Annotated in this window: 61 protein-coding genes (2 of these 61 running past the window's edge); 19 read left to right on the forward strand and 42 right to left on the reverse strand. The window is 55.4% G+C overall.

Annotated elements, in window-relative coordinates; all coding sequences use genetic code 11:
• From lpoB to yceD, 17 genes are all read right to left on the reverse strand, one after another.
• A protein-coding gene (gene lpoB / locus SPH27_RS05930; protein ID WP_023311160.1) for a penicillin-binding protein activator LpoB crosses the window boundary here: on the reverse strand, nt 1-228 show its 5' portion. The gene continues 420 nt to the left of window position 1, outside the view; 228 of the gene's 648 nt are visible here — the first part of the coding sequence; its start codon is at nt 226-228; the stop codon falls past the left edge of the window.
• Nucleotides 229-238: 10 nt separating this feature from the next.
• Nucleotides 239-613, reverse strand: a complete 375-nt coding sequence (locus SPH27_RS05935) for a YcfL family protein (RefSeq protein WP_023311159.1) — start codon at nt 611-613, stop codon at nt 239-241.
• 1 nt (nt 614) lies between these two features.
• Complete coding sequence (hinT, locus tag SPH27_RS05940) at nt 615-974, reverse strand: purine nucleoside phosphoramidase (protein ID WP_033145218.1); 360 nt, start codon at nt 972-974, stop codon at nt 615-617.
• A 247-nt stretch (nt 975-1,221) separates the two neighbouring features.
• Nucleotides 1,222-2,655: a PTS glucose transporter subunit IIBC gene (gene ptsG / locus SPH27_RS05945; protein WP_023311158.1), complete on the reverse strand. Its 1,434-nt coding sequence runs from the start codon at nt 2,653-2,655 to the stop codon at nt 1,222-1,224.
• A 298-nt stretch (nt 2,656-2,953) separates the two neighbouring features.
• Nucleotides 2,954-3,748 (reverse strand): metal-dependent hydrolase, encoded by a 795-nt coding sequence (locus tag SPH27_RS05950; protein WP_029739870.1) that lies wholly within the window; start codon nt 3,746-3,748, stop codon nt 2,954-2,956.
• A 10-nt stretch (nt 3,749-3,758) separates the two neighbouring features.
• On the reverse strand, nt 3,759-4,763 hold the full coding sequence (holB, locus tag SPH27_RS05955; RefSeq protein ID WP_094934967.1) for a DNA polymerase III subunit delta': 1,005 nt from the start codon (nt 4,761-4,763) through the stop codon (nt 3,759-3,761).
• A complete protein-coding gene (tmk, locus tag SPH27_RS05960; RefSeq protein WP_182072538.1) occupies nt 4,760-5,401 on the reverse strand; it encodes a dTMP kinase in 642 nt (213 codons plus the stop codon). The genes holB and tmk overlap by 4 nt, the downstream gene beginning before the upstream one ends.
• Entirely contained in the window at nt 5,391-6,413 is a 1,023-nt protein-coding gene (gene yceG, locus SPH27_RS05965) for a cell division protein YceG (protein WP_048979223.1), read from the reverse strand. Before yceG ends, tmk begins: the two co-directional genes overlap by 11 nt.
• A 2-nt stretch (nt 6,414-6,415) precedes the next feature.
• The gene (gene pabC, locus SPH27_RS05970) at nt 6,416-7,225 is read right to left on the reverse strand and encodes an aminodeoxychorismate lyase (RefSeq protein WP_096151214.1); all 810 of its coding nucleotides are present in this window, start codon (nt 7,223-7,225) and stop codon (nt 6,416-6,418) included.
• Nucleotides 7,226-7,345: 120 nt separating this feature from the next.
• Nucleotides 7,346-8,587 carry a beta-ketoacyl-ACP synthase II gene (gene fabF, locus SPH27_RS05975; protein ID WP_024909028.1) on the reverse strand — a complete coding sequence of 414 codons (1,242 nt, stop codon included), beginning with the start codon at nt 8,585-8,587 and terminating at the stop codon, nt 7,346-7,348.
• A gap of 91 nt (nt 8,588-8,678) precedes the next feature.
• Nucleotides 8,679-8,915 (reverse strand): acyl carrier protein, encoded by a 237-nt coding sequence (gene acpP, locus SPH27_RS05980; RefSeq protein ID WP_003857954.1) that lies wholly within the window; start codon nt 8,913-8,915, stop codon nt 8,679-8,681.
• Between the two features lie 154 nt (nt 8,916-9,069).
• Nucleotides 9,070-9,804: a 3-oxoacyl-ACP reductase FabG gene (gene fabG, locus SPH27_RS05985; protein WP_008500795.1), complete on the reverse strand. Its 735-nt coding sequence runs from the start codon at nt 9,802-9,804 to the stop codon at nt 9,070-9,072.
• 12 nt (nt 9,805-9,816) lie between these two features.
• Nucleotides 9,817-10,746, reverse strand: a complete 930-nt coding sequence (gene fabD / locus SPH27_RS05990; protein ID WP_033145214.1) for an ACP S-malonyltransferase — start codon at nt 10,744-10,746, stop codon at nt 9,817-9,819.
• 15 nt (nt 10,747-10,761) lie between these two features.
• Entirely contained in the window at nt 10,762-11,715 is a 954-nt protein-coding gene (locus SPH27_RS05995) for a beta-ketoacyl-ACP synthase III (protein ID WP_023311150.1), read from the reverse strand.
• 6 nt (nt 11,716-11,721) lie between these two features.
• Entirely contained in the window at nt 11,722-12,756 is a 1,035-nt protein-coding gene (gene plsX, locus SPH27_RS06000) for a phosphate acyltransferase PlsX (RefSeq protein ID WP_060568787.1), read from the reverse strand.
• An 80-nt stretch (nt 12,757-12,836) separates the two neighbouring features.
• Nucleotides 12,837-13,010, reverse strand: a complete 174-nt coding sequence (gene rpmF, locus SPH27_RS06005) for a 50S ribosomal protein L32 (RefSeq protein ID WP_003857964.1) — start codon at nt 13,008-13,010, stop codon at nt 12,837-12,839.
• A gap of 16 nt (nt 13,011-13,026) precedes the next feature.
• Entirely contained in the window at nt 13,027-13,548 is a 522-nt protein-coding gene (yceD, locus tag SPH27_RS06010; protein ID WP_014883375.1) for a 23S rRNA accumulation protein YceD, read from the reverse strand.
• Between the two features lie 140 nt (nt 13,549-13,688).
• Here yceD and SPH27_RS06015 point away from each other — a divergent pair, with 140 nt between their 5' ends.
• Entirely contained in the window at nt 13,689-14,273 is a 585-nt protein-coding gene (locus SPH27_RS06015) for a Maf family protein (protein WP_033145212.1), read from the forward strand.
• Between the two features lie 132 nt (nt 14,274-14,405).
• On the opposite strand, the gene rluC is transcribed toward SPH27_RS06015, so the two are convergent.
• On the reverse strand, nt 14,406-15,353 hold the full coding sequence (gene rluC / locus SPH27_RS06020; protein ID WP_024909023.1) for a 23S rRNA pseudouridine(955/2504/2580) synthase RluC: 948 nt from the start codon (nt 15,351-15,353) through the stop codon (nt 14,406-14,408).
• A 572-nt stretch (nt 15,354-15,925) separates the two neighbouring features.
• Between rluC and rne the strand changes: the two genes are divergently transcribed.
• A complete protein-coding gene (gene rne / locus SPH27_RS06025; RefSeq protein ID WP_182072536.1) occupies nt 15,926-19,045 on the forward strand; it encodes a ribonuclease E in 3,120 nt (1,039 codons plus the stop codon).
• Between the two features lie 41 nt (nt 19,046-19,086).
• On the opposite strand, the gene SPH27_RS06030 is transcribed toward rne, so the two are convergent.
• Complete coding sequence (locus tag SPH27_RS06030; protein ID WP_404851810.1) at nt 19,087-19,989, reverse strand: LysR family transcriptional regulator; 903 nt, start codon at nt 19,987-19,989, stop codon at nt 19,087-19,089.
• A gap of 145 nt (nt 19,990-20,134) precedes the next feature.
• On the opposite strand from SPH27_RS06030, the gene SPH27_RS06035 reads away from it, so the two are divergent.
• Complete coding sequence (locus SPH27_RS06035) at nt 20,135-21,349, forward strand: MFS transporter (RefSeq protein ID WP_182072532.1); 1,215 nt, start codon at nt 20,135-20,137, stop codon at nt 21,347-21,349.
• 75 nt (nt 21,350-21,424) lie between these two features.
• Here the strand turns inward: SPH27_RS06035 and flgL are convergent, their stop codons facing one another.
• The 11 genes from flgL to flgB form a co-directional block, all read right to left on the reverse strand.
• A complete protein-coding gene (gene flgL, locus SPH27_RS06040; RefSeq protein ID WP_033145208.1) occupies nt 21,425-22,378 on the reverse strand; it encodes a flagellar hook-associated protein FlgL in 954 nt (317 codons plus the stop codon).
• Between the two features lie 14 nt (nt 22,379-22,392).
• Nucleotides 22,393-24,033 (reverse strand): flagellar hook-associated protein FlgK, encoded by a 1,641-nt coding sequence (flgK, locus tag SPH27_RS06045; RefSeq protein WP_033145207.1) that lies wholly within the window; start codon nt 24,031-24,033, stop codon nt 22,393-22,395.
• A gap of 75 nt (nt 24,034-24,108) precedes the next feature.
• A complete protein-coding gene (gene flgJ, locus SPH27_RS06050) occupies nt 24,109-25,062 on the reverse strand; it encodes a flagellar assembly peptidoglycan hydrolase FlgJ (protein WP_023311141.1) in 954 nt (317 codons plus the stop codon).
• Nucleotides 25,062-26,159 (reverse strand): flagellar basal body P-ring protein FlgI, encoded by a 1,098-nt coding sequence (locus SPH27_RS06055; protein WP_029740346.1) that lies wholly within the window; start codon nt 26,157-26,159, stop codon nt 25,062-25,064. The genes flgJ and SPH27_RS06055 overlap by 1 nt, the downstream gene beginning before the upstream one ends.
• Before the next feature lie 12 nt (nt 26,160-26,171).
• The gene (flgH, locus tag SPH27_RS06060) at nt 26,172-26,870 is read right to left on the reverse strand and encodes a flagellar basal body L-ring protein FlgH (protein ID WP_024909015.1); all 699 of its coding nucleotides are present in this window, start codon (nt 26,868-26,870) and stop codon (nt 26,172-26,174) included.
• A gap of 57 nt (nt 26,871-26,927) precedes the next feature.
• Nucleotides 26,928-27,710, reverse strand: coding sequence for a flagellar basal-body rod protein FlgG (flgG, locus tag SPH27_RS06065; RefSeq protein ID WP_008500810.1), 783 nt, complete (start codon nt 27,708-27,710; stop codon nt 26,928-26,930).
• 11 nt (nt 27,711-27,721) lie between these two features.
• Complete coding sequence (locus SPH27_RS06070) at nt 27,722-28,477, reverse strand: flagellar basal body rod protein FlgF (RefSeq protein ID WP_033145205.1); 756 nt, start codon at nt 28,475-28,477, stop codon at nt 27,722-27,724.
• Nucleotides 28,478-28,497: 20 nt separating this feature from the next.
• On the reverse strand, nt 28,498-29,748 hold the full coding sequence (gene flgE, locus SPH27_RS06075) for a flagellar hook protein FlgE (RefSeq protein ID WP_039261882.1): 1,251 nt from the start codon (nt 29,746-29,748) through the stop codon (nt 28,498-28,500).
• A 26-nt stretch (nt 29,749-29,774) separates the two neighbouring features.
• Nucleotides 29,775-30,485, reverse strand: coding sequence for a flagellar hook assembly protein FlgD (gene flgD, locus SPH27_RS06080; RefSeq protein ID WP_029740349.1), 711 nt, complete (start codon nt 30,483-30,485; stop codon nt 29,775-29,777).
• Between the two features lie 11 nt (nt 30,486-30,496).
• Nucleotides 30,497-30,901: a flagellar basal body rod protein FlgC gene (gene flgC, locus SPH27_RS06085; protein ID WP_008500814.1), complete on the reverse strand. Its 405-nt coding sequence runs from the start codon at nt 30,899-30,901 to the stop codon at nt 30,497-30,499.
• Nucleotides 30,902-30,904: 3 nt separating this feature from the next.
• Entirely contained in the window at nt 30,905-31,321 is a 417-nt protein-coding gene (gene flgB / locus SPH27_RS06090; protein WP_023311135.1) for a flagellar basal body rod protein FlgB, read from the reverse strand.
• Between the two features lie 157 nt (nt 31,322-31,478).
• Between flgB and flgA the strand changes: the two genes are divergently transcribed.
• From flgA to flgN, 3 genes are all read left to right on the forward strand, one after another.
• Nucleotides 31,479-32,138 (forward strand): flagellar basal body P-ring formation chaperone FlgA, encoded by a 660-nt coding sequence (flgA, locus tag SPH27_RS06095; RefSeq protein ID WP_182072530.1) that lies wholly within the window; start codon nt 31,479-31,481, stop codon nt 32,136-32,138.
• Between the two features lie 93 nt (nt 32,139-32,231).
• Nucleotides 32,232-32,525: a flagellar biosynthesis anti-sigma factor FlgM gene (flgM, locus tag SPH27_RS06100; protein ID WP_182072528.1), complete on the forward strand. Its 294-nt coding sequence runs from the start codon at nt 32,232-32,234 to the stop codon at nt 32,523-32,525.
• 4 nt (nt 32,526-32,529) lie between these two features.
• A complete protein-coding gene (gene flgN / locus SPH27_RS06105; RefSeq protein ID WP_008500818.1) occupies nt 32,530-32,955 on the forward strand; it encodes a flagella biosynthesis chaperone FlgN in 426 nt (141 codons plus the stop codon).
• A gap of 59 nt (nt 32,956-33,014) precedes the next feature.
• On the opposite strand, the gene murJ is transcribed toward flgN, so the two are convergent.
• The 4 genes from murJ to rimJ form a co-directional block, all read right to left on the reverse strand.
• On the reverse strand, nt 33,015-34,550 hold the full coding sequence (gene murJ / locus SPH27_RS06110) for a murein biosynthesis integral membrane protein MurJ (RefSeq protein WP_023311131.1): 1,536 nt from the start codon (nt 34,548-34,550) through the stop codon (nt 33,015-33,017).
• Nucleotides 34,551-34,679: 129 nt separating this feature from the next.
• Nucleotides 34,680-35,603: a Gfo/Idh/MocA family protein gene (locus SPH27_RS06115; RefSeq protein WP_039261875.1), complete on the reverse strand. Its 924-nt coding sequence runs from the start codon at nt 35,601-35,603 to the stop codon at nt 34,680-34,682.
• Between the two features lie 2 nt (nt 35,604-35,605).
• Nucleotides 35,606-36,256, reverse strand: coding sequence for a YceH family protein (locus SPH27_RS06120; protein WP_045888676.1), 651 nt, complete (start codon nt 36,254-36,256; stop codon nt 35,606-35,608).
• 9 nt (nt 36,257-36,265) lie between these two features.
• A complete protein-coding gene (gene rimJ, locus SPH27_RS06125; protein WP_008500822.1) occupies nt 36,266-36,850 on the reverse strand; it encodes a ribosomal protein S5-alanine N-acetyltransferase in 585 nt (194 codons plus the stop codon).
• Nucleotides 36,851-37,086: 236 nt separating this feature from the next.
• Between rimJ and mdtH the strand changes: the two genes are divergently transcribed.
• From mdtH to SPH27_RS06170, 9 genes are all read left to right on the forward strand, one after another.
• The gene (gene mdtH / locus SPH27_RS06130) at nt 37,087-38,295 is read left to right on the forward strand and encodes a multidrug efflux MFS transporter MdtH (RefSeq protein ID WP_182931804.1); all 1,209 of its coding nucleotides are present in this window, start codon (nt 37,087-37,089) and stop codon (nt 38,293-38,295) included.
• A 123-nt stretch (nt 38,296-38,418) separates the two neighbouring features.
• Nucleotides 38,419-38,979, forward strand: a complete 561-nt coding sequence (locus tag SPH27_RS06135) for a lipoprotein (RefSeq protein WP_023311126.1) — start codon at nt 38,419-38,421, stop codon at nt 38,977-38,979.
• A 126-nt stretch (nt 38,980-39,105) separates the two neighbouring features.
• A complete protein-coding gene (pyrC, locus tag SPH27_RS06140) occupies nt 39,106-40,152 on the forward strand; it encodes a dihydroorotase (RefSeq protein ID WP_033145198.1) in 1,047 nt (348 codons plus the stop codon).
• A gap of 74 nt (nt 40,153-40,226) precedes the next feature.
• Nucleotides 40,227-40,472 carry a DNA damage-inducible protein I gene (gene dinI, locus SPH27_RS06145; protein WP_008500826.1) on the forward strand — a complete coding sequence of 82 codons (246 nt, stop codon included), beginning with the start codon at nt 40,227-40,229 and terminating at the stop codon, nt 40,470-40,472.
• Nucleotides 40,473-40,746: 274 nt separating this feature from the next.
• Entirely contained in the window at nt 40,747-41,001 is a 255-nt protein-coding gene (gene bssS / locus SPH27_RS06150; protein ID WP_008500827.1) for a biofilm formation regulator BssS, read from the forward strand.
• Nucleotides 41,002-41,117: 116 nt separating this feature from the next.
• Entirely contained in the window at nt 41,118-42,236 is a 1,119-nt protein-coding gene (gene solA, locus SPH27_RS06155) for an N-methyl-L-tryptophan oxidase (protein WP_182072964.1), read from the forward strand.
• Nucleotides 42,237-42,295: 59 nt separating this feature from the next.
• Nucleotides 42,296-42,409 carry a YceO family protein gene (locus SPH27_RS06160; RefSeq protein ID WP_032638658.1) on the forward strand — a complete coding sequence of 38 codons (114 nt, stop codon included), beginning with the start codon at nt 42,296-42,298 and terminating at the stop codon, nt 42,407-42,409.
• A 207-nt stretch (nt 42,410-42,616) separates the two neighbouring features.
• Nucleotides 42,617-43,183, forward strand: a complete 567-nt coding sequence (locus SPH27_RS06165) for a cytochrome b (protein ID WP_182072965.1) — start codon at nt 42,617-42,619, stop codon at nt 43,181-43,183.
• A 1-nt stretch (nt 43,184) separates the two neighbouring features.
• On the forward strand, nt 43,185-43,763 hold the full coding sequence (locus SPH27_RS06170; RefSeq protein ID WP_033145193.1) for a YceI family protein: 579 nt from the start codon (nt 43,185-43,187) through the stop codon (nt 43,761-43,763).
• Between the two features lie 41 nt (nt 43,764-43,804).
• On the opposite strand, the gene SPH27_RS06175 is transcribed toward SPH27_RS06170, so the two are convergent.
• Nucleotides 43,805-44,854: a rhodanese-related sulfurtransferase gene (locus SPH27_RS06175; protein ID WP_182072966.1), complete on the reverse strand. Its 1,050-nt coding sequence runs from the start codon at nt 44,852-44,854 to the stop codon at nt 43,805-43,807.
• A 221-nt stretch (nt 44,855-45,075) separates the two neighbouring features.
• On the opposite strand from SPH27_RS06175, the gene SPH27_RS06180 reads away from it, so the two are divergent.
• The 3 genes from SPH27_RS06180 to SPH27_RS06190 all read left to right on the forward strand — a co-directional run bounded on the left by SPH27_RS06180 (nt 45,076) and on the right by SPH27_RS06190 (nt 47,832).
• On the forward strand, nt 45,076-46,002 hold the full coding sequence (locus SPH27_RS06180) for a Kdo(2)-lipid IV(A) acyltransferase (RefSeq protein ID WP_182072967.1): 927 nt from the start codon (nt 45,076-45,078) through the stop codon (nt 46,000-46,002).
• Nucleotides 46,003-46,142: 140 nt separating this feature from the next.
• Nucleotides 46,143-47,360, forward strand: a complete 1,218-nt coding sequence (mdtG, locus tag SPH27_RS06185; RefSeq protein ID WP_182072968.1) for a multidrug efflux MFS transporter MdtG — start codon at nt 46,143-46,145, stop codon at nt 47,358-47,360.
• A 97-nt stretch (nt 47,361-47,457) separates the two neighbouring features.
• The gene (locus SPH27_RS06190; protein ID WP_023311118.1) at nt 47,458-47,832 is read left to right on the forward strand and encodes a MysB family protein; all 375 of its coding nucleotides are present in this window, start codon (nt 47,458-47,460) and stop codon (nt 47,830-47,832) included.
• Nucleotides 47,833-47,838: 6 nt separating this feature from the next.
• Here SPH27_RS06190 and SPH27_RS06195 read toward each other — a convergent pair whose 3' ends face one another.
• The 3 genes from SPH27_RS06195 to mdoG all read right to left on the reverse strand — a co-directional run bounded on the left by SPH27_RS06195 (nt 47,839) and on the right by mdoG (nt 52,226).
• The gene (locus SPH27_RS06195; protein ID WP_024908995.1) at nt 47,839-48,066 is read right to left on the reverse strand and encodes a YceK/YidQ family lipoprotein; all 228 of its coding nucleotides are present in this window, start codon (nt 48,064-48,066) and stop codon (nt 47,839-47,841) included.
• Between the two features lie 85 nt (nt 48,067-48,151).
• Nucleotides 48,152-50,680 (reverse strand): glucans biosynthesis glucosyltransferase MdoH, encoded by a 2,529-nt coding sequence (gene mdoH, locus SPH27_RS06200; RefSeq protein WP_182072969.1) that lies wholly within the window; start codon nt 50,678-50,680, stop codon nt 48,152-48,154.
• Complete coding sequence (gene mdoG, locus SPH27_RS06205) at nt 50,673-52,226, reverse strand: glucans biosynthesis protein MdoG (RefSeq protein ID WP_021240787.1); 1,554 nt, start codon at nt 52,224-52,226, stop codon at nt 50,673-50,675. The genes mdoH and mdoG overlap by 8 nt, the downstream gene beginning before the upstream one ends.
• 254 nt (nt 52,227-52,480) lie before the next feature.
• On the opposite strand from mdoG, the gene mdoC reads away from it, so the two are divergent.
• Nucleotides 52,481-53,620: a glucans biosynthesis protein MdoC gene (gene mdoC / locus SPH27_RS06210; protein ID WP_064672268.1), complete on the forward strand. Its 1,140-nt coding sequence runs from the start codon at nt 52,481-52,483 to the stop codon at nt 53,618-53,620.
• A 33-nt stretch (nt 53,621-53,653) separates the two neighbouring features.
• Here mdoC and ymdB read toward each other — a convergent pair whose 3' ends face one another.
• The 4 genes from ymdB to csgA all read right to left on the reverse strand — a co-directional run.
• Nucleotides 53,654-54,196 (reverse strand): O-acetyl-ADP-ribose deacetylase, encoded by a 543-nt coding sequence (gene ymdB, locus SPH27_RS06215; RefSeq protein WP_023311113.1) that lies wholly within the window; start codon nt 54,194-54,196, stop codon nt 53,654-53,656.
• Nucleotides 54,197-54,302: 106 nt separating this feature from the next.
• Nucleotides 54,303-54,623, reverse strand: a complete 321-nt coding sequence (locus SPH27_RS06220; protein WP_096151205.1) for a type 1 fimbrial protein — start codon at nt 54,621-54,623, stop codon at nt 54,303-54,305.
• 164 nt (nt 54,624-54,787) lie between these two features.
• Nucleotides 54,788-55,120 carry a curli assembly chaperone CsgC gene (csgC, locus tag SPH27_RS06225; RefSeq protein ID WP_033145185.1) on the reverse strand — a complete coding sequence of 111 codons (333 nt, stop codon included), beginning with the start codon at nt 55,118-55,120 and terminating at the stop codon, nt 54,788-54,790.
• A 60-nt stretch (nt 55,121-55,180) separates the two neighbouring features.
• On the reverse strand, nt 55,181-55,368 hold the 3' end of the coding sequence (gene csgA, locus SPH27_RS06230; RefSeq protein ID WP_033145184.1) for a curli major subunit CsgA. It continues 265 nt past the right edge of the window; 188 of the gene's 453 nt are visible here — the last part of the coding sequence; its start codon lies beyond the right edge, outside the window — the gene reads right to left on this strand; it ends in the stop codon at nt 55,181-55,183.

Raw genomic sequence — 55,368 nt, forward strand, 5'->3', positions numbered from 1 at the left:
GCGCGGCGTGGGCTGCGACGTCTGGTCCGGATGTTCAATCGGACCTGGCTGCGCCGGAATAGACGGTACAGACGGCACGGTTGGCTGCTGCTGCGTTGGCGGTGTCGGCTGTTCAGTACCCGGTTTAGCCTCTTCCACAGGCGCAGGCTGTTCAGTTCGGGTCACACACCCTGCAAGAAACAGAGCGAAAGCTGTCACGAGCGCATAGCGGCTCAAATTTTTAATCAAGGTTCACCCCTCAGAGATAAAGATAAAGTCTCACCTTATGCGCACCCAGATAGTTGGCGCTGCCATAGAGCGTTACCGACGACCTGGCCGGAATGGTGACGCTGCGCGGCGCCTCCAGCGGATGCATTTCAAGACCTCTTACGTCATACCAGAAAAAACGGTAGTGGACCGTCACCGGTTCATGTCTTTCATTAAAGAGCGTAGAGGAGGCAGATGAGTTGATTTCACTGATGGTCAACGCGGGCTGTTGCGCCGTGATGCCCGCGGCAAGCACGGAGGACTCCATGACCAGCGTCTGTTCATCATTCACGGGGATCGCCGGACGCGAGCTGCACCCCACAATCATCATCGCCATTACCAGCGCTGCAATACGCCCTTTCAGCATGTCAAAGACCTTTATGTGCCAGCATCGGCCCCAGAGGACGTCCACCCAGCAGATGCATGTGAATATGATAAACTTCCTGGCCACCATGGCGGTTGCAGTTCATGATCAGACGGTAACCATCTTCTGCAATCCCTTCCTGTTCAGCGATTCTGGCAGCCACCGTCAGCATACGACCTAACGCCACTTCATGCTCGGTTTTTACGTCGTTTACAGTCGGAATCAGAATATTGGGAATGATAAGGATGTGCGTCGGGGCCTGAGGGGAAATGTCCCGGAAAGCCGTCACCAGTTCATCCTGATAGACGATATCCGACGGGATTTCGCGGCGGATAATTTTACTGAAAATCGTTTCTTCAGCCATGACCTTTTCCTTTTTTGTTTAATCTGGCGCAATGCGTCCGCTGTAAACACACTCCCGGGATCGGTGTGTGACACAATCCAAGAGTATGAGCGAGTTTCTCCTGTCCTTTCAACCTCCTCCCTCGATTTCTTTCCTGAATGTTCATCAGCTGACTGAAGAGTGACCGCTCTCGCGTCTCAGTGGCGTTTTTTAAGACACAAATAAAAAAGGCAGCCATTCGGCTGCCTTAGTCTCCCCAGGTCACAACTTAGTTGCTGCGGATGTACTCATCCATTTCGGTTTTCAGGTTATCGGATTTGGTACCGAAGATTGCCTGTACACCAGAACCTGCAACAACTACGCCCGCTGCGCCCAGTTTTTTCAGACCCGGCTGGTCTACTTTCGCTACGTCGGCAACGCTCACACGCAGACGAGTGATGCACGCGTCCAGGTTAGTGATGTTCTCTTTACCGCCGAACGCTGCGACCAGTGCCGGAGCCATTTCGCTGGTAGCGCCAGCTTTGCTGTCTTCTGTCGCATCTTCACGACCCGGAGTTTTCAGGTCCAGTGCTTTAATCAGCACGCGGAAGATGGTGTAGTAAACAACGGCATAGCACGCACCCACGATTGGGAACAGCCACAGTTTGCTGCTGTTACCGGACAGAACGATGAAGTCGATCAGACCGTGAGAGAAGGACGTACCGTCACGCATACCCAGCAGGATACAGATTGGGAACGCCAGGCCCGCCAGAATCGCGTGGATAACGTACAGGATCGGCGCAACGAACATGAAGGAGAACTCGATCGGCTCGGTGATACCGGTCAGGAACGAGGTCAGCGCTGCGGAGATCATGATACCGCCCACTTTTGCACGGTTCTCTGGCTTAGCAGAGTGCCAGATAGCAATCGCAGCTGCTGGCAGACCGTACATTTTGAACAGGAAGCCACCAGACAGTTTACCTGCAGTTGGGTCGCCCGCCATGTAACGTGGGATATCGCCGTGGAATACCTGACCTGCTGCGTTGGTGAATTCACCAATCTGCATCTGGAATGGAACGTTCCAGATGTGGTGCAGACCGAATGGTACCAGGCAACGCTCGATGAAGCCGTAGATACCAAACGCCACAACCGGGTTCTGGTAAGCAGCCCACTGAGAGAAGGTCTGGATAGCAGAGCCGATTGGTGGCCAGATGAAGGACAGGATCACGCCAGTGAAAATCGCTGCCAGACCAGAGATGATCGGAACGAAACGCTTGCCCGCGAAGAAGCCCAGATACTCAGGCAGCTTGATGCGATAGAAGCGGTTAAACATATACGCTGCAATCGCACCGGAGATGATACCGCCCAGAACACCGGTGTCCGCCAGGTGTTTCGCGGCGATCTCTTCTGCCGGTAAATGCAGAACCAGCGGCGCAACCACAGCCATGGTTTTCACCATGATGCCGTAGGCAACCACTGCAGCCAGCGCAGAAACGCCGTCGTTATTGGTGAAGCCCAGAGCCACACCGATCGCGAAGATCAGTGGCATGTTAGCAAAGACAGAACCGCCTGCTTCGGCCATCACGTGGGACACTACGGCTGGCAGCCAGCTGAAGTTAGCAGAACCGACACCCAGCAGGATACCTGCGATAGGCAGTACGGATACTGGCAGCATCAGCGATTTACCGACCTTTTGCAGGTTAGCAAATGCATTCTTAAACATAATTGAGAGTGCTCCTGAGTATTTGTGCTTTTTTTTACGCTTTCACGCATTGGCCCGGGGGGAGTACCGTGCCGTGGACAGGACATCTAAGCGCCCTTTATTTATTACACAGAGTAAAATAATTCCCTCTGAGTTTGTTTGACGGCTATCACGTTTCAGCTTAAGGCGGTCGAAAAACTTTCAGTTATTTACAAAAAGCATGTCCGGATGTGTCTAAATACACACTCACCGCCCCAAATGAGGCGGTGAACTTTACTCGCTTTACTTATTAATTACGAGCCTAAAAAAAACAGGTGTATCAAACAGATTGCAGGCGGGCGGGGTCGATATGGAACAGCGTGGAGAAGTTTTCCGTCGTCACGCGGGCCAGCTCATCGATGCTGACGCCCTTCAGTACGGCCATGTACTCAGCCACGTCTCTCGTCATAGCGGGCTGGTTCTCTTTACCGCGATGCGGTACCGGTGCCAGGTAAGGAGAATCCGTCTCCACCAGAATACGATCGAGCGGAACATAACGCGCAGCATCACGCAGCTGCTCAGCGTTACGGAACGTCACGATCCCCGAAAACGAGATATAAAACCCCAAATCAAGCAGCTTCCCCGCCGTTTCTCTGTCTTCTGTGAAACAGTGTAGTACGCCACCGCAATCCGTCACGTTTTCTTCCCGGAGGATAGCCAGGGTATCCGCGCGCGCATCGCGGGTGTGGACGATAACCGGCTTATTCAGTTCCCGGCCAATGCGAATATGGTTGCGAAAGGACTCCTGCTGGCGCGGTTTGGTTTCCGGCGTGTAAAAATAGTCCAGACCGGTCTCGCCCATCGCTACCACGCCCTCTTCTGCTGCCAGTCGGCGCAGATCCTCAACGTCGTAGGCCTCGTCCTGATTCAGCGGGTGCACGCCGCAGGAGAACACCACGTTATCGCGAACGCCCACCAGCTCACGCATGGAGCGGTAGCCCGGCAGCGTCGTCGCCACCGCAAGACAGAATTTCACATCGCGGGCAGCGGCTTTTGCCAGCACGTCATCCACGTTTTTATGCAGGGATTGATAATCCAGGCCATCAAGATGGCAGTGTGAGTCGACTAAAAACATAATGTCTCTCTCAGAGATGGGAAACTGGCGGTGTGACGCCGGGTTGCAGGTAATGTTCGATACGCAGTAACTGGTCGGTCAGTAAAAGCTCGCGATTAAGACCCGTCACGGTTAAAAGCTGTTCACGGCTCTGGCAGATGTCATGGAGCATCGCGTGAAGAATCTTCCCTGAGAGGCGGTTCGCCAGCGTATTCACCAGCGGCAACGCGTCCGGGTTGGTCAGAAGCGTAGCCCCCTGCTGGATTTTGAGCGCATCCAGCAGTAGGGAGGCCAGCCAGTGCAGACGATCAACGGCCCGATCGCTGTTAAGCGCAGGCAGTAAACTTAGCCAGTCGTGACTGTTCAGCGACGCATCTACGGCCCGGCAGAGCGTTTCTCGCTCTGACCAGACGTCAGGCTGCAGTAGTGCCAGCGCCGCCGCGGGCGCGCCGCTGCTCAGGCGCAAGGCGGACAGCGCACTCTCAGGTGACGTTGTCACCTCTCGTTCAAGCCAGCTCAGCGCCCACGATTCCTGAGGTACTGCAAGGTGATGAAGACGACAACGGCTACGCAACGTCGCCAGCAATCGTCCCGGGTCACGGCATGAGAGGAAAAACCACGTTTTAACCGGCGGCTCTTCCAGGGTTTTAAGCAGGGCGTTAGCCGCCGCCTCGGTAAGCAGCGTGGCGTCTTTAAGCCAGACCACTTTTGCGCCGCCCAGTCGCGCGTGTTCATACAATTTTTCACTGACTTCACGCACGGCATCGATACCGAGCGCGCTTTTACCCTTCTCAGGCTCAAGGGTGTAGTAGTCAGGATGCGTGCCCGCCTGCATCAGCTGGCAGCCACGGCATTTACCACAGCTCTTGTGCCCTTCCGGCTGCTGACACATCAGAAAACGGGTGATGGCATAAATCAACGCATCATCACCCATTCCTGGCAACGCCTGAATCAGTAACGCATGATGCCCCCGACCCGCCTGATAGCTGCCGATCAGCTGTTCAAAGTGTGGGCGCAACCATGGATACCATTTCATGCCTGCTGCTCCTGCACCCACTGCGTAATGGTGTGCTGAATGTCGCGCGTAACGTCGTCCAGAGACTGCGTCGCATCGATGGTACAAATTGAGCTGTCCTGTGCGGCCAGCTCAAGATAGCGCGCACGGGTGCGGTTAAAGAAATCAAACGACTCTTGTTCAATGCGGTCCAGCTCGCCGCGCGCGCGGGCACGTTTGAGACCCACTTCCGGGGTCACATCCAGATAGAGCGTCAGGTCGGGGCGAAAATCACCCAGTACGGCATTACGTAGCGTTGCCAGCATTGTCTGGTCGATGCCGCGTCCTCCGCCCTGATACGCCTGAGTCGACAGATCGTGACGGTCGCCGATAACCCACTTGCTCTCGGCCAGGGCGGGTTTGATCACCGTCTCAACCAGCTGAACGCGCGCCGCGTAGAACATCAGCACTTCGGCTTTGTCAGTGATAACTTCGTCGCCGACGGATTTGATATCAAGTACCAGGCTGCGCAGCTTTTCAGCCAGCTGCGTGCCGCCCGGCTCGCGGGTAAATACCATGTCCGCCACGCCAAGCGCTTTGAGCGTATCCACCACCACGTTGCGGGCGGTGGTTTTACCCGCCCCTTCGAGTCCCTCAATGACAATGTATTTACTGCGCATTTTTTTCCTTAAGTGCCTTCAGATAGTCCTGAACAGAGCGATTGTGGCTGGCAAGGTTGGTGTTAAAGGTATGCCCCCCTTTTCCATCAGCCACAAAATAGAGATACGGTGTTTTAGCCGGATGCGCGGCGGCTTTGAGCGACGCCTCGCTCGGCGTGGCGATCGGGCCCGGCGGTAAACCGCTAATCACGTAGGTATTATACGCCGTTGGCGTCTCCAGATCTTTTCTTGAGATTTTGCCCGTGTAGCTCTCGCCCATGCCGTAAATAACGGTAGGGTCGGTTTGCAGACGCATCCCGATGCGCAGACGGTTGATAAATACTGACGCAACCCGATCGCGCTCAGCAGCGACGGCCGTCTCTTTCTCGATGATCGAGGCCATAGTCACGAACTGGTTCGGATCGCTGTAAGGCAATCCTTCCATCCGCCCTTCCCAGGCGGCATCTACGGCGGCAACCATTTTTTTGTGCGCCCGCTTCAGGATAGCCACATCGGTCGTGCCTGCCGTGTACATCCAGGTGTCTGGCCAGAACCAGCCTTCCACCCATTCCGGATGTTCAAACTTCAGCGCTTCTGCCACCGTCTGATAGCTATCGTCTTTTAACGTATGTTTGATATACGGCGCGTCACGCAGCTGTTTGAGGTAATCACTCAGGCGCATCCCTTCCACAAACCGCAGGGGGAACTGGGCTTCTTTACCGCTTTCCAGCAGCTGCAGCATCTCTCTGACGGTCATTCCCGGCGTAAAGCGATAGGTACCGGCTTTGAAATGTGACAGCTCAGGTTCCACGCGCAATAGCCACTGGAATACGCGTGGACGATTAATAATCTTGTCGCCATAGAGCTGTTCCCCAAGCGCCTGACGGCCGGTTCCCGCTTTCAGGGTAAAGATCGTTTCCTCTTTAACCAGGATCTTGCTGTTCGCCAGCTGGCGAACTTTCCATACGCCTGCTCCGCCGGCGACGCCCAGCGCAACGATGAGGATAAGGACAACGCGCAACATTTTTTTCATGACTATCTGGTTTGCTCACATATCGGGGCTAAAAACTGAAACAGCTCGCGTGAAGACCAGCGTTGTTGGCCATACGCACGGACGGGTACAACAGGCATAAGCGCATTGCAGATGATGACTTCATCGGCGTTCTGTAGCGCTGCTTCTCCTGCGCTAACTTCGACAACGCGAAAGCCAGAGCGTGCCAGCTGTTGCAGACAAAACTGACGCATTAACCCATTTACGCCAGCGTGTTCCAGCGACGGAGTGAACACCTCTTCCCCCTGCCGCCAGAGTAAATTAGCCGCACAGCATTCCGTAATGAACCCTTCGCTGTCAAGAACCAGCGCCTCATCGGCGTCCGTCTGTTCAAGATGAGTACGAATGAGCACCTGCTCCAGGCGATTGAGATGCTTAAGCCCGGCCAACATCGGGTTTCGTCCCAGTCGTACTGGGCTCAGCGTCAGCGTGATGCCGTCTTCTCGCCAGCGAGTGTAATGCGCGGGATAAGCAGAAACGGAGAGAATACGCGTAGGGTTGATACACGATGCGGCGCTGTAACCCCGGCCTCCACTGCCGCGGCTGATGATGACTTTGAGTACGCCGCTGTCCTTCCCGCTTGCCAACTGGCACATTTCCTGTCGCAACGTGTCCCAGTGCGTAAAGGGGATCATGAGCTTTTCACAGCCATGCTGCAGGCGTCGAATGTGCGCCTCCAGCAGGCAGACATCGCCGTCCAGAATGCGCGCCGTCGTAAAGCAACCATCACCGAACTGTATCGCCCTGTCGCTGGCAGGCAGCGTGTCCTGCTCAAGGCCATTGATTAAAAACATGGTGGCTCCTTATGCGTGGGCAATTAGTCTGGCAGGATGTCATGCAGCCGACAAGAAGATTAGGCTTAATAAAAAAGGCCCGGCAAGCGGACCTTTTTAAATGCTATCGGGACGTCAGGATCAGATCTTTTTGAAGATCAGAGAGCCGTTGGTGCCGCCGAAGCCGAAGGAGTTACACAGGGTGTACTCCATACCGCTAACCTGACGCGCTTCGTGAGGAACGAAGTCCAGATCGCAACCTTCATCCGGGTTATCCAGGTTAATGGTTGGCGGAACAGCCTGATCGCGCAGCGCAAGGATGGAGTAGATTGACTCTACTGCACCCGCCGCACCCAGCAGGTGACCGGTCATGGACTTGGTGGAGCTCACCATTACGCGGCTGGCAGATTCGCCGAAGATAGACTTAACCGCCTGAGCTTCAGCTTTATCGCCTGCAGGCGTAGAAGTGCCGTGCGCGTTCACGTAGCCAATTTGTGCTGGGGTAATACCCGCATCACGAATCGCGTTTTCCATCGCCAGCGCAGCACCCGCGCCGTTCTCAGGAGGAGACGTCATGTGGTAAGCATCGCTGCTCATGCCGAAACCAACGATTTCAGCATAAATTTTCGCGCCGCGTTTTTTCGCGTGTTCGTACTCTTCCAGTACGATCATGCCCGCCCCGTCGCCCAGCACGAAGCCGTCACGGTCTTTATCCCACGGACGGCTCGCCGCCTGCGGGTTATCATTGCGGGTAGACAGCGCACGCGCCGCACCAAAACCGCCGACACCCAGTGGGGTACTGGCTTTTTCAGCACCGCCCGCAACCATAGCATCTGCATCGCCGTACGCAATAATGCGCGCGGCCTGGCCGATGTTATGTACGCCAGACGTACAGGCCGTCGCGATTGAAATGCTTGGCCCACGCAGGCCGAACATGATGGTCAGGTGACCCGCCACCATGTTAACAATCGTGGACGGAACGAAGAACGGGCTGATCTTACGCGGGCCACCATTCATCAGAGATGTATGGTTTTCCTCGATCAGGCCAAGACCGCCAATCCCGGAGCCGATAGCGGCGCCAATACGGGTTGCGTTCTCTTCCGTAATCACAAGGCCAGAATCCTGCATGGCCTGAACGCCAGCGACAATTCCATATTGAATGAAGGCATCCATCTTGCGCTGTTCTTTGCGCGAGATGATCTCTTCACAGTTAAAATCCTTTACTAAGCCAGCAAATTTCGTTGCATAGGCGCTAGTATCGAAATGGTCGATTAGGCTGATGCCGCTCTGACCGGCAAGGAGAGCTTTCCAGGTGGACTCTACGGTATTGCCGACAGGAGACAACATGCCAAGTCCGGTCACAACTACACGACGCTTAGACACGTTTGTCCTCCAGGGAGGGATAAAAAAAGAGATTCGTGGGACTAAAAAAGATAAAACTCAGGCGGTCGAATGACCGCCTGGAGATGTTCACTTACGCCTGGTGACCGTTGATGTAATCAATGGCAGCCTGAACGGTGGTGATCTTCTCAGCTTCTTCGTCCGGAATCTCAGTATCAAACTCTTCTTCCAGAGCCATTACCAGCTCAACGGTGTCAAGAGAATCTGCGCCCAGGTCTTCAACGAAGGAAGCGGAGTTCACAACTTCTTCCTGCTTAACGCCCAGCTGTTCGCCGATAATTTTCTTAACGCGTTCTTCGATAGTGCTCATACTCTTAAATTTCCTATCAAAACTCGCTTTCGCGATGGTTTTCGTAGTGTATAAAATGTTGAAAAATTTGCAACTAAATCCCGGCAGTTCGTACCACGATTTTACGTTATTTTGAGGCCATTCGCCCTAATAACGCAAATATTTTTCATCGTGGTTAAACCATATACATCCCGCCGTTGACGTGGAGGGTCTCACCAGTGATGTAACCCGCTTCGTCAGAGGCTAAAAATGCAACCGCACTGGCGATTTCTTTAGGGTCGCCAAGACGACCCGCCGGAACTGCCGCCAGCGTACCCGCACGCTGCTCATCAGTCAGCGCACGCGTCATGTCCGTTTCAATAAAGCCCGGAGCAACAACGTTTACAGTAATACCGCGGGACGCGACTTCACGCGCCAGCGACTTACTGAAACCAATCAGACCTGCTTTCGCCGCAGCGTAGTTAGCCTGACCAGCATTTCCCATGGTACCAACCACAGAACCGACAGTGATAATACGTCCATGACGCTTTTTCATCATAGCGCGCATTACCGCTTTTGACAGACGGAATACAGATGACAGGTTGGTTTCGATGATATCGTTCCACTCGTCGTCTTTCATTCGCATTAACAGGTTATCGCGAGTGATCCCGGCATTGTTTACCAGAATATCCACTTCACCAAACTCTGCGCGAATATTTTCCAGAACAGATTCGATAGATGCAGGTTCGGTCACATTCAGTACCAGACCTTTACCATTTGCACCCAGATACTCGCTGATGGCCTGAGCGCCATTCTCGCTGGTTGCTGTACCAATCACCTTCGCGCCGCGCGCAACCAGTGTTTCAGCAATTGCACGCCCGATACCGCGGCTTGCGCCAGTGACCAGGGCGATTTTTCCTTCAAAACTCATGGTATTCCTCTTTTATTGCGAGAGTGCCGCTGACATCGCTTCCGGCTCGTTAATTGCCGAGGCTGTCAGGGTGTCAACAATACGTTTTGTCAGACCGGTGAGGACTTTACCTGGGCCGACTTCATACAGGTGCTCAACGCCCTGAGCGGCCATAAACTCAACGGTTTTAGTCCACTGTACCGGGCTGTAGAGCTGGCGAACCAGCGCGTCACGGATCGCTTCCGGCGTGGTTTCGCATTTCACATCGACGTTGTTCACAACGGAAATCGTCGGTGCGTTAAACGTAATTTTTTCCAGCTCAACCGCCAGTTTTTCGGCAGCAGGCTTCATCAGCGCACAGTGAGACGGCACGCTGACCGGCAGCGGCAGCGCACGCTTAGCACCCGCTGCTTTACAGGCCGCACCCGCACGTTCAACCGCTTCTTTATGACCGGCAATAACCACCTGGCCCGGCGAGTTGAAGTTTACCGGAGAGACAACCTGGCCTTCAGCAGATTCTTCACACGCTTTTGCAATTGCAGCATCATCCAGACCGATGATGGCAGACATGCCGCCCGTGCCTTCCGGCACCGCTTCCTGCATGAATTTACCGCGCAGTTCAACCAGACGTACCGCGTCAGCAAACGCGATCACGCCGGCACACACCAGCGCAGAGTATTCACCCAGGCTGTGACCCGCGAGCAGCGCTGGCGCTTTACCGCCCTGCTGCTGCCAGACACGCCACAGCGCAACGGACGCGGTCAGCAGCGCTGGCTGGGTCTGCCAGGTTTTGTTCAGTTCTTCGGCCGGACCCTGCTGGGTCAGCGCCCATAAATCATAACCCAGTGCATCAGAAGCTTCACGGAAAGTCTCTTCAATTACCGGATAGCGTGCTGCCATTTCAGACAACATCCCAACGGTTTGAGAGCCCTGTCCCGGGAACACAAAAGCAAATTGCGTCATTTTTTATTCCTTATACTAGAAACGAACCAGCGCGGAACCCCAGGTGAACCCGCCACCGAAGGCTTCAAGCAAGACCAGCTGGCCCCGTTTGATTCGTCCATCGCGTACCGCTTCATCAAATGCGCACGGTACCGACGCCGCAGAGGTGTTGCCATGACGATCCAGCGTCACTACAACGTTATCCATCGACATGCCCAGCTTTTTCGCGGTCGCGCTGATGATACGCAGGTTCGCCTGATGCGGCACCAGCCAGTCGAGCGCGGTACGCTCAAGGTTATTCGCTTCCAGCGTTTCATCAACGATGTGTGCAAGCTCGGTTACCGCCACCTTGAACACCTCGTTCCCTGCCATAGTCAGGTAAATCGAGTTGTCCGGATTAACGCGATCGGCGTTAGGCAGGGTCAACAGTTCGCCATAGCTGCCATCAGCATGCAGATGCGTAGAGATGATACCTGGCTCTTCGGACTGCCCCAGCAGCACTGCACCCGCACCATCACCAAAAATAATGATCGTTCCACGATCGGTTGGATCGCAGGTACGCGCCAGCACGTCAGCACCGATCACCAGCGCGTATTTAACGGCACCGGATTTCACGTACTGATCGGCAACGCTCAGCGCATAGGTGAAGCCTGCGCACGCGGCAGCGACGTCAAACGCCGGACAGCCTTTAATGCCGAGCATGTTCTGCACCTGGCATGCCGCGCTTGGGAAAGCATGCGTGGCAGACGTCGTGGCGACCACGATCAAACCAATCTGTTCTTTATCAATGCCCGCCATTTCGATAGCACGCTGTGCGGCTTCGTAACCCATGGTCGACACGGTTTCGTCTGGCGCGGCAATACGACGTTCACGGATACCTGTGCGCGTGACAATCCACTCGTCAGAGGTATCTACCATTTTTTCCAGATCGGCGTTGGTACGCACTTGTTTTGGCAGGTAGCTGCCGGTACCTAAAATCTTCGTATACATGTACGCTCAGTCACTTTTAGCTAATACAGATTCCAGGCGAGCGGCAATCCGCTGAGGGACTTGTCGCTGCACCGCCTGCACTGCCTGTTCAATCGCGACAGCAAATGCTCGCTGATTGGCGGCGCCATGACTCTTAATCACGATGCCGCGCAATCCTAACAGACAGGCGCCATTATACTGGTCGGGGTTGAGGTGACTGAATCGCCGCGTCAGGCTCTTTTGTAACCAACGCTTCAATAAAATCAGCCACCAGGCGCTTTTTTTGCCTTCTCCCTGAGATTTCAGCAGAGAAAGAAACATGCGTACGACCCCTTCCATGGTCTTCAACGTGACGTTTCCGGTGAAGCCATCACACACCAAAACATCCGTCTTACCCGTCAACAACTCATTGGCTTCGAGATAACCAATATAGTTGATGGAGGGAACCTGTTTGAGCAATTCAGCCGCTTCGCGAATGCTGTCCAGGCCTTTGGTCTCTTCTTCACCAATGTTCAGTAACGCAACACGGGGAGTGTTGATCCCGACAACTTCTTCTGCCAGCACCGATCCCATCACGGCAAACTGAGCCAGCATAGTACTATCACAGTCGACGTTAGCGCCCAAATCGAGCACCACCGTCTTGCCCTTCTGCTGATGCGGTAACACCGTTACCAGCGCAGGGCGCTCAATACCTTCAATAGGTTTGAGCAGCAATTTCGACAGCCCCATCAGCGCGCCGGTATTTCCCGCGCTGACGCAAGCCTGAGCTCGCCCTTCTTTCACCAGCTCCAGCGCTATCCGCATAGAGCTGCCACGACTATTGCGAATCGCCTGCGAGGGTCGGGCATCACTGGCAATAACTGACTGCGCAGGAATAATCTGCAGACGCGAACGTTGTTCAAAGTCAGCTTTTGCGAGTAATGGCGTGATTGCGTCGGGATTGCCGACTAAAAGAAGTGTGAGTTGCGAATTAGAATTCAGTGCCTGCAATGCTGCAGGCACTGTCACGGAAGGGCCAAAATCTCCCCCCATGACATCTAACGCCAGGGTTAGACGTGTCAAGGTATCGTCGCAGCCTGGTTCGGTAAATTCCCCGTTTGCACGGGGAAATCCTCACTAAGCCTAATCACGCTTGCGCGTGATTACTTAGTGATAACCTTGCGGCCGCGGTAGAAACCGTCAGCGGTGATGTGGTGACGCAGGTGTTTCTCACCAGAAGTCTTGTCTACAGACAGGCTGGTAACTGCGGTCAGCGCGTCATGGGAACGACGCATGCCACGTTTGGAACGGGTTGGTTTATTCTGTTGTACGGCCATGGACCTTACTCCTCAATTACTTACGCTTTAAGCTGGCTAATACGGCAAATGGGTTTGGTTTTTGCGCTTCATCAGGCAGTTCCCCAAAGACCATGTCCGCCTCGGACACTTCACAGTGTTCAGAATCATGCACCGGAACGACTGGCAAGGTGAGGATGATTTCATCTTCAACCAGAGCCAGAAGATCGATTTCACCGAATTCGTTAACCTCAATCGGCTCATACGCTTCCGGGAGTGCTTCAGCCTGTTCGTCAGAACGAACCGGACTGAAACAATACGTTGTGTGAACATGCTGTACAAACGGTTTCCCGCAACGCTGACACTCGAGCGTTACCGTCACCTTTGCATCACCGGTTAAAACGGCGAGACGCTGGTTGTCGATAGCGAACGACATGGAGCATTCTACATCACTGTCCACACTGACTACGGATTCGGCAATACGCTCAGCCTGATCGGAAGTATAGATACCTTCGTAATCGAGGCGTTTTTGAGCCGTACGAACCGGATCAAGAGTCAGGGGTAATTTTACCTTTTGCATAGGGCGCGCATATTAACTTTGTAACGTCATAGAGTCAAAGAAAAAGGCAACCAGAGCTGCCTTTTGCCAATTATTCGCACACATTGCGGCCTGTAGTTTAAAATGGCTGGCATCGATACGCTATATCTGGTGATAAAAATATGCCAAATCTCGTCCTTGCTTCCACGTCTCCCTACCGCCGAATGCTGCTGGAAAAGCTCGGGATCCCGTTTGAATGCGCCGCGCCAGAGGTTGATGAGACGCCACAGCCGGGCGAATCACCGCGTCATCTGGTGATGCGTCTTGCTAAAGAGAAAGCGCAGTCGCTGGCCGCACATTACCCCGCACATTTGATTATAGGCTCAGACCAGGTTTGCGTGCTGGACGGCGAAATCACCGGCAAGCCCCATACGGAGGAGAACGCCTGCCAGCAGCTTCTGCGCGCGCGAGGCACTATCGTGACCTTTTATACCGGCCTGGCGCTTTATAACTCCGCCACCGGTCATCTGCAAACCGAATGCGAGCCGTTCGACGTACACTTTCGCCATCTCAGCGAGCAAGAGATCGTGGATTATGTGCGTCGGGAACGTCCGCTGAACTGTGCGGGGAGCTTTAAAAGCGAAGGACTGGGGATTGCGCTGTTCGACAAGCTGGACGGTCGCGATCCCAACACGCTGGTGGGGTTACCGCTGATTGCCCTGTGTCAGATGTTAAGACGAGAAGAGTGTAATCCGCTGACCATGTGACTTTTGCCCAGCGGCGCTTCGCTTGCATGGGCCTACTAAACTGCGGCCTGATGCCCTCACCCCGGCCCTCTCCCACAGGGAGAGGGAGCAAACATTAAAAACGACAACATTCGTTGCCGTTTTACGTTTACCTTAGCCGCGCAGAACCTTAAGACAGCGTTTCAACTGCTCATCCAGCGGCGCTTCAATACGGATGACTTCTCCCGTATTAGGATGGGTAAACTTCAGCGCTGCCGCATGCAGGAACAAACGCGACAGCCCCGTCCCCGCCAGCTGCTTATCAAACTCGCGGTCGCCATAGCGGTCATCAAAGGCAATTGGGTGCCCTGCAAACTGCGTATGCACGCGGATCTGGTGGGTACGGCCGGTCACCGGACTGCAGCGCACCAGCGTGGCAAACTCATAGCGCTCTTCAACCTTAAAGCGCGTCTCAGACGGTTTTCCTTCCTGGCTCACGCGGACAATACGTTCGCCGCTTTGCAGAATGTTCTTCAGCAGCGGCGCCTGCACCACTTTTACATGGGACTGCCACTGACCGCGCACCAGCGCCAGGTAGTCTTTCTGCATCCCTTTCTCACGCAGCTGTTCATGCAGAGAACGCAGCGCAGAACGCTTTTTCGCCACCAGCAGTACGCCAGAGGTGTCACGGTCAAGACGGTGCACCAGTTCAAGGAAGCGCGCTTCCGGGCGCAGGGCACGCAGCCCTTCAATCACGCCGAAGCTCAGACCGCTACCGCCATGAACAGCCGTTCCTGACGGTTTATTGAGCACCAGAATGTGGTCATCTTCGTACAGGATCACATCGCTCAGGGCCGCCACTTTCTGTAGCTTCGGTGAAACGGTCTCTTCTTCACGTTCCGCAACGCGCACCGGCGGAATACGCACTTCATCGCCCGCCTCGAGTTTGTACTCAGGCTTCACGCGTTTTTTGTTCACCCGCACCTCGCCCTTGCGCAGGATGCGGTAAATCATGCTCTTTGGTACACCTTTCAACTGGGTGCGCAAAAAGTTATCGATACGTTGCCCCGCGTCATCTTCGGCGATGGCAACCATTTTTACGGCTGGAGTCTCTGTTTTCATGGTTGGCGATTCTAAATATCGTCAGCCATTAGCGCCACTCATTTTTCTATGCTTATATTTACTTTTATCCGGCCAGCTCCCCGTTTCGCGCAACCGATTTGGTGGTTATTAAACCAATCGCCATTCTGAAGTGAAGAAACTGTGAGTAACCGGGTGATAATTGGTAAAAGTCATCTTGCTATAACCCGGCGAGCAGTGGAATAATGAGGATGTTTTCCGTGTTAAATCCTGGTTAAGTAAGGATGTTGACGGAATGACCAATTTTGTCTGACCGATCATCCACGCAGCAATGGCGTAAGACGTATTGATCTTTCAGGCAGTTAGCGGGCTGCGGGTTGCAGTACTTCCCGGTATAAGGATTGTTCTCTGGAGAGTTCTACCCAGGCAATTCCCCTGATAATTGCGCTGTGTTTCCGTATGAAATACAGGCAACCGACACTCTGCGCCTCTTAAGCGAGCGACAACCGTGAGGTTGGCGACGTGAACAGACACGAGGCCATCGGTTCATACCCCGGAAAGCGTCACCTTGCCCGCAGCTTTGTCGTCAATGTAAGAATAACGAGTAAGTTACGATGAAAAGAATGTTAATCAACGCAACTCAGCAAGAAGAGTTGCGTGTCGCCCTTGTGGATGGGCAGCGCCTGTACGATCTGGATATCGAAAGTCCTGGACACGAACAGAAAAAAGCGAACATTTACAAAGGTAAAATCACCCGCATTGAACCAAGCCTTGAAGCTGCATTTGTCGATTACGGTGCTGAGCGTCATGGTTTCCTCCCTCTGAAAGAAATCGCCCGCGAATATTTCCCCGCAAACTACAACGCCCATGGCCGCCCAAACATCAAAGATGTTCTGCGTGAAGGTCAGGAAGTTATCGTTCAGATTGATAAAGAAGAGCGTGGCAACAAAGGTGCCGCACTGACCACCTTTATCAGCCTGGCAGGGAGCTATCTGGTTCTGATGCCTAACAACCCGCGTGCGGGTGGCATCTCTCGCCGTATCGAAGGTGATGACCGTACCGAGCTGAAAGAAGCGCTGGCAAGCCTCGAACTGCCTGATGGCATGGGGCTTATCGTGCGTACCGCAGGCGTTGGCAAATCAGCCGAAGCGCTGCAGTGGGACCTGAGCTTCCGTCTGAAGCACTGGGAAGCCATTCAGAAAGCAGCCGAAAGCCGCCCTGCTCCGTTCCTGATCCACCAGGAAAGCAACGTTATCGTGCGTGCCTTCCGTGATTACCTGCGTCAGGACATCGGTGAGATTCTGATCGATAACCCGAAAGTGCTTGAGCTGGCGCGCCAGCACATCGCCGCGCTGGGTCGTCCGGATTTCACCAGCAAAATTAAACTGTACACCGGTGAAATCCCGCTGTTCAGCCACTATCAGATCGAATCCCAGATTGAGTCCGCCTTCCAGCGTGAAGTGCGTCTGCCATCCGGCGGTTCTATCGTTATCGATACCACTGAAGCGCTGACCGCTATCGACATCAACTCCGCGCGTGCAACGCGCGGTGGCGATATCGAAGAGACTGCCTACAACACTAACCTCGAAGCCGCTGATGAAATCGCCCGCCAGCTCCGCCTGCGCGACCTGGGTGGTCTGATTGTTATCGACTTCATCGACATGACCCCGGTACGCCACCAGCGTGCGGTTGAAAACCGTCTGCGCGAAGCGGTGCGTCAGGACAGGGCGCGTATCCAGATTAGCCATATCTCACGCTTTGGCCTGCTGGAGATGTCCCGTCAGCGTCTGAGCCCGTCTCTCGGCGAGTCCAGCCATCACGTTTGTCCGCGCTGCTCCGGCACCGGTACCGTGCGTGATAACGAATCTCTGTCCCTCTCCATTCTGCGTCTGATTGAAGAAGAAGCGCTGAAAGAGAACACCAAAGAGGTTCACGCTATTGTGCCGGTGCCCGTTGCCTCTTACCTGCTTAACGAAAAACGTGCAGCGGTAAGTGCGATTGAAGCGCGTCAGGGTGGCGTTCGCTGCATCATCGTGCCAAACGACCAGATGCAGACCCCACACTATCACGTGCTGCGCGTGCGTAAGGGCGAAGAGACGACCACCCTCAGCTACCTGCTGCCGAAGCTGCATGAAGAAGAGATGTCTCTGCCTTCCGATGAAGAGCCAGCCGAGCGCAAACTGCCAGAGCAGCCTGCGTTAGCGACCTTCATCATGCCTGAAGCACCACCGGAAGCAGCCCTGGAAAAACCTGCGGCCAAACCTGCAGCGCAGAAACCAGAAGCCGCGGTAGCGAAAGCCCAGCCGGCACAGCCGGGTCTGCTGAGCCGCTTCTTTGGCGCGCTGAAGAAGATGTTTGCTGAAGAAGAAGTTCAGCCAGAGCAGCCGAAAGAAGAGCCAAAAGCAGCCAAGCCAGAGCGTCAGCAGGATCGCCGTAAGCGTCAGAACAACCGCCGCGATCGTAATGACCGCAGCGATCGCAATGACCGCAGCGAGCGTCGTGATAACCGTGACAACCGCTCTGAGAATGGCGAAGGCCGTGAGCAACGCGAAGACAACCGTCGCAACCGTCGCGAGAAACAACAGCCGAATGTTGAAGATCGTGAAATTCGCCAGCAGGCGGGCGATGAGTCTGAGAAGAGCAAACAGCGTGACGACCAGCAGCCGCGCCGTGAACGCAGCCGTCGCCGTAACGACGAGAAGCGTCAGGCGCAGCAGGAAGTCAAAAACCTGAACCGCGAAGAGCCTGTTGAACAGCAGGACGTCGAGCAGGAAGAACGTACTCAGGTTATGCCGCGTCGTAAGCAGCGCCAGCTTTCTCAGAAAGTTCGCTTCGCCTCTGAAGTAACCGAAGAGTCAGGCGCTATCGCGGTTGAAACCAGCGAGATCGCAACCGGTACGCAGCTGGCGAAAGTTGACCTGCCAGCGGTCGTTGAAAACAACGTTGAGCAGGATGATAACGGTGAAAACCGTGATAACGCCGGTATGCCGCGCCGTTCACGTCGTTCTCCACGTCATCTGCGCGTCAGCGGCCAGCGCCGTCGTCGCTATCGTGACGAACGTTACCCGACTCAGTCGCCAATGCCGCTGACTATTGCCTGTGCTTCGCCAGAAATGGCCTCCGGCAAAGTCTGGATCCGCTACCCGGTTGCTCGCCCGGAGCAGGTTGTTGAAGAACAGCCTGTAACCGAAGAGGTGATTGCACCAGCAGCCGCGGTAGAAGACGTCGTGACTGAAGCGGCAACCGTGGTTGAATCTCAGGTTGTTGAAGCTGAAGCACCTCACGCAGTGGAAGTTGAAACCACCCATCCAGAAGTGATTGCCGCGCCGGTTGATGCCGCACCGCAGCTTATCGCCGAAGAAGATGCCGTGGTGGCTGAGGAAGTGGCTGAAGTGGCTGAACCTGTAGCAGCAGTGGAAGACACCGCAGAAACCCTGGTTGAAACCACCGCTGAAGAAGTCGTTCAGGACGTTGAAATTCAGGTTGAACCGGTTGTCGAAGAAGCGAAAGCGCCTGAGGTGAAACCTGAGCCGGTTGTTTCTGCACCAGCCGCAGCCCACGTGGCGACAGCACCAATGACGCGCGCTCCGGCGCCGGATTACGTGCCTGAAGCCCCGCGTCACAGTGACTGGGTACGCCCGGCGTTCAGCTTCGACGGTAAAGGCGCTGCAGGCGGCCACAGTGCAACGCATCAGGCGACTGCACCGGCGACGCGTCCGCAGTCTGTCGAATAACGACGCTGAAAGCAAAAAGCCGACCTTAGGGTCGGCTTTTTTTATGACTGCTGCACGGGCTTTCTCATCCCGGTCACCTCTGGCATGACCTGCCGCATCAACTCCAGAAAACGCCGCAAGCGTGCCGGATAATAGCGGGACCAGGGGTAAACAAGATGCACCGGTAACGCCGCTGGCTGCCAGTCTGGCAGCAAATGCACCAGCCGCCCTTCCCGAATATCATCCTGTACCGTCCAGCTGGATACCACCGCCACGCCAAGCCCGGTGAGCGCCGTATTGCGTGCGACATACAGGCTATCGGTGCTCAGCCGTGGCGTAATAGCAATCCGCGCGGTGGCGGGTGATGCATCGTGAAAAAGCTCCACATGGCGCTGGTAGAATGAGCTGATCGCTATCCAGGGAAACTGCTGCAAATCCTCCGGCGTGGTAACCGACGGGAAACGGGCCAGCAGTGCCGGTGAAGCCACCACCGAGCGCGGCACTTCGGCCAGCAGCACGGACACGGTCGCCGGATCGACTTCCACGCCCACCCGAATCGCACAGTCAAGGTTGTCGCCGAGGAAGTCCGCTGACCGATCGTTGAGCATCCACTCAATCGAAAGCTGGGGATAGCGTTGCAAAAACTCGGTTACGGGTTTCAGAAGCTGATCCTGACCAAACGCGTGCGGAGCGCGCACCCGCAGCACGCCTACCGGCTCATCTTCCGTCTGCCCCACCTCATCTTCCAGCGCCAGCCAGCTGTCAATCACCCGACGGGCGTGCTGATAGCAGCGCTCGCCGTCATCCGTCAGCCGCGTCGTGTGGGTGGTGCGCAATATCAGGCGCACGCCCAGCATGGTCTCAAGCGACTGTAACCGTCTGCTTACCGTGGCCTGGGTAGTAGCCAGCTGCCGTGCCGCCGCAGAGAGGGATCCCGCCTCCACAATACGAACAAACGTCCGCATTAGCTCCACCCTGTCTATACGCTCAGCTCTTTTCATCGCATTTGCACTTATACGTTCAACGTATAAGCGTTTTACCACCGGGCCCGCTACCGTCGCAAGGCGTACTGATAAAAAATAGCCTCACACGACGAATGAGGAACATCTTATGAACACAACAACCGCCGCCCATGCCGTGAGCCGCTGGGTAATCTTAATGCTGGCGATCGGTGCAGGTTTCAGCGTGGCATCTATCTATTATGCCCAGCCTCTGCTGCCGCTGATGGGCGCAGACCTTCACCTGAGTATCGAAGGAATGGGCATGGTTCCGACGCTCACCCAGGCGGGATATGCCCTGGGGATCCTGTTCCTGCTCCCGCTCGGCGATCGCCACGACCGCAGGACGTTAATCCTGATAAAAAGTGCGGCGCTGGCGCTGTTTCTTCTCGGCTGTAGCCTGACCGGGCAGATACACTCTCTGCTACTGGCCAGCCTGCTCATCGGCATGGCCGCCACCATGGCACAGGATATTGTCCCTGCCGCAGCCATCCTTGCGCCGGAAGGTAAACAGGGGAAAACCGTGGGTACGGTAATGACCGGGCTGCTGATGGGTATCTTATTATCCAGAACCGTGAGCGGCGTGGTGGGCGAAGCGTTTGGCTGGCGCGTCATGTACCAGCTGGCGGCGGCGAGCATTGCGTTCGTCGGGGGGATGATGTGGTTTGTGCTTCCCCGTTTTGCCATTCACTCCACGCTGAGCTACCCCGCGCTGATGCGCTCAATGGAGCATCTGTGGCGTCGCTATCCGGCGCTGCGCCGTGCGGCGCTGGCTCAGGGCTTCCTGTCGATTGCCTTTAGCGCCTTCTGGTCTACGCTTGCGGTCATGCTGCTGGAACGCTATCACCTGGGTAGCGCTGTAGCGGGAGGATTTGGTATTGCAGGTGCCGCCGGTGCGTTAGCTGCCCCGCTGGCAGGGGGTCTGGCGGACAAACTGGGCGCAGGAAAAGTCACGCAGATTGGTGCCGTTCTTGTGACCGTCTCATTCGCCCTGATGTTCCTGATGCCCGCGCTGGGCGTTCATGGACAGCTGATTCTGATCGCCATCTCCGCCGTCGGGTTCGACCTGGGTCTGCAGTCCAGCCTGGTCGCTCACCAGAACCTGGTATACAGTCTTGAACCGCAGGCGCGCGGTCGTCTCAACGCCCTGCTCTTTACGGTGGTCTTTATCGGGATGGCGCTGGGTTCCGCGTTAGGCAGCAATATCTACTCGCTGGCCGGCTGGACGGGCGTGGTCGCGCTGGCGACGGTCTGTGGCGTCATTGCGCTGGCAATCCGTCTGATAGAAAGCGCACGAGTCACCTCCGCATCAGCAGAAGTTGCATAAAAAAAATGCCCAATCCAGACGGATTGGGCAGTAAAACATGCCCAGTTTCAAGACATGTTCCAAGAGGTCAAGATGTTATTTGTTCAGCTGGAACAGAGACATGCCCTGCATATCGCTAAATGCTTTATAAGACGCCTGCAAGGCCGCCTGCTGCATGGTGTAAGAGGAAATCGCTTCGTTCCAGTCAACATCCACCAGGTCACTCATCTGCTTGGTCTGACCCAGCGCGCGGTCATCACCCAGCGTATCGAGTTTTTCCAGCTCGTTCATCTTGGTTCCCACATCCGCAACGACCGTCAGGACATTGTTCTGGGAGTTTTTGATGCCGATTTGCGCATTGGCAATCACCTGGCTTTGCGCCGTTGCGGCAGCCGGATCGTTCTCAATCGGTGTCTTCAGCGAGGCAATAGCAGAATCCAGGATTTTGAACATGTTGGTCTGGCCATATCCACCGCCCGGCAGCTGTTCCGCATTACTGGTAATGCTTTCGAAAATTTGCTGGCCGGTATGGCTAATGGTCATATTTCGCGCCGTATCAACCTGCTGCGTGATGGCCTCAGCGCCGCCGTTATAATCCCCGGTCGCGGCATCAAACGGTGCGCTCTCGGTTTTGTATCCCGCAAAGATAAAGCGACCATTACCATCCGTCGTGTTGGCCAGGTTCATCAGCTGATCGCGGATCCCCTGAATATCGGTCGCCAGAGAAAGACGGTCGTCATCGCTTAATGTGCCGTTCGACGCATAAACGAGCTTCTCGCGCACGCTTGAGATCGCGGTGTTGACCTGGGTTAACACGTTATCTTCCAGCGAGACCTTCTGCGTTGCAAAGGTACGCGCGAGCGCAAACTGGCTGTTTTGCGACTGAGACTGTGACAGAACGATGGCCTGCGACGCGGCGATAGGATCGTCCGAAGGACGATTGACACGCTTGCCGGTGGACATCTGCTCACCGTAGCTCAGCCATCTGCTCTGGGAATCGGTGATCCCACGCATGTTCTGCTCGTACATCATCTGGGTGCTAATACGCATTGTTCACCTCAACCTTAACGAATGTTGATAATTGCATCGAAGAGCGTACTGGCAGTTTGTAGCACCTGGGCATTGGCCAGGTAATACTGCTGATAACGCTGCAAATTGCCATACTCTTCGTCGAGGTTTACCCCAGAGATGGTCTGCTGCTGCTTGATTAACTGCGTTTCCACGTTGGCTTTCGTCTGGCTACTCACCTTCAGTGACGCCGTTGAGCTACCGACGGTACTGACGAGAGAGGCATACGCATCGTTGAAGGTTTTATTTCCACCCACCACTTTGCCGTTTTGCAGATCGAGCAGTTTCTGGCCGTTACGGTTGTCACTTTCGCCGCCGTTCTGCACCGATGCCATCGCCAGTTTGGACTCGTCGCTGATCGCGAGATCCATGTTCATGATGACGTTGGAAACAGGCTTCACGGTAAAGCTGTCTTTGGTATTTGCCGTGCCGCTCACGTTGACGTTAAGGCCATCAAACGACAGATTGCCGCTGGCATCCGGGCTCATCGTAAAGCTGGTTTTGTCTGACGTACGGGTGACCGTCCAGTCAGTGCCGTTAAACTGCAGCTTATAGTCTGTCGCCTGGACCTGTTTGCTGTCCGCCACAGAAGCCGTAACAACGGCAGAGCCGCCGTTCTTGCTGTTGGACAGGACCGCCGGAGAACCGAAGTTGAACAGCTTACCGCCCGCATCACCGTTCGCATCAAAACCGGCTTCATGCTGCGTGTTCATCGCGTCGGCAAAGGCCAGCGCCATCTGGTTCAGGCTGTTACGGGCTTTATCCAGATCTTCAGCACGAAATGTCAGTAAACCGCCTAAAGAACCGGTGGTGATAAATTTCTCGGGGATCTCAATATTACCCGCCACGTCATCGACGTAGGCGATAGTCGTACGAGCCGGATCGGCGCTGGACTTCACAGCCGCCAGCTGGCTGGCTTTGCTGCCCTGCACCAGGCTGTAACCGTTGCCGAGAGAGATATTAAACGTGCCGCTATCCTGCACGGAGACTTCCACGCCCACGATTTTGTTCAGTTCAGTCACGAGCTGATCGCGCTGGTCGAGCAGATCGTTAGGCGATGCGCCCGCACCGACGCCGGTCAGACGGGAAATCTGATCGTTCAGGTTCGCAATCTGTTTGGCATAGTTGTTGATCTGAGACACGCTGGTCCCAATCGCGGTATTGACCTGCGTATCCTGGTCACGCAGATACTGATCGTTGGTTTTGAACTGATTGACCAGACCGCCCGCTTTACCCAGCACCGTCTGACGTGCTGCCGGGTCTTCCGCGTTACTCACCAGGGTTTGCAGGCTTTTGAAGAAGTCCTGCAGGGTGGTGGAGAGCGAGTTGGTGGTATCGGAGAGCACATCGTCAATTTTTGACATCTGCTGATAGCGCGTCGTCAGACCGCTGCTCTGCGTCTGCGCGGCGCGCAGCTGGTTTGTGATGAAGGCGTCATACTCACGCTGGACACCGGAGACATAAACCCCGTTACCCACCCAGCCACCGCCGGTCAGCGTGCTGTTAGATGCACCCAGCACCGTGGTCTGGCGGGTGTAACCTGCCACGTTATAGCTTGAAATATTATTACTGACGGTATTGAGTGCCGACTGCGCGGCACTGAGGCCACTCATGGCGCTGTTAATCAAACTGGACATGGGGGTTCCTTTTATACGTTCAGACACGAGTCCTGATGAAGGTTATCGGCAACCTCCACCGGGACTTGAGAACTTTCAGAACAGATTTTCAATATCTGTGCTATAGGCTTTGCTGACCTTCTCGCCCATGGATTTCAGCTGCTGGATCATGCTGGTGAGCTTGCGCGCATAGTTCGGGTCGGTCGCGTAGCCCGCGTTTTGTAAGGCCTGAGCGCCCTGCTCCGCCGTCGCCGCCTGCGTAACGGCGGTATAACGCGGATTGCGGCTCAGCAGGCCAACGTAGTCGGACAATGCTTCCAGGTAGGAGCTGTAGACGCGGAATTTTGCTTTGACCTTCACCGCCGCACCGTTCTCGTATTCGGTGGTCGTGATCTCCGTTGTTGGCCCCTTCCAGCTGGAGGTGGCCTTCACGCCGAAGATGTTGAAGCTCGGATCGCCGTTTTCCTTGCGGATCTGACGCTGACCCCAGCCCGACTCCAGCGCGGCCTGCGCCAGAATCAGGTGATGCGGCACGCCGCTCTGTTCGCTGGCAAGGCGCGCGGGCAGAGAAAGCTGCGCCAGGAAGTCTTTGCTGTCACCGGAGAGCGGCTCATCGCCGCTGCCCGTGGCTTTTGGCATCGCTTTACGCACCATTTGCGTCAGAGCCTGGTTCTGATAACTGGTCACCGTTTCCAGGTCGAACTTCATCGGCACCTGCTGCGTCTGTTCCTGAGGCTGAATGCCCTGCGCGGCTTCGGTCTGTTTCACAATCATGTCAGCCAGACCGAGGCCTTTACCGGCGGTCATCTGCTGCGCAATCTGCTGGTCATACATGCTGGTGTAGAGACGCGTTGAATCACTGCTGAACATCCCGTCTTTCGGCAGGGTTTCGCGCATGCTTTTCAGCATCATCTGTACAAACATCCCTTCCACCTGGCGGGCGACCGGGCGGATGTTCGCCGCCGGGTCTTTGCCTGCTTTGGTTTTCAGTTCGTTGAGCGACTGGGCGTCCCAGGCTGCACTGGTCAACAGTTTGCTATCGGTCAGCATTAGATGATTTCCAGTTTGGCGCGCAGGCAGCCCGCGCTTTGCATGGATTGCAGGATGGACATCAGATCCATCGGCGTTGCGCCCAGGGCGTTCAGGGCGCGCACCACGCTGTTCAGGTTGGCGCTGGAGCGAACGCTCTGCAGCGACCCGCCGCTCTGACGCATATCAATCTGCGTTTGCGGCGTCACCACCGTCTGACCGCCACCAAATGGCGTATTCGGCTGGCTCACGTTCGCGGAACGGTTTACCGTCACGGAGAGGTTACCCTGCGCCACGGCACAGCTGTCCAGCGACACTTCCCGGTTCATCACCACCGAGCCGGTACGGGAGTTGATGATCACTTTCGCATCCTGGACCGGAACGTTCACTTCCATATTCTGGATATCCGCCAGCATGCGCACCTGGTTGCTGCTGCCGGTGGAGGTGCGGATCTGCACGGTGCGCGCGTCGAGTGCCGTTGCATTACCGTAGCCGCGGCTGCGGTTGATGGTATCGGCAATTTGCTGCGCCATGGTGAAGTCTTCATTATTAAGCTGCAGGTTGATGGTGTTGCCTGCGCCAAACTGGGTCGGCAGTTCACGCTCAATGATCGCACCGTTGGTGATACGTCCACCGTTCAGCTGGTTCACCTGCACGCTGCTTCCGCCTGCGGATGCACCCGCGCCGCCAACCAGAATGTTCCCCTGCGCCAGCGCATAGACCTGGCTGTCAACGCCTTTCAGCGGGGTCATCAGCAGCGTACCGCCGCGCAGGCTTTTGGCGTTACCCATTGAGGAGACCACCACATCAATGGTCTGTCCCTGACGCGCAAACGCCGGGTAGGACGCGGTGACCATTACCGCGGCCACGTTTTTCAGCTGCATGTTGGTTCCCGCCGGCACGGTAATGCCGAGCTGGGAAAGCATGTTGTTCAGGCTTTGGGTGGTGAACGGCGTCTGGGTCGTCTGGTCACCGGTACCATCCAGACCAACCACCAGGCCATAGCCAATCAGGGAGTTTTCACGAACGCCCTGAACGCTGGTGAGGTCGCGAATACGGTCAGCCTGGGCAAACGTTGCCACCAGCGCGAGCGCCACGGCGAAGATCGATTTAAACATGGGTCACCTCGCTTACATCGGCGATAAATTAAGGAAGAAGCGCTGCAGCCAACCCATATTTTGCGCTTCATTGATATAGCCGTTACCGACGTACTCAATGCGCGCATCCGCCACCTGGGTGGACGGAACGGTGTTGGTGCCGCTGATGGTGCGAGGGTTAACCACGCCCGAGAAGCGAATGAATTCAGTGCCCTGGTTGATGGCGATCTGTTTTTCACCCACAACGTGTAAGTTGCCGTTAACCAGTACCTGGTCAACCGTGACCGTCAGCGTACCGCTGAAGGTGTTGCTGGCGTTCGCGCCACCTTTGCCGTTAAAGGTATTGCCGCCGGACGCGTTCACATCAGCACGCGCGTTGCCGAACAGCCCTTCGAGATAGCGTGGCACGGTATCGAAGCCAAAATTGGTTTTGCCATCGCGGCTGGCGTTCGCCGACGAGCTCTTGCTCGCGCTGACGTTTTCCTGCAGCACAATGGTCAATGTATCGCCGACGTTACGCGGGCGGCGATCTTCAAACAGCGGCTGATAGCCGTAATTAATCGGCTGCGCGGTCTGGAAAATGGAGCCGTTTACCACTGGCGCGGGGCCAGGAACGGGTTGGGCAGTCGTCGCACCCTGGACCAATGGTTTAGACGGGATCAAAGCACACCCGCTGAGGGTGACAGCCAGAACAGTCAGTATCGGATAACGAAACGCCGCGTTTTTTTGCATTGCCTTCATCTTCGAAAACAGGGAGCCGGTGCGGCGTTTACCGCACCGGGCTACACCTTAGAGTTGCGTCAGTTTCTGCAGCATCTGGTCGGTCGTCGACACTGCTTTACTGTTAATTTCATACGCGCGCTGGACCTGGATCATATTCACCAGCTCTTCCGCCACGTTCACGTTGGACGTTTCAACATAACCCTGGTACAGCAGACCCGCGCCGTTCAGGCCCGGGGTGCTCTCATTCGGCGTACCGGAGGATTGCGTTTCGGTGTAGAGGTTCTCACCAATGCTTTCCAGACCGGTATCGTTCATGAAGGTGGTCAGGTTGAGCTGCCCGACCTGAACCGGCGCGGCCTGTCCCTGCTGGGTCACGCTGACCACACCGTCACGTCCGATGGTGATGCTCAGGGCATTCGCCGGGATAGTAATCGCAGGCTGAACCTGGAAACCACCCGCCGTCACCAGCTGGCCGTTCTGATCGACCTGGAACGAACCGTCGCGGGTATAGGCAGAGGTCCCGTCAGGCAGTTGCACCTGGAAGAAGCCCTGGCCTTTGATTGCCACGTCTTTACTGTTGTTGGTCTGAGACAGGTTGCCCTGGCTGTGCAGACGCTCGGTGGCCACCGGACGAACACCGGTACCGATCTGCAGACCCGACGGCAGCGTCGTCTGTTCAGAAGACTGCGCGCCCGGCTGACGGATAGTTTGATAAAGCAAATCTTCGAAAACGGCACGCTGACGCTTGAAACCATTGGTGCTCACGTTTGCCAGGTTGTTGGCAATCACGTCCATATTGGTTTGCTGGGCGTCCAGGCCAGTTTTCGCGATCCATAAAGAACTGATCATAAGGAGTCCTGTTAACTCATAGCCAGAAGTTGGTTAGCCTTGCCCGCGTTTTCATCCACGCTGCTGATGATCTTCATCTGCATTTCAAAACGACGGGCGCTGGCAATCATGTCGGTCATGGCTTCGACCGGCTTGACGTTGCTGCCTTCCAGAACGCCGGACATCACGCGGATGCTCGGATCGGCCTGTAACGTGGCGCCACGCGTCGCCTGCGCCGCCTGGGTCAGACGGAACATGCCGTCGTCGCCGCGCTGCACGTCTTTGGCTTCCGCTTTCACCAGCTTCAGACGTCCGACGGGCGCAACGGTATTGGCCGGGTCGCCCGGGTTCAGCGCCGAAATGGTACCGTCCGCGGCGATAGTCAGCTCAGAGCCTTCCGGCACGGTCAGCGGACCCGCTTCCCCCATTACCGGATGACCCTGAATCGTCAGCTGGCCCGTCGCGCTCACCTGGATATTGCCGTTACGGGTATAGCCTTCGCTGCCGTCGGCAGTTTGCACCGCCAGCCAGCCGTCCTGCTGCAGGGCAACGTCCAGCGGGCGCGAGGTGTAGTCCATCTGCCCTGGCGTCATATCTGCGCCAGGGGTTGATGCCGTCACCAGCGTACGGGTCGGCAGGGACAGCCCTTCAACCGGCACCGCGCGCAGCGCATTAAGCTGCGCACGAAAGCCCGGCGTAGAGGCGTTTGCCAGGTTGCTGGCGGTAACGGCCTGCTGATTGAGCGTCTGACTTGCCGCGCCCATCGCGGTATATATTGCGTGATCCATTGCGCTTTCCTGTTAGCCGCTTAACGCAGGTTAACCAGCGTGTTGAGGATCTGGTCCTGGGTTTTGATGGTCTGCGCGTTCGACTGATAGTTACGCTGCGCGACGATCATGTTCACCAGTTCTTTACTCATATCCACGTTGGAGGCTTCCAGCGCGCCGTTGGTCAGCTTGCCGAAGTTACCGGTGCCTGCAGTACCCAGCAGCGCCACGCCGGAGGACTGAGTGGCAGACCAGACGTTGTCACCTTCCGATTTCAGGCCTTCGTTGTTGGCGAAGTTTGCCAGCACGATCTGGCCCAGAACCTGAGACTGTTCGTTAGAGTAGCTTCCCACCACGGTGCCATCGTCGTTGATCTGGTAGCTCACCAGGTCGCCAGGCTTGTAGCCGTTCTGATTGGTTGCCACAACGCTGTTTGCACCGGTGTTCTGCTGCATGGAGTTCTGGAAGCTCAGGGAGAAGGTCGCCGCCGTCGCACCGCTGACAGAACCCGTGGTGATGTTAATGGCCGGCGTGGCGTTTGGCGTTGCGCTCAGTACACCCGCAGCGTCGTAGTTGTAGACACCCGCCAGGTTACCGTTCGCATCAAAGTTCATCTGCGCCGCTTTTGCTGCTGTAGAACCCGCAACGCTGCCGTCCTGAGTGTAAAGATCCCATTTATTGTTGGCCGTCTTCACGTAGTAGACGTACATGTTGTGGGCGTTACCCTGGCTGTCGAATACGGTCACGGTCCCTTTTTTGTTATAGGTATCCGGGTTGGTCGCATCGAACGGGGCAGTTTGAACAGGATCGGTTGAGTTCAGGTTGATCTGCTGCGTCGCGGTGGTGGTTGATTTCGCCGCCATCAGGGTATTCGGGATAGTAATCGCCTGAGGGTTCGCACCGGTCTGAACGGTTGGAGGCGTTCCAGCTACCGGGTAGCCCGTCAGCTGCATGCCCTGCATGTTAACCAGCGTACGGTTTTCGTCCAGCTTGAACTGGCCGTTACGGCTGTAGAACACAGAACCGTTGGAATCGACCATACGGAAGAAACCGTTCTGGCTGATAGCAACGTCCAGACCACGACCAGTGTTGGTGGTGGTACCGTCGGTAAAGTCCTGAGTGATGCCCGCAACTTTCACGCCCAGGCCGACTTTGGAACCGGCAAACATGTCCGCAAATGAAGCAGAACCGGATTTAAAACCATAGGTCGCGGAGTTGGCGATGTTGTTGCCAATGACGTCCAGGTTGGTGGCCGCAGCATTCAGGCCGCTGACCGCTTGAGAAAAGGCCATGACTTACTCCTGATAAGTGTTAAGGCTTAGATAATCTGCCGAACTTCGTCGAGTGTGGTGGAACCAGAGGTTCCCAAATCCAGTTTGTTGCCGTCGCTTCCTTTAATCACGCCCTGGACCAGCGCGAACTGCAGCGGCTGCGCCACCAGCTGGGTCGTCCCGTTGCTGGCGCTGATCGCTACTTTGTAAGAACCGTTTGGTGCTTTAGTGCCGTCGGTCAGGCTGCCATCCCACGTAAAGGTGTGAACGCCCGCCTTCAGCTCACCGATATCAATGGTGCGAACTACCACGTTATTGGCATCCATGATCGTTGCAGTGACCTTCTCAGCCGCCTGCTGGAGCTCAACGCCAAACGGCGTGGTGGTCGTTGTGGTGTTGCCTTCAGTGGTGCTGGTGCCCGCCAGAATCGTGGTTCCCGGGATCATCACCCCGTGGCCAATCAGGCTTGCCGCCTGCAGAGACTGGGCGCTGTTAATCTGCCCGGAGACGGAGCCAAGGGTGGTGTTAAGTTTCTCAATGCCGCTCACGGTGCTGATCTGCGCAAGCTGCGTGGTCAGTTCGTTGTTCTGCATTGGGTTGGTGGGATCCTGGTTCTTAAGCTGCGCCACCAGCAGCGTCAGAAAGCTGCCCTGAAGATCGGAGGCATTGCTCCCGGTGAGGGAGTTAGAACCCGTCGTACTCTTCGTGTTATTAACACCCGAGTTCGTAGGATCATTCACATTTACGGCGATGGACATGCATGTCTCCTTTACTGGCCGAGAGTGAGCGTTTTGAGCATCATGCTCTTCACGGTATTCAGCACTTCAACGTTGGCCTGGTAGCTGCGGGAAGCCGACATGGAGTTCACCATCTCACCCACCACATCAACGTTTGGCATTTTCACGTATCCGCTGGCATCCGCGAGCGGGTTACCCGGCTCATACACCAGTCTGTCCGGCGCCTGGCTCTCTACCACATCAGACACCTTCACGCCGCCCGTCGCCGCGCCCGGCGCAGCATCGACCTGAAAGACAACCTGTTTGGCGCGATAAGGCTGGCCGTCTGGTCCGGTTACGCTGTCGGCGTTCGCCAGGTTACTGGCAGCCACGTTCAGGCGTTTGGACTGCGCGGTTAACGCCGAACCGGCAATATCAAAAATATTCAACAAGGCCATCTATCAGTTCCCCCCCTGCAGGACGTTCATCATGCCTTTGATTTGTCCGCCGAGTACGGTCAGGCCCGTCTGGTATTTCAGACTGTTATCGGCAAACTGGGTACGCTCCCGGTCCATATCCACGGTGTTACCGTCGAGTGAGGGCTGATCGGGAATGCGGTAAAGTAAATCGGTCGCTGGCGCGGTCATCGCCTGAGCAGGAATATGGCGAGAGGATGTCATGGCAAGTGCAACACCCGTTCCTTCGGCACGTCCACGCTCCATCACCTTTTTGAGTTCACTGGAAAAATCAATATCGCGCGCCTGAAACCCTGGGGTATCGGCGTTAGCGATGTTGGCGGCTAAAATCTCCTGCCGCTGGGCGCGTAAATTGAGCGCTTCCTGCTGAAAACGTAACGCGGCGTCGAGTTTATCGAGCATGTCTCCTCCGCTGATGGCAAAATTTCAGTTCACAGCTTAAATCTCACCCGGTCTCCCCTATCGACGGAATAAGCGCAAAATGCGTCGCTATTTATTGCGTTGATGCAAAACCACTGCAGGTAGAATTCATTCAACTCTGGAAACGGTGGAACTTGCGATGCAAACGTTAAAACGTGGCCTGGTGGCAACTTTCTTGCTCTTTAGCCCTCTGGTGCAGGCTGAAGGCTTACAGGATCGGCTGACGGCTTTTTTTGCTGAAAAGCTGGCGGGCTTTAGCGATGAGGTTAACGTTAACGTGCGCACCCCATCGAATCTGTACCCGACCTGTGACCAACCGTCATTCAGCGTGACGGGAACCACCCGGCTGTGGGGAAATGTGAACGTCCTGGCACGCTGCGCGAACGAAAAACGCTATTTACAGGTTGCAGTTCAGGCGACGGGCAATTATGTTGTCGCCGCCGTGCCCATTGCGCGCGGCAGCGTGCTGCAGACGAACAGCGTGACGTTAAAACGCGGCCGTCTGGATCAGCTGCCTCCACGCACCATGCTGGAAATGAACCAGGCACAGGACGCCGTCAGCCTGCGCGATGTCGCTCCCGGTCAGCCGATACAGCTCTCAATGCTGCGTCAGTCATGGCGGGTAAAAGCGGGTCAACAGGTGATGGTGGTGGCCAACGGAGATGGCTTTAGCATCAACAGTGAAGGGAAAGCGTTAAACAATGCCGCAGTGGCGCAAAACGCCCGCGTCAGAATGTCCTCAGGCCAGGTGGTGAGCGGAACCGTCGATTCTGATGGGAATATTCTGATTAACCTATAATCTTTTTAAAGATTTCGCCGCGCGTGCCGATAAATATTCCACTAATGATGATGTCAGGCGCAAACGCCGCGAACCCTCGATGAGGACAACACTATGAGCATTGATCGTACATCAGCCCTGAAGCCGGTAAGCGCTGTACAACCTCGCGAAACGAATGACGCTCCTGCGCAGAAAACGCGTCTGGAAAAATCGTCAACGTCCAACAGCACCAGCGTGACCCTGAGCGACGCGCAGGCAAAGCTGATGCAGCCAGGCAGCAACGATATCAATATGGAACGTGTTGAAGCGCTGAAAACGGCTATTCGTAACGGTGAGCTGAAAATGGACACCAGCAAAATCGCTGACGCCCTGATTCAGGAAGCACAGAGTTTCTTACAGAGTAACTAACCGTATGAGTCGACTGTCAGAAATACTGGATCAAATGACGGTTGTTCTTAACGACCTGAAAACGGTAATGGACGCTGAACAGCAGCATCTCTCTTCCGGTCACATCAACGGCAGCGCGCTGCAGCGTATTACTGAAGATAAGAGTTCGCTACTGGCGACGCTGGATTATCTGGAGCAGCAGCGCCGCGCTGAGCAGGATCCTAAGCGTAGCGCCAATGACGATATTATTGAGCGCTGGCAAACCATTACCGAAAAAACCCAGCACCTGCGCGACCTTAACCAGCACAACGGCTGGCTACTGGAAGGTCAGATTGAGCGTAATCAGCAGGCGCTTGAGGTATTGAAACCGCACAAAGAAACCGGACTGTACGGTGCGGATGGTCAAACAGCGACTGCGCGTATTGCGGGAGTTAAAAAGATTTCGATTTGACGCCAGTGCGACAAATCATGCAGCGGGGAGCACCATAAGGTGAACTCCCCTTTTGGCGTTTATGCCGTACGGCGGGCAAACTCTTTCACTTTGAACCCCAGCACCGCGAGCGTGGCAAAGTAAGCCACCACCCCGACGCCTACCACGGCCATCAGCCGCATCAGACGATAAGGCATGGTGCCCAGGGACCACTCCGGCATCACGTACATCATGCCGAGAAGCGCCGCCGACATCACCAGTACCGCAACGATCAGACGTACCAGGAAACTTCCCCATCCCGGCTGCGGCGTAAAGATATCCTGCTTGCGCAGCTGCCAGTACAACAGCCCGGCATTCAGACAGGCCGCCAGACCAATAGACAGCGACAGGCCAGCATGCTTCAGCGGACCAATAAACGCCAGGTTCATCAGCTGGGTCATAATCAGCGTCACGATGGCAATTTTCACCGGCGTTTTGATGTCCTGACGCGAGTAGAACCCGGGCGCCAGCACCTTGACGACGATCAGCCCCATCAAGCCGACCGAGTAGGCAATCAGCGCTCGCTGGGTCATAGCGGCATCAAAGGCGGTGAATTTCCCGTACTGGAAGAGCGACACCGTCAGCGGTTTGGCCAGAATGCCCAGCGCCACCGCGCTCGGCAGGGCCAGCAGGAAGCAGAGACGTAAACCCCAGTCCATCAGGCGGCAATATTCATCATGGTTGCCGCTGGCAAAACTTTTCGACAGCGACGGCAGCAGGATGGTCCCCAGCGCCACGCCCAGCACCCCGGACGGGAACTCCATCAGACGGTCGGCGTAGTACATCCAGGAAACCGAGCCGGACACGAGGAAAGAGGCAAAGATGGTGTTGATGATAAGCGAGATCTGGCTGACGGAGACGCCGAGAATAGCGGGCCCCATCTGCTTGATCACGCGCATCGCCCCGGCATCTTTGAGATTGATGCGCGGCAGCACCAGCATGCCGATTTTTTTCAGATGCGGCAGCTGGTACGCCAGCTGCAGCACGCCGCCGACGGTAACCGCCCAGGCCAGCGCCAGCACCGGCGGGTTGAAGTGCGGCGCGGCGAACAGGGCAAAACCGATCATGCTGACGTTGAGAAACGTCGGCGCAAACGCCGGAACAGAGAAGCGGTTCCAGGTGTTCAGGATCGCCCCCACCAGCGAGGCCAGCGAGATGAGCAGAATATAGGGGAAAGTAATGCGCAGCAGCTGCGAGGTCAGCGCAAATTTGTCAGCCGTATCGGCAAAACCGGGCGCGGTCACCATAATCACCCACGGCGCGGCCAGCATCCCGAGAACGGTCACCACCGCCAAAGCCAGCGTCAGCAGCCCGGAGACATAAGAAACAAAGACGCGCGTCGCGTCTTCACCCTGCTTGCTTTTATATTCCGCCAGAATGGGCACGAATGCCTGGGAAAACGCCCCTTCAGCAAAAATACGACGCAGCAGGTTCGGCAATTTGAACGCGACGAAAAAGGCGTCCGTGGCCATCCCTGCACCAAATACCCTTGCCACAATGGCGTCGCGTGCAAAACCCAGCACGCGGGAAAACATGGTCATCGAGCTGACGGCCGCCAGCGATTTTAATAAGTTCATTAACGTGAATTTCCAGAACCATACGGATTTGTAGACCGGGTTAGCGTAAGCGCCACCCGGCAAAGCCAACAAGCGGCGCTTAGTCTAACCGGATTTCAACGAATTACTATCCGCAGATGTTACAGCGAGTTATTCGCTCATGGCATCGCGCCAGAGCCTTTCCACAATGCGCTGCGCCATAATGGCCTGCTCGCCGGACGTTTCAGGAACCGTCTGATTTTGCACGCAGGTGATAAAGTGACGGGCGCATCCTGCGAAACCGCGCTGCTCGAGGGTGCTCTGCCAGCCTGGCGCCGGGAGCGTCACCACGCCATTGCCTTTCTCTTCCCGCCATTCGCGCATGTCCGTAATGTCGTACAGCGCGCCCTCGGTCACCGCCTGCACGGATTCACGCTGACTTCCCGCCCGACGGTGCATGCTGGTGGTAATCTGAAGATGCTCAACGGCAAAGTGGTGCTCCGCGTAGACCATCTGCCCCTGGTCATTCGTTAACAGGGTACCGCTCTTCAGCTGCGCATTACCGTTGCTCAGCCACAGCGCCGTATCCACAACGTGCAGATAATCATCCAGAAGGGTGAAGCGCAGATCGTTTGGCCCAATGCTGTCGGTGCGGTGCTTATCCATCCGCAGCGAGGCGAGCGTGTCCGACTGCGCCTTAAGCTGCTGGTAAAGCGGCGCGAAGCGGCGGTTGAAGCCCACCATCAGCGTCAGTTTTTTGCGCGCGGCCAGCTCAATCAGACGTTCGGCATCCTGAACATTTTCCGCCAGCGGCTTATCCACGCAGACGTGAACCCCTAAATTGAGCAGCTCGCTTACCACCTGATAGTGGGTTGCCGTTGAGGTATGCACAAAGACCGCATCACACTCGCGGGCCAGATCCTGCAGGGAGGCAGCATACGGAATGCGCCAGGTTTCGCAGATACGTTCTGCCTTTTCTCGAGTGGGTGACCATGCCCCTTGCAGGGTCCAGTCCGTTGCTGCACCTAAAACAGGCAGCCAGGCCTTTTGCGCGATGCCGCCGAGCCCCACCACGCCTACGCGTAATTTTTTCACCGTCAGTCTCCCAGATGTGCCAGCAACGCATCCAGGCGCTGTTTCAGCCCGGCGACCTCGTCTTCCAGCGCTTCTACGCGCGCGGCAAGAGTGTCATTGCTTGCTGAGGATCCCGCGTCGCTCTCCACGGTAGCGACATCGACGTCGCCGCTGAACAGATGCATATAGCGGCTTTCACGTTTACCCGGCTCGCGCGCCAGACGCACCACGTATGGGCCGTCTTCGCGAGAAGCCAGCCCTTCCAGGGTCTGCTCAACTTCCTGCATATCGCTGAACTCATGCATACGGGAAGCGCGCGTGCGCAGCTCTCCCGGCGTCTGCGCCCCGCGCAGCAGCAGCGTGGTGATGACCGCCACTTCCGCACTGCTCAGCTTCAGGTCGCCGAATTCGGAGTTACAGAAGCGCTGTTCGTATTTGGTCACGCGGTTGCCGAAGCCGCTGACGGTGCGCAGGTAGTGGCGTTTTACCAGCGCATCCAGCACGTCCTGAACCTCATGCTCGCTGAGGTTCATCACCGGCTCGCGGTTGGTCTTCTGGTTGCAGGCCATGGTCACGGCGTTGACGGAGAGCGGATACTGCTCCGGCGTGGTAACCTGCTTTTCGAGTAAGCACCCAATCACGCGCGCTTCTGTACCGTTTAGCTGATACTTCATCTTTTCTCCTTAACGACCTGCGGTCCAGTCCCGGGTGGTTAACGCAGTCAGAACGTGGTCGCGCCACTCTCCGTCTATCAGCAGATAGTCTTTGGCGTAACCCTCTTTCTCGAACCCTAAGCGGGCCAGCAAATTGCCGCTGCGCTGATTGTGCGGCATATAGTTCGCCATAATGCGATGGATATGCTGCGTGCGTTGCATATAGCGGATCGCCACCGTTAACGCCTCGTACATCAGCCCCTGCCCCTGCCATTTCTGGCCGATGGAGTAGCCGAGGTAGCAGGCGTGAAACGACCCGCGCACCACGTTTGAAAAATTGGCGATCCCGATAATCTCTTTTTCTTCAGGATCCAGCAGCGCGAAATAGAACGCGCTGCCCTGCTTGTGAAATTCCGTAATCATGCTGAGGCGCGCCTGCCAGCCGGAAGGGTAACAATGGCTCTCATCCCGAACGGGTTCCCAGGGTTTTAAAAACTGGCGATTCTCGGCGTAATAATCCGCCAGACGCCAGGCATCACGCTCATGCACCAGACGAACGACCAGCCGGTCCGTTGTCAGACGCACTTTTGGCACATTGCTGCGATAGCCAAACATCGATACCACTCCTTCCCGTCACTTCTGCTGACCCATTAGCTTTACTATACCTGCGCCTGTGCCGTCTGTGAAAACAGTGACATACCATTTTCACCTCTTTTCACATTTTTCGATGAGAACTCTCTATCAAAGCACCCTTTTGATAAAAAAATATTGTCACCCACGGGGGTGGGAAAAAACGCGGCGACACCGCAGAATGTTAGCGTGCTCACCTTCTTATTTTCCCTGGAGGGAAAATGTCCCGCGTATCACAGGCCAGGAGCCTGGGTAAATATTTCCTGCTCGTCGATAACATGCTGGTCGTGCTCGGCTTTTTTGTCGTTTTTCCGCTGATATCGATCCGCTTTGTCGATCAGATGGGCTGGGCGGCATTAATGGTTGGCATTGCCCTGGGGCTACGCCAGTTTGTCCAGCAGGGCCTGGGCGTCTTTGGCGGGGCCATTGCCGACCGCTTCGGCGCTAAACCGATGATCGTTACCGGTATGCTGCTGCGCGCGGCAGGCTTTGCCACGATGGCGGTCGCCCAGGAGCCCTGGCTGCTCTGGTTCTCCTGTTTCCTCTCCGGTATCGGCGGCACGCTGTTCGATCCGCCACGCACCGCGCTGGTGGTAAAGCTTATTCGCCCTCAGCACCGCGGCCGTTTCTTCTCGATACTGATGATGCAGGACAGTGCCGGGGCGGTTATCGGCGCCCTGCTGGGAAGCTGGCTGCTGCAGTATGACTTCCGTCTGGTCTGCGCCGCTGGGGCGGTGCTCTTTATTCTGTGCGCGCTGTTTAATGGCCTGTTCCTGCCCGCCTGGAAACTGTCGACGGTCAAAGCGCCGGTCCGGGAAGGGCTTGGCCGCGTCCTGCGCGACAGGCGTTTTGTCACCTATGTGTTGACCCTGACGGGATACTACATGCTGGCTGTGCAGGTCATGCTGATGCTGCCGATCATGGTTAACGACATCGCGGGGACCCCTGCAGCCGTTAAATGGATGTACGCCATCGAAGCCTGCCTGTCGTTAACGCTGCTTTATCCGATTGCCCGCTGGAGCGAACGGCGTTTTCGTCTGGAGCATCGCCTGATGGCCGGTCTGTTCCTGATGACGCTGAGCATGATGCCGATCGGCCTGGTGAACTCTCTCCAGCAGCTGTTTACGCTGATTTGCACGTTCTATATAGGGTCGATCATCGCCGAGCCTGCCCGTGAAACGCTGAGCGCCTCGCTTGCGGATGCGCGTGCGCGCGGCAGCTATATGGGTTTCAGCCGGCTGGGGCTGGCGCTTGGCGGCGCATTAGGTTACGCGGGCGGCGGCTGGTTGTTTGATGCCGGCAAAGCGTTAAACCAGCCCGAACTCCCGTGGATGATGCTCGGCGTGGTGGGCTTTATGACGCTCCTTGCTCTGTGGTGGCAGTTCAGCCCGAAACGCAGCGCGAGCGGGATGCTCGAGCCTGGCGCGTAGCCTTTCCCTCGGACGGGAGCCCCTCCCGCCCCACTTCTCAGTTTTTTCTGCTGGTTTCTGCCAATTCACACTGACATACTGGCGCAACAGGACAGAAGCGCCGATTTTTCGTTGAGGAACACTATGAAGAAAATTGTCTTTGCCGCGGCATTAGTAGTCAGCGGCCTGCTGGTTGGCTGTAACCAGCTCACGCAATATACCGTCAGTGAACAGGAAATTAATCAGGCGCTGGAAAAACATAACAATTTCTCTAAAGACATTGGCGTGCCGGGACTGGCGGACGCGCATATCGTCCTGACGAACCTGACCAGCCAGATCGGACGTGAAGAGCCAAACAAAGTCACCCTGGCCGGTGATGCGGATCTCGATATGTCATCCCTCTTTGGCAATCAGAAGGCCAACATCAAGCTCAAGCTGAAGGCCCTGCCCGTTTTCAACAAAGAGAAAGGGGCGATTTTCCTGCAGGAGATGGAAGTCGTCGATGCGCAGGTGTCGCCGGACAAGATGGCACCGGTTCTGCAAACCTTGATGCCCTATCTGAACCAGTCGCTGCGAAATTACTTCAACCAGCAGCCCGCGTACGTCTTAAGCGAAGACAAAAGCAAGGGTGAAGCTCTGGCGAAAAAATATGCAAAAGGCATAGAGGTGAAACCGGGTGAAATTATCATTCCTTTCACTGATTAACCTGAAGGGCGCTGCGGCGCCCTTTTTTTTACGGAAAAGTGTGCAAACGAAAACGTTTCCGCTTATGATTTGTGTCCGGCAAAAACAGCCATCCTTATGACTGATTCCTGACAAGCCGGAGCTTCCATGACTGCACAACCCCAGGTTCTTAAAATCCGCCGCCCTGACGACTGGCATATCCATCTGCGTGATGGCGATATGCTGAAAACCGTCGTGCCTTATACCAGCGAAATTTATGGCCGCGCGATTGTCATGCCTAACCTGGTTCCACCAGTCACCACCGTCGATGCCGCGATGGCCTATCGCCAGCGCATCCTGGATGCCGTTCCTGCGGGACACGATTTTACCCCGTTGATGACCTGCTATCTTACCGACTCGCTGGATCCGAACGAAGTGGAGCGCGGGTTTAACGAAGGCGTATTTACGGCGGCGAAACTCTACCCGGCAAATGCCACCACCAACTCCAGCCACGGCGTCACCAGCATTGATGCCATCATGCCGGTTCTGGAACGCATGCAGAAACTGGGCATGCCGCTGCTGGTCCATGGTGAAGTCACGCATGCCGAGATTGACATCTTCGACCGTGAAGCCCGCTTTATCGAGACCGTGATGGAGCCTCTGCGCCAGCGCCTGCCCGCACTTAAAGTGGTCTTTGAGCATATCACCACCAAAGACGCGGCAGAGTATGTACGCGACGGCAACGATCTTATCGCCGCGACCATTACGCCACAGCACCTGATGTTTAACCGTAACCACATGCTGGTGGGCGGGGTGCGTCCTCACCTGTACTGTCTGCCTATTCTCAAACGCAACATCCACCAGCAGGCGCTGCGCGAGCTGGTTGCCAGCGGGTTCTCCCGCGCGTTCCTCGGCACCGATTCCGCACCTCACGCCCGCCACCGCAAAGAGGCGAGCTGCGGCTGTGCAGGCTGCTTCAACGCCCCAACGGCACTGGCCAGCTACGCGACCGTCTTTGAAGAGATGAACGCGCTCGAACATTTTGAAGCGTTCTGCTCCCTTAACGGCCCGCGCTTCTACGGCCTGCCGGTCAACGACACCTTTATCGAACTGGAGCGTAAAGCGAGCCACGTTGAGGAGTCCATTGCGCTGACGGATGACACGCTGATCCCATTCCTGGCGGGCGAAACCGTTAACTGGACGGTAAAACGTTAAAAAATCAATGCCCCTTGTTGTCAAATCGATAATATGCCTGTATAAATAAACAGTATATTACACAGGGGGCATTTATGCGTATTGAAGTCACCATAGCCAAAACAACCGTTCTGCCTGCCGGCGCGCTTGATGCACTGGCAGGCGAATTATCCCGCCGTATTAACAACACCTTTCCCGACAACGCGGGTGCCGTAACGGTGCGTTACGCCGCGGCGAACAACCTCTCCGTCATTGGTGCTGCGAAAGAAGATAAAGATCGCATCAGCGAAATCCTGCAGGAAACGTGGGAAAGCGCAGACGACTGGTTTATCACAGATTAACACTGCTCCCTCATTGTGTTTTTTTGCCGGGTCGCCCCGGCTTTTTTTTGTCTAAAAATCCTGCAAGTTCAAATTAATTCGGCATCTTCTTTAAAAATCGTGAACGAGATGGTGTTTTATTGTTCGAACAATCCTAAAAAGCAGAAAAATGTGTTGCCACCTGTTTATTTTTCCCGTTGGAACCCTTATTACTTGGTATACTGAAGATGCTTTCAGAAAAACATGCATTGAACCTCAGAGCCGTTGTCTTCTAACACGCATTAAGGGGGTTATAATGGAAAAGAATAGTGAAGTGATCCAGACCCATCCACTGGTTGGCTGGGATATCAGTACCGTAGATAGCTACGATGCGCTGATGCTGCGTTTGCACTACCAGACCCCGAATCAACTCAACCGTGAAGAAGCGGAAGTTGGACAGACGCTGTGGCTAACAACAGACGTCGCCCGTCAGTTTATTTCTATTTTAGAGGCAGGTATTGCAAAAATAGAATCTGGCGACTATCAGGAAAATGAGTATAAACGGCACTAAGCTTATGCCCACTTTTCTCTCTACAGGCACCCACGCGGTGCCTTATTTATTTCTCCCTTGTCTAACCCCGCGTTGTTAATTACTCTGCTAACAAAACATCAGTTTATGAGATGCATATGAGATACGACTTAATCATTATTGGTAGCGGCTCCGTGGGTTCCGCTGCCGGTTATTACGCAACACAGGCAGGTCTGAAGGTCCTGATGATCGATGCCCACCTTCCTCCTCATTCGGAGGGCAGCCATCATGGCGATACCCGTCTCATGCGCCATGCGTATGGAGAAGGCGAGCGCTATGTGCCGCTGGTGCTTCGCGCCCAGACGCTGTGGGATGAACTGGCGACACAGACCGAAGAGCGTATTTTCGAGCGTACCGGCGTCGTCAACCTTGGCCCTGCTCATTCTGATTTTCTCGCCGGCGTTGAGCGCAGCGCAAAAGCCTTTAATCTGGATGTTGAGAAGCTGGACGCAACGGGCATTACCGCGCGCTGGCCTGAAATTACCGTCCCGGACGATTACATCGGCCTCTTTGAAGCCCACTCCGGCGTGCTGCATTGTGAAACGGCAATCAAAACCTGGATCGATCTTGCCGCTAAGGCCGGCTGTGCGCAGCTGTTTAACTGTCCGGTGGAGGCCATCACCCATGACGAGAATGGCGTCACGGTAACGACTCTTGACGGCGACTATTCAGCGTCCCACCTGCTCGTCAGCGCAGGAACCTGGGTCACTCGCCTGCTGCCGGAACTGCCAATCCAGCCGGTGCGCAAGGTCTTCTCCTGGTTCCAGTCGGATGGTCGCTACAGCGCGCAGAATAAATTCCCGGCCTTCACCGGCGAATTGCCGAATGGCGATCAGTTCTACGGTTTCCCTTCCGAGAAAGACGCGCTGAAAATCGGTAAACACAACGGTGGCCAGGCTATCGCCTCTCCTGACGAACGCAAGCCTTTTGGCGCCTGTCCACAGGATGGTTCAGAAGCCTTCTCGTTCCTGCGCACTATTCTTCCGGGCGTCGGTGGCTTGCTGTATGGCGCGGCCTGTACCTACGACAACACGCCGGATGAAGACTTCATCATTGATACCCTGCCAGGGCATGACAACGTCCTGCTGATTACCGGGCTGAGCGGCCACGGCTTTAAATTCGCTTCCGTGCTGGGCGAGATCGCCGCGCAGTTCGCCCAGGGTATCAAACCGCAGTTTGATCTGACGCCCTTCTCGCTCTCGCGTTTTAACGGATAATCCGCACGGGCTCCGGACGTTCCGGGGCCCGTTTCATTCACACTGCATTACGGGGCGTTATGCGCAGGATCGTTAGCTTTCTGATGAATAATATTCGCGAGCATTTCATGCTCTATATCTTATTGTGGGCGCTGCTGGCTATTATTGATTTTGTTTACATTGTATTTTATTGAAAACCCTGACTGACAATAATTGACATTAATTTAGCTTTATTGAAACTCACAATTCCTCTTACACGAAGGCATTGAATTACCTTCATCCTTTCCTTTCAAAATTGCTGAAATAAATAAAATAAAAATCAATAGACAATTATTTCAGTTGCAATGTCACATCTTCCCGTTCATTTTTACTCTTCGGTTAATACGAAAATGGACATTCTGATGCAACTGCGTAACACCTCCCGGCGCTACGGAATAATATCCATAGGTTTGCACTGGCTATTTGCTATTGCCGTCTACGGTATGTTTGGCCTTGGACTCTGGATGGTCACGCTCAGCTATTACGACGGCTGGTATCACCAGGCACCGGAGTTACATAAAAGCATTGGCGTTCTCCTGATGCTGGGTCTGGTTTTTCGCGTGATCTGGCGACATGTTTCCCCGCCGCCCGCCGCGCCGAAGACCCACGGGAAAATGACCCGCCTGAGTGCCGTTGCCGCGCATATCGCGCTCTATGCGCTGCTCTTCGCCATTCTGATCAGCGGCTATCTTATCTCAACGGCGGACGGTAAGCCGATTAGCGTCTTTGGCCTTTTTGACGTCCCGGCAACGCTCAGCGATGCGGGCGCTCAGGCTGACACCGCCGGGGTCGTTCACCTCTGGCTTGCGTGGAGCGTCGTGATCCTGTCCGTGCTGCACGGGCTTGCCGCCCTCAAACACCATTTTATTGATAAAGACGATACGCTAAAGCGCATGCTTGGCCGCTCGTCAGTTGACTCTGGAGCATAAAATGAAAAAACACCTGCTGGGTATCGCCCTGGGTTCTCTGTTATTCACCGCCGGTTCCGCCGTGGCGGCTGATTATAAAATTGATAAGGAGGGCCAGCACGCTTTTGTCAATTTCCGTATTCAGCACCTGGGATACAGCTGGCTGTACGGTACCTTTAAAGATTTTGACGGCACATTCACCTTTGATGAGAAGAATCCTGCCGCCGATAAGGTCAACGTAACCATTAATACCAACAGCGTGGATACTAATCATGCTGAACGTGATAAACATCTGCGCAGTGGGGAATTCCTCAATGTCGGGAAATACCCGCAGGCTACCTTCACCTCCACGGAAGTGAAAAAAGAGGGTGATAAGCTGAATATTACCGGCAACCTGACGCTTAACGGCGTAACAAAACCGGTCACGCTGGATGCTAAATTACTGGGTCAGGGTGACGATCCGTGGGGCGGTAAACGCGCAGGTTTTGAAGCGGCGGGTAAAATTCACCTGAAAGATTTTAATATCACAACGGATTTAGGCCCGGCGTCTCAGGACGTTGAGCTGATTATTTCCGTTGAAGGCGTACAGCAGAAATCATAATAGATTCGCCCGGAAGGCTTTCGCCGTGCCGGGCGTTATTATCATTCCGGGTCAGGGATACCCAGTTTGGTATTCAGACGGCCGCGTGATTTATTAAAAATCTTGTTGCCGTTTTCACGTCCTGCGCGACGGCGACGCTGCTCTTCTTCCGGCAGGATGCTCTCTTCGCTGCACAGTTCGCTACAGCAGCCGTTAAACTTCTCGGCACAGGCCGGGCACTGAATGAACAGCAGATGACACCCGTCGTTTTTGCAGTTGGTGTGAGTATCGCACGGTGCGCCGCACTGGTGGCACTGGGCAATAACGTCTTCAGAAATACGCTCACCCATACGCTCGTCAAAGACAAAGTTTTTCCCGATAAAGCGTACCGGTAAACCCTGCTCGCGGGCGCGGCGGGCGTACTCGATAATGCCGCCTTCAATATGCCAGACCTTATTAAAGCCGTTGTGCTTCATCCACGCGCTGGCTTTCTCACAGCGGATACCGCCGGTGCAGTACATAACGATCTTTTTATCTTTATGTTCCTGCATCATCTCAACCGCCTTGGGCAGCTGCTCGCGGAAGGTATCGGCCGGGATTTCCATCGCGTTCTCGAAATGCCCCACTTCGTATTCATAGTGGTTACGCATATCAATGAACACGGCATCCGGATCGTCAAGCATCGCATTCACTTCCGCAGCCTTAAGATATTCACCGACATCCGCCGCGTTAAACGCAGGATCGTCGATACCGTCCGCCACGATGCGTTCACGCACCTTCATGCGCAGCACCCAGAAGGATTTCCCGTCATCGTCCAGGGCAATGTTCAGGCGTAAGCCGTCGAGGGCCGGATCGAACTGATAAAGAAACTCGCGGAAGGCGCTGACTTTGCTTTCCGGTACGCTAATTTGCGCGTTGATGCCTTCACGGGCAAGGTAGACGCGGCCGAAGACGTTCAGGGCCGTAAACGCCTGATAAAGCGCATCGCGGGTCGCCTGCGGATCGTCGATCGTGAAGTATTTATAGAAAGAGATGGTTGTGCGCGGTTCGGTTTCAGCCAACATACGCGCTCTTAACATCTCATTCGACACGCGGTTGTGTAACACTGGCATGGTGTACAGTCCTGGAATCGTTAGAGAGAATGAAAAATCGGTCGGCATCATATAGCAAACAAAACCAATTTACATCCCCACAATTTACGCTACATTTCACACACCCTGATTAATCAGGCTTAACAATTGCTGTATTCGTGCACGCTTCGAAAGCAGATATTTTGGCTATGTCTCAAAAAATGAGACACTAGCAAAACAGGACGTTTGAACACAGGAAAGACATGACCCAGTTACCAAAATTTACTGCCGCCCTTTTGCATCCCCGCTATTGGTTGACCTGGCTTGGCATCGGCTTTTTATGGCTTCTGGTACAGCTTCCCTACCCTGTTATTTTTCGGTTGGGTAAATTTCTGGGCCGCTTCGCGCAACTGTTTATGAAGCGTCGCGCCAGAATCGCGTACCGCAATCTTGAGCTGTGTTTTCCCCAGATGAGCGAGCCAGAGCGTCACGATATGGTCGCGAAGAATTTCGAATCCGTCGGGATGGGGCTCATGGAGACCGGTATGGCGTGGTTCTGGCCGGACAAACGCATGGCCCGCTGGAGCGAGGTGACGGGAACCGGCATGGAGCCTGTGCATACGCTTCAGGCCAACCAGACGGGCGTTTTGCTGATCGGCGTTCATTTCCTGACGCTGGAAATCGGGGCGCGCATGTTCGGCATGCAGGCGCCGGGCATTGGCGTTTATCGTCCTAACGATAACCCGGTCATCGATTTAATCCAGACCAACGGCCGCATGCGCTCCAACAAAAGCATGATCGACCGTAAGGATCTGAAGGGGATGATCCGCGCGCTGAAATCCGGTGAAGTGGTCTGGTATGCCCCCGACCACGACTATGGCCCACAGGCCAGCGTATTTGTCCCCTTCTTCGCCGTTGAAGAGGCCGCCACAACGACCGGTACCTGGATGCTGGCGCGGATGTCTAAAGCTGCCATCGTGCCTTTCGTCCCTCGCCGTAAGCCGGATGGTTCAGGCTACGAGCTGATGATGCTGGAGCCGGAGCTTTCGCCACCGCTTGACGATGCGGAAACCACCGCGCGCTGGATGAACAGCGTTGTGGAGAAGTGCATCATGCTGGCGCCCGAGCAGTATATGTGGCTGCACCGCCGTTTTAAAACGCGTCCACAAGGCACGCCGTCCCGCTATTAATCCCCATGCGGTCTCCAGGGCCGCATGCCGTTTTAGCTTTAAAAGCTCCTCGTCATTGCGGCAATCATAACCCAGGCGCATAATTAGCAGGCTTATTACTTTATGCTTCAGGTGCTCTGCACCTCATTATGCGGATAGTTATGTCACCCTCAGATGCCCCCATAAACTGGAAGCGTAACCTCGCGGTTGCGTGGCTTGGCTGTTTTCTTACCGGCGCGGCCTTTAGCCTGGTCATGCCCTTCCTGCCGCTCTACGTCGAACAGCTTGGCGTAACGGGCCACAGCGCGCTCAATATGTGGTCCGGTCTGGTATTCAGCATCACGTTTCTCTTTTCCGCGATGGCCTCGCCCTTCTGGGGCGGCCTTGCCGACCGCAAGGGACGTAAAATCATGCTGCTGCGTTCGGCGCTGGGGATGGCCATTATCATGGCGCTTATGGGCGTGGCGCAGAACGTCTGGCAGTTTCTGATCCTGCGCGCGCTGCTGGGCCTGCTGGGGGGATTTATTCCCAACGCGAATGCCCTGATAGCCACGCAAATCCCCCGCCATAAGAGCGGCTGGGCGCTAGGAACACTCTCCACCGGCGGCGTGAGCGGTGCTCTGCTGGGACCGCTGGCCGGCGGATTACTGGCGGATAACTACGGCCTGCGGCCGGTCTTCTTTATCACTGCCAGCGTGTTGTTCCTGTGCTTTATCGTCACCCTGCTCTGTATCCGGGAAAACTTCACGCCTGTCGCCAAAAAAGAGATGCTCCACGCCAGAGAGGTGCTGACCTCGCTCAAAAATCCCAGACTGGTGCTGAGCCTGTTCGTGACGACAATGATTATCCAGGTGGCTACCGGGTCGATTGCCCCTATTCTGACGCTGTACGTTCGCGACCTGGCGGGTAACGTTAGCAATATTGCGTTCATCAGCGGGCTGATTGCCTCCGTGCCCGGCGTGGCGGCGCTGCTGAGCGCCCCGAGGCTGGGTAAACTGGGAGACCGCGTTGGTCCCGAGAAAATCCTGATCTGCGCGCTGGTCATTTCCGTCCTGCTGCTTGTCCCGATGTCGATGGTGCAAACGCCATGGCAGCTGGGCGTCCTGCGCTTTTTACTGGGTGCCGCCGACGGCGCGTTGCTGCCCGCCGTACAGAACCTGCTGGTCTACAACTCCACGAACCAGATCGCCGGGCGTATTTTCAGCTATAACCAGTCATTCCGCGATATCGGTAACGTCACCGGACCGCTGCTCGGAGCCGGGATCTCCGCCAGCTTCGGTTTTCGCGCCGTCTTTATCGTGACGGCGGGCGTCGTATTGTTCAATGCCATTTATTCATGGTTCAGTTTATCCCGCGCGCTGCGGCCCGTGACGGAATAAGACGAACGCCTGATAGCTTATTTTCGCATTCATACTTGCAGAATCTTATATTCAGCTATTCTTTCCCTGAAACCTTCTGGAAAACAGGGAGACACCAATGACCATGTACGCCACGCTGGAAGAAGCTATTGATGCCGCTCGTGAAGAGTTCCTCGCCGACAACCCCGGCGTTGAAGAAGAAGATGCTGACGTGCAACAGCTTAATATCCAAAAATACGTTCTGCAGGATGGGGATATTATGTGGCAGGCCGAATTCTTTGCCGATGAAGGTGAAGAAGGGGAATGTTTGCCGATATTAAGTGGTGAAGGTGCGCAGGCCGTCTTTGATGGCGACTATGACGAAATCGAACTTCGGCAGGAATGGCTGGAAGAGAACACCCTGCACGAGTGGGATGAGGGTGAGTTTCAGCTCGAGCCGCCGCTGGATACGGAAGAGGGTCAAACCGCAGCCGACGAGTGGGACGAGCGTTAATTTACGCTATTCGTAAGGGCCGTGGCTGGCATCGATCGGCAGCAACAGCGTGTCGAAAATCAGCGAGAACGGCAGATCGAGCACGGTCAGGTAGCGCCACGCGGAATCACGAAGATCCCATTTCACGCCCGGGTAATACTGATTTCCGTGGCCCTGCCCTGGAATGGTGCGACTGATGATACTGCCGCAGCCGCTGAGCAGGCATGCCATCATAACGACGATGATTATTCTCATCTTTAACCTCTAAAAAAATACCGGCGATTAAGCCGGTATTTTATCTGACGGGTGGCGATTCGCTTACCCGCCTCTTCTTAACAACTTACTTCGCCTTCAGGGCGAGCGGGTTCAGCTTCACGTCCTTATAGTAGTTCACCCACGAAGAGTATTTCTCCGGAGCGGACCACACGCGGTAGTGAAGACGCGCCATTGTCACCGGGTCGCTCAACAGCACCAGACGACGGTCGCGGTTGAGTTTTTCCGGGGTCTCGTTAAGCGCCTGCTCAACGTGACGATCGCGGGCAATCTCCAGCACCTGGCTGGCGCGGTGACGCGCGGTAGCCATTGCCGTCGCCAGGGCGTTGAATGACGGGTTAAACACGGCGTGCATGAAGCCGTCATCCAGCGAGCGACTGCGGTTCTGTTCCAGGTAACGATCGGTATCCACCAGCACCTGCGGCGGGGAATACTCTTCCGGGATCAGGAACAGCTTCCAGCGTTTGGTTCGCAACCCCACCGTTGAACGGCTGGAAATCACGGACACAAACGGCGACAGGATCAGCGAGAATACAATCGGCGCCAGCCAGAACAGGAAGCGCAGATCCAGCCACGCCATCCCGGCAGCCCACACCAGACCCAGCAGAAGCTGAGAACCGTGGCGCATAAAGGCTTCACCCCACGGCGTGGAGTCGTCGTCACGCTGCGGTGAGTTCCAGACCACTTCCCAGCCCAGGAACGCACTGACCACAAACACGGTGTGGAACAGCATACGTACCGGCGCCAGCAGGACGGAGAACAGCACTTCCAGCAGTAGTGAAAGGGTCACGCGGAAGAAACCGCCGTACTCTTTCGAGCCTTTGCACCAGATCAGGATGATGCTGAGCAGCTTAGGCAGGAACAGCAGCACCATGGTGGAGGCAAACAGCGCAATCGCCAGCTCCGGACGCCACTGCGGCCACACCGGGAACAGCTGCCGCGGTTGCAGGAAGTATTGCGGCTCCGTCAGGGCATGAACCACCTGTAAGGCAGTCGACAGCGCCAGGAACATAAACCACAGCGGTGCGGAGAGATAAGACATCACGCCCGTCAGGAACACCGCGCGGTGAACCGGGTGCATCCCTTTTACCAGGAACAGGCGGAAGTTCATCAGGTTACCGTGACACCAGCGGCGGTCACGCTTAAGCTCGTCCAGCAGGTTCGGCGGCAGCTCTTCGTAGGATCCCGGCAGGTCGTAGGCAATCCAGACGCCCCAGCCAGCACGACGCATCAACGCCGCTTCTACGAAGTCATGCGACAGAATAGAACCGGCAAACGAACCATCACCCGGCAGCGGCGCCAGCGCACAGTGTTCAATGAACGGCTTCACGCGGATAATGGCGTTGTGACCCCAGTAGTGCGACTCACCCAGCTGCCAGAAGTGCAGACCGGCCGTAAACAGCGGCCCGTAAACACGGGTGGCGAACTGCTGGCAGCGCGCATAAAGGGTGTCCATTCCGGACGCTTTTGGCGAGGACTGAATGATACCGGCGTTAGGGTTGGCTTCCATCAGACGCACCAGACCGCTCAGGCAGTCTCCGCTCATGACGGAGTCAGCATCCAGCACTACCATGTAGCTGTACTGATTACCCCAGCGACGGCAGAAGTCATCGATGTTGCCGCTTTTACGCTTCACGCGACGACGGCGGCGGCGGTAGAAGATCTGGCCTTCGCCCTGCACTTCTGCAATCAGCTCCATCCACGCTTTTTGTTCCGCCACGCAGATATCCGGGTTGTAGCTGTCGCTCAGGATGTACACGTCGAAATGCTCCGCGTTGCCGGTCGCCTTCACGGACTCCCAGGTCGCACGAAGGCCCGCAAATACGCGGTCAACGTCTTCGTTACAGATAGGCATAATCAGCGCGGTACGGTGTTCGGGATTAAGGGGTTCATCCCCGACCGTTGACGCCGAAATGCTGTATTTGTCACGCCCCATGAGCAATTGCAGGAAGCCCATCAGCGCGGTCCAGAAACCGGCCGAGACCCAGCAGAAGAGGACCGCGAACAGCAGGAGAATGCCGCTCTGCAGGATATACGGCAGCAGCTGCATGAAGGAGACCCAGAGATCCTGGCCCATCATGTCCGTCGGGTTGATAAACGCCCAGCCCTGGTAAGGCAGGATAGTTTTCATGTACCAGGTCGCAACGACCGTCTGCGCCAGCGTCAGAAGCAGCAGGATATAGCGACGGATTGTCCCCACGGTACGCCATTTCTGTTCGGACGCCTGCTCTTCTTTCGTCAGGCGTGACAGATAGCGCGGCGTCACATCACGCCCGCGCAGGCGATCCCAGAAGCGGCCCACCGGGTTGGTGCGCCATGGGTCGGGGAACATAGAGGAACGCGTGGCCTTCGGCATCGCCTGAAGCTGAGCGCGTCCTTCGTCGTCTTTAATCAACTGCCCTTCCGCCAGCGAGTCCGGCCAGGCCTGCTCCAGACGCGCCTTGACTGACCCGAGCGGCGTATCATCATCACGGGAAAACGTATGATGTTCACCATCCAGCGCGGTGTGAACCGCGCGGATGTCGCTCTTTGGCAGTGCCGCTTTTTCGATATCCGTCAGCGGCATGGCATCAATATATTCAGATGTATTATTCATTGGCAGGTAGCTGATAGCTCCAGGTTTCACTCAGCGGCTGATCGTTACTGACCAGCGCAGCACGCATTTCAGTGGTCTGTTTCGGATCTTTCACTTTCACGCGCAGGGTCAGACGCCAGCCTTTGGTTACCGGGTTGTAACGCACGGTATTCTCAACGATCTCACCGTTATCACCGATGCTGGCCTGAGCGGCAACGGCGGTGTCCGGCGACAGTTTCTTCATATCCTGGCCTGTGAAGTCCACGACAAACGCCACGGTACCGTCAGGCTGACGGATAAGATTAGACTGCTTCACATCACCCGTTGAGCGGCGAGTCTGCATTACATACGCGTTATCCGGCGCATGCAGCTTATCTTCGTCGCGGCTGAAGGTAATGGTGTACTTGAAGTTCATCTCTTTACCGGCTTCCGGCAGTTGATCCGGCGTCCAGTAAGCGACGATGTTATCGTTGGTTTCGTCGTTGGTTGGAATCTCTACCAGCTCGACCTTGCCTTTACCCCAGTCACCGTTTGGCGTGACCCAGGCGCTTGGACGCTGGTCATAGCGATCGTCCAAATCTTCAAAGCGGGAGAACTGACGACCACGCTGCAGCAGGCCAAAACCTTGCGGGTTTTCCATTGCGAAGCTGCTAACCGCCAGATGTTTCGGGTTATTCAGCGGACGCCAGATCCACTCACCGTTGCCGGCATGAATAGACAGACCGTTGGAGTCGTGCAGTTCCGGACGGAAGTTGGTAGCCGGTGACGGCTGGTTCGGCCCAAACAGGAACATACTGGTCAGTGGCGCAACGCCCAGTTTGCCCACTTTATCACGCAGGTAAACCTTGGACTGCACGTCAACTACCGTGTCACGACCCGGCATAATTACAAAGCGATAGGCACCGGTTGCACGCGGGGAATCCAGCAGCGCATAAATGGTCAGACGCTTATCCGTTGGCTTTGGACGTTCAATCCAGAACTCACGGAAACGCGGGAACTCTTCACCTGATGGCAGCGCGGTATCAATAGCCAGACCACGCGCAGAAAGCCCGTAAACCTGCCCCGCGCCGATAACGCGGAAATAGCTGGCTCCAAGCATGCTGACGATTTCGTCGTTTTTATCTTTGCTGTTGATCGGGTAAAGCACCTTAAAGCCTGCGAAGCCCAGGTCTTTCACCGTATCTTTGTCGTGTTGCACATTGCCAAAATTGAAGTAATCCGGGCTGTACTTGATCTTACGTACCGCGGTTGCCGTCACTTCATTGATGGCAACAGGCGTGTCGAAGTACATACCCTGATGATAAAATTCAAGCTTGAACGGGGTTTTAATATTGCTCCAGTACGCTTTGTCGTGATTGAACTGGATCTGCTGATAGTCCGCATACTTCATGTCGCGGAAAACGGAGGGCAAGTTACTTTTCGGCGCTTCGTAGCTCTTGCCTGCCATCGATTTTGCCTGTTTTGCGACATCGTCGATGTTAAAGGCCAGTGCCGATGAGGTATACAGTGATAACACCACTGCAGCACCCAACCAACGCATTTTCATCATCTGTGGTTTATGTTTCATAATAAGTAAGCACTTCCCCCTTTGTGTGCTTATATCGATCCGATCCATTTTAATGGAAACTCAGGCAATCCGACAACATTATCACTGCTTTGTTCAGCTGCTGGCTCATGGAATAAGCAAATGAAAGAACCCGCTATTCACTTTGCGTGCTTATCCTGGAGACAGGGTGTCGGTCTTGGTGTAGGGTTGGCTTCGAATGTAACCATTATGAGTCTTAGGGATAAGACGAAAAGTCTGAGAATGCACAACGTTATATGAGCACAACACCAACAGAACGTGAATATTTCCTCGACTCGATCAGGGCCTGGCTGATGCTATTGGGGATCCCCTTTCACATTTCACTGATTTACTCCAGCCACACCTGGCATGTGAATAGCCAGATGCCCTCCTGGTGGCTGACGCTGTTTAATGACTTTATTCACGCCTTCCGTATGCAGGTGTTCTTCGTCATATCCGGCTATTTTTCTTACATGCTGTTTCTGCGATACCCGCTCAAGCGCTGGTGGAAAGTGCGCGTAGAGCGCGTGGGGATCCCCATGCTGACCGCAATTCCACTGCTGACGCTGCCTCAGTTCATTATGTTGCAATATGTCAAAGGCAAAGCGGAGAACTGGCCGAACCTTACGCTGTATGAAAAGTACAATACGCTGGTCTGGGAGCTGGTGTCTCACCTGTGGTTCCTGCTGGTGCTGGTGGTGCTCACAACGGTGAGCCTGTTGATTTTCAGCCGCCTGCGCCACCGTCTGAGTACAAAAGCCGACACCTTCTTCGCCAACGTTACGATGGGCAAACTGTCTGTGCTCTTCTTGCTGTTGGGGATTGCCTATGCCGCCGTGCGACGGACGCTGCTTATCGTCTATCCGCCGATTTTGAGCGACGGGTTATTTAATTTTGTGGTGATGCAGTCCTTGTTCTACATTCCGTTCTTTTTAATCGGCGCGCTGGCTTTTATTCATCCGAAGCTTAAATCACTGTTTGTCACCCCATCACCGTGGTGCGCGCTGGGGGCCACCCTCGCGTTCGCGGCCTATCTGCTGAATCAGCGCTACGGCAGCGGCGACGCCTGGATGTATGAAACGGAAAGCGTGATCACAATGCTGCTGGGGCTGTGGATGGTGAACGTGGTATTCGCGCTGGGCCACCGCTTGCTGAACTTTAAGTCCAGCCGCGTGACCTACTTCGTTAATGCGTCACTGTTTATCTATCTGGTGCATCACCCGTTGACGCTTTTCTTCGGGGCTTACATCACACCGCACATCGCCTCCAACACGCTGGGCTTCTTTACCGGGCTGGTGTTTGTTGTAGGGGTGGCAATCGTACTCTACGAAATCCATCTGCGGATCCCGCTCCTGCGCTTCCTCTTTTCAGGAAAACCACAGGCAAAAGCCTCATAAATCACGCGGCGCATCCGCTGCGCCGCGTTTGCATCAGCTCTCCAGTTCTTGTCTGCGCTGAGTCAGAAGCCGCTGATAAAGATGCGTGGTGTCGTCGTCGAAACAGACAAAAATCACCTTCTCTGGCAGCGGTTTTAGCGACAAATAGCGGTAAACCGTTTCAACGGCGATCGTTGCGGCAGCGGCCTTAGGGTAACCATACACGCCGGTGCTGATCGCCGGAAACGCCATCGTTTTATAACCGTTGTCGGCGGCCAGTCGCAGACAGTTCCGGTAAGCCTCTTCCAGAATACTCGCTTCGTGCTGATCACCGCCATGCCAGACCGGCCCTACCGCGTGAATTACCGCTCTCGCAGGCAGATTGCCCGCCAGCGTAATCACCGCGTGACCGGGAGGACATTCGCCCTGCTGTTGCCGCACGGTTTTACAGGCTTCCAGCAGCTGCGGTCCGGCAGCCCGGTGGATAGCCCCGTCCACGCCGCCTCCCCCCATCAGGGAGGGATTGGCCGCATTGACGATAACGTCGACGTGCACTGTCGTAATATCGCCATGAATAATTTCAATTTGCGGTTTCATAAAGCCCCTCTGCAACCCGCCATTTTCTTAAGTGTATCGCAGAGGAGACCGGGAGAAAAAACTATCAGAAAAAATCCTCATCCATCGCAGGGCGGGAGAGCGCGCATTAGCGATACTGGATTTCGACAACCGCGAGCGTTTTTTCAGGATTAAGGTATTTCATATTGAGCGTTGCCACGTTTGAGTCGCTCACTTTCCCGTTAAGCGCCTCTTCATAGCTGACCATACGCGTTTGCATACGGTTATTATCTGGACATGACATGGCAAACTGTTGCTTCTGGGGAGTGACTTCACAGGGGTCGGCGACAATGGCACCGCGAAAATGAATGACACCGCCGTCAACAACCCTGGCCGAATAAGCCGGGATACTCAAAGCAGAAACGACCAGACCCAGACCTGCCATGAGTCGAGCAAAATAGTTGTTCATTATAGGTACTCCTCAATGAAAATCGTCCATGAGGGGTAAACGCGCTTCATTTATTATTGCAAACGAAGTTTCACGTTACGGAACATAACGACCTGGTCCCTGATATCAGCATAGCTCAACGGCACAGACCCGCCACATTCTCAACCTATTGATTTCATGAACGTTTAGAGCGAGCGTTCCGCTGGCGACCACTGTTGTGATAAATGCAGCGATTTACCGTCTGAAACGGTGACAACGATTTTTACCGTGTCTCCCGCATTAATATTTAAACTCAGGCGCATTAAATCAATCGTCTGATTAGCGGGTATAAAAAGTGTGTTTTGCTGCCGGGAAGAACTTTGTCCCCCCTGCCCTTCTCGCACAGAAACAATCTGAACCTGACAATCACACGACTGCGCCAGAGTGACCTGAGGGACAATGGTGGTCATATTTTCCTGCTGTGACGTTTTGAAGGTTATCTGGCTGGAAAGCGCGGCGAGTAGAATTAAGGTATTCATGATGAACTCCCGAAAAAAAACAGGGCTGATGCCCTGTTTTTTGTAGCACAGATTTCAGTATCAGTACTGATGAGCTGACGCGTGGTTACCAAAACCGATCTGGGTAACGTTAACAGTCGAGTTGGACGCAGTCTGGTCTACGAGTGCACCGTTAAAGCCGCCGGACTGGCTAACGTTCATAACGGATTTTTTACTGTTCCACTGATCAAGTGTCGCACTGTTGCCAAAACCTTTCTGGGTCAGGTTGA

It is taken from the genome of Enterobacter sp. A103, assembly GCF_034427535.1.
Taxonomy (GTDB): Bacteria; Pseudomonadota; Gammaproteobacteria; order Enterobacterales; family Enterobacteriaceae; genus Enterobacter; species Enterobacter asburiae_B.

What these genes read in the sequence shown, in the direction of transcription:
- SPH27_RS05935 (WP_023311159.1), bottom strand. Translation starts at nt 613, where the DNA reads ATGCTGAAAGGGCGTATTGCAGCGCTGGTAATGGCGATGATGATTGTG.
- hinT (WP_033145218.1), bottom strand. Translation starts at nt 974, where the DNA reads ATGGCTGAAGAAACGATTTTCAGTAAAATTATCCGCCGCGAAATCCCG.
- ptsG (WP_023311158.1), bottom strand. Translation starts at nt 2,655, where the DNA reads ATGTTTAAGAATGCATTTGCTAACCTGCAAAAGGTCGGTAAATCGCTG.
- SPH27_RS05950 (WP_029739870.1), bottom strand. Translation starts at nt 3,748, where the DNA reads ATGTTTTTAGTCGACTCACACTGCCATCTTGATGGCCTGGATTATCAA.
- holB (WP_094934967.1), bottom strand. Translation starts at nt 4,763, where the DNA reads ATGAAATGGTATCCATGGTTGCGCCCACACTTTGAACAGCTGATCGGC.
- tmk (WP_182072538.1), bottom strand. Translation starts at nt 5,401, where the DNA reads ATGCGCAGTAAATACATTGTCATTGAGGGACTCGAAGGGGCGGGTAAA.
- yceG (WP_048979223.1), bottom strand. Translation starts at nt 6,413, where the DNA reads ATGAAAAAAATGTTGCGCGTTGTCCTTATCCTCATCGTTGCGCTGGGC.
- pabC (WP_096151214.1), bottom strand. Translation starts at nt 7,225, where the DNA reads ATGTTTTTAATCAATGGCCTTGAGCAGGACACGCTGCCTGCCAGCGAC.
- acpP (WP_003857954.1), bottom strand. Translation starts at nt 8,915, where the DNA reads ATGAGCACTATCGAAGAACGCGTTAAGAAAATTATCGGCGAACAGCTG.
- fabG (WP_008500795.1), bottom strand. Translation starts at nt 9,804, where the DNA reads ATGAGTTTTGAAGGAAAAATCGCCCTGGTCACTGGCGCAAGCCGCGGT.
- fabD (WP_033145214.1), bottom strand. Translation starts at nt 10,746, where the DNA reads ATGACGCAATTTGCTTTTGTGTTCCCGGGACAGGGCTCTCAAACCGTT.
- SPH27_RS05995 (WP_023311150.1), bottom strand. Translation starts at nt 11,715, where the DNA reads ATGTATACGAAGATTTTAGGTACCGGCAGCTACCTGCCAAAACAAGTG.
- rpmF (WP_003857964.1), bottom strand. Translation starts at nt 13,010, where the DNA reads ATGGCCGTACAACAGAATAAACCAACCCGTTCCAAACGTGGCATGCGT.
- yceD (WP_014883375.1), bottom strand. Translation starts at nt 13,548, where the DNA reads ATGCAAAAGGTAAAATTACCCCTGACTCTTGATCCGGTTCGTACGGCT.
- SPH27_RS06015 (WP_033145212.1), top strand. Translation starts at nt 13,689, where the DNA reads ATGCCAAATCTCGTCCTTGCTTCCACGTCTCCCTACCGCCGAATGCTG.
- rluC (WP_024909023.1), bottom strand. Translation starts at nt 15,353, where the DNA reads ATGAAAACAGAGACTCCAGCCGTAAAAATGGTTGCCATCGCCGAAGAT.
- rne (WP_182072536.1), top strand. Translation starts at nt 15,926, where the DNA reads ATGAAAAGAATGTTAATCAACGCAACTCAGCAAGAAGAGTTGCGTGTC.
- SPH27_RS06030 (WP_404851810.1), bottom strand. Translation starts at nt 19,989, where the DNA reads ATGCGGACGTTTGTTCGTATTGTGGAGGCGGGATCCCTCTCTGCGGCG.
- SPH27_RS06035 (WP_182072532.1), top strand. Translation starts at nt 20,135, where the DNA reads ATGAACACAACAACCGCCGCCCATGCCGTGAGCCGCTGGGTAATCTTA.
- flgL (WP_033145208.1), bottom strand. Translation starts at nt 22,378, where the DNA reads ATGCGTATTAGCACCCAGATGATGTACGAGCAGAACATGCGTGGGATC.
- flgK (WP_033145207.1), bottom strand. Translation starts at nt 24,033, where the DNA reads ATGTCCAGTTTGATTAACAGCGCCATGAGTGGCCTCAGTGCCGCGCAG.
- flgJ (WP_023311141.1), bottom strand. Translation starts at nt 25,062, where the DNA reads ATGCTGACCGATAGCAAACTGTTGACCAGTGCAGCCTGGGACGCCCAG.
- SPH27_RS06055 (WP_029740346.1), bottom strand. Translation starts at nt 26,159, where the DNA reads ATGTTTAAATCGATCTTCGCCGTGGCGCTCGCGCTGGTGGCAACGTTT.
- flgH (WP_024909015.1), bottom strand. Translation starts at nt 26,870, where the DNA reads ATGCAAAAAAACGCGGCGTTTCGTTATCCGATACTGACTGTTCTGGCT.
- flgG (WP_008500810.1), bottom strand. Translation starts at nt 27,710, where the DNA reads ATGATCAGTTCTTTATGGATCGCGAAAACTGGCCTGGACGCCCAGCAA.
- SPH27_RS06070 (WP_033145205.1), bottom strand. Translation starts at nt 28,477, where the DNA reads ATGGATCACGCAATATATACCGCGATGGGCGCGGCAAGTCAGACGCTC.
- flgE (WP_039261882.1), bottom strand. Translation starts at nt 29,748, where the DNA reads ATGGCCTTTTCTCAAGCGGTCAGCGGCCTGAATGCTGCGGCCACCAAC.
- flgD (WP_029740349.1), bottom strand. Translation starts at nt 30,485, where the DNA reads ATGTCCATCGCCGTAAATGTGAATGATCCTACGAACTCGGGTGTTAAT.
- flgC (WP_008500814.1), bottom strand. Translation starts at nt 30,901, where the DNA reads ATGGCCTTGTTGAATATTTTTGATATTGCCGGTTCGGCGTTAACCGCG.
- flgB (WP_023311135.1), bottom strand. Translation starts at nt 31,321, where the DNA reads ATGCTCGATAAACTCGACGCCGCGTTACGTTTTCAGCAGGAAGCGCTC.
- flgA (WP_182072530.1), top strand. Translation starts at nt 31,479, where the DNA reads ATGCAAACGTTAAAACGTGGCCTGGTGGCAACTTTCTTGCTCTTTAGC.
- flgM (WP_182072528.1), top strand. Translation starts at nt 32,232, where the DNA reads ATGAGCATTGATCGTACATCAGCCCTGAAGCCGGTAAGCGCTGTACAA.
- flgN (WP_008500818.1), top strand. Translation starts at nt 32,530, where the DNA reads ATGAGTCGACTGTCAGAAATACTGGATCAAATGACGGTTGTTCTTAAC.
- murJ (WP_023311131.1), bottom strand. Translation starts at nt 34,550, where the DNA reads ATGAACTTATTAAAATCGCTGGCGGCCGTCAGCTCGATGACCATGTTT.
- SPH27_RS06120 (WP_045888676.1), bottom strand. Translation starts at nt 36,256, where the DNA reads ATGAAGTATCAGCTAAACGGTACAGAAGCGCGCGTGATTGGGTGCTTA.
- rimJ (WP_008500822.1), bottom strand. Translation starts at nt 36,850, where the DNA reads ATGTTTGGCTATCGCAGCAATGTGCCAAAAGTGCGTCTGACAACGGAC.
- mdtH (WP_182931804.1), top strand. Translation starts at nt 37,087, where the DNA reads ATGTCCCGCGTATCACAGGCCAGGAGCCTGGGTAAATATTTCCTGCTC.
- SPH27_RS06135 (WP_023311126.1), top strand. Translation starts at nt 38,419, where the DNA reads ATGAAGAAAATTGTCTTTGCCGCGGCATTAGTAGTCAGCGGCCTGCTG.
- pyrC (WP_033145198.1), top strand. Translation starts at nt 39,106, where the DNA reads ATGACTGCACAACCCCAGGTTCTTAAAATCCGCCGCCCTGACGACTGG.
- dinI (WP_008500826.1), top strand. Translation starts at nt 40,227, where the DNA reads ATGCGTATTGAAGTCACCATAGCCAAAACAACCGTTCTGCCTGCCGGC.
- bssS (WP_008500827.1), top strand. Translation starts at nt 40,747, where the DNA reads ATGGAAAAGAATAGTGAAGTGATCCAGACCCATCCACTGGTTGGCTGG.
- solA (WP_182072964.1), top strand. Translation starts at nt 41,118, where the DNA reads ATGAGATACGACTTAATCATTATTGGTAGCGGCTCCGTGGGTTCCGCT.
- SPH27_RS06160 (WP_032638658.1), top strand. Translation starts at nt 42,296, where the DNA reads ATGCGCAGGATCGTTAGCTTTCTGATGAATAATATTCGCGAGCATTTC.
- SPH27_RS06165 (WP_182072965.1), top strand. Translation starts at nt 42,617, where the DNA reads ATGCAACTGCGTAACACCTCCCGGCGCTACGGAATAATATCCATAGGT.
- SPH27_RS06170 (WP_033145193.1), top strand. Translation starts at nt 43,185, where the DNA reads ATGAAAAAACACCTGCTGGGTATCGCCCTGGGTTCTCTGTTATTCACC.
- SPH27_RS06175 (WP_182072966.1), bottom strand. Translation starts at nt 44,854, where the DNA reads ATGCCAGTGTTACACAACCGCGTGTCGAATGAGATGTTAAGAGCGCGT.
- SPH27_RS06180 (WP_182072967.1), top strand. Translation starts at nt 45,076, where the DNA reads ATGACCCAGTTACCAAAATTTACTGCCGCCCTTTTGCATCCCCGCTAT.
- mdtG (WP_182072968.1), top strand. Translation starts at nt 46,143, where the DNA reads ATGTCACCCTCAGATGCCCCCATAAACTGGAAGCGTAACCTCGCGGTT.
- SPH27_RS06190 (WP_023311118.1), top strand. Translation starts at nt 47,458, where the DNA reads ATGACCATGTACGCCACGCTGGAAGAAGCTATTGATGCCGCTCGTGAA.
- SPH27_RS06195 (WP_024908995.1), bottom strand. Translation starts at nt 48,066, where the DNA reads ATGAGAATAATCATCGTCGTTATGATGGCATGCCTGCTCAGCGGCTGC.
- mdoH (WP_182072969.1), bottom strand. Translation starts at nt 50,680, where the DNA reads ATGAATAATACATCTGAATATATTGATGCCATGCCGCTGACGGATATC.
- mdoG (WP_021240787.1), bottom strand. Translation starts at nt 52,226, where the DNA reads ATGAAACATAAACCACAGATGATGAAAATGCGTTGGTTGGGTGCTGCA.
- mdoC (WP_064672268.1), top strand. Translation starts at nt 52,481, where the DNA reads ATGAGCACAACACCAACAGAACGTGAATATTTCCTCGACTCGATCAGG.
- ymdB (WP_023311113.1), bottom strand. Translation starts at nt 54,196, where the DNA reads ATGAAACCGCAAATTGAAATTATTCATGGCGATATTACGACAGTGCAC.
- SPH27_RS06220 (WP_096151205.1), bottom strand. Translation starts at nt 54,623, where the DNA reads ATGAACAACTATTTTGCTCGACTCATGGCAGGTCTGGGTCTGGTCGTT.
- csgC (WP_033145185.1), bottom strand. Translation starts at nt 55,120, where the DNA reads ATGAATACCTTAATTCTACTCGCCGCGCTTTCCAGCCAGATAACCTTC.